This window comes from Pseudomonas sp. FME51, from assembly GCF_014897305.1.
This window is the reverse complement of record NZ_JABUYN010000004.1, coordinates 1-57,671: the sequence shown is the minus strand read 5'-3', so window position 1 is coordinate 57,671 and position 57,671 is coordinate 1. Positions and strand designations below refer to the sequence as shown.

Sequence of the window (57,671 nt, the reverse complement as noted above, 5' to 3'; positions counted from 1 at the left end):
TTTCTCCTCACGGGGTACCTGGGCTGACCATCGCCCGACAAGAGTGGCAACTTGCGTGGAGATCTCTGCGTCTTCCATCAGTTGCCAGTGCGTTGCGCTTAGCACATGGGATTCGGCGCGAACCTTCCACGCTTCCCATTCGCGTACCGCGGGCGTCCAGTGCTCAGGATGTTGATCCGCCTCGATCCATAAGATGGGAACGTCGATGGCGTCCCGAACATGGTGCTGTGACAACAGGGTCAGCAACTGGTGAATGCGTGATAACCATTGCTGGGCTACCTCTACGGGCATTAGCTGGCTGATGACCTTGGCCTCGACGGTGCCGCTCATGAACACCTCGATGCGCGAGGTTTCGTCCAGGGTGTCCCAATCATCAGGCAGCGTAATCCCGTGCTCCTTGGCCAGTAGGCGCATAAGGTCCGACAAGTCTGCGACAGCGAAGTCAGCGCCATAGACTGGATCAATCAGCACGAGGCGTATGTCCTTTCCGCTAGCGTGCAGCATACGCGCGACTTCAGCGGCGACCGTGGCTCCGTAGGACCAGCCAATCAACGTATAAGGCTCATTGCCGAGTTGCGGTTTCATCGCCTGGAGATAGCCTGCCGCAAGCTCCAGCAGACTGTTGACCGTAATCTGTTCCGGGGCCTGCAACCCCCACACATTGCGATCCAGTGCCTGGGCAAACTTCAGATACGGCGTCACACCACCGTCCGAGGCGTGGAATACGAACGCACACTCACTCGATGAACTCTTCGTCAAGGGCACAAGCACGTTCTCCATGCCGTTGCTTTTGGCTCCTTCCAGAGTGGCGCAGAAACCCGCCAGTGTCGGGTGGGCAAACAGGGCCTGCAGGTCGGCCCCGGCAATACCGATACGATTGAGCTGGGCGATGACCCTGGTGGCAATCAGGCTGTCGCCACCGCTCTGGAAGAAATCGCTTTGCGGCTGTACCGGTCTGCCGAGGAAGGACTGCCACACCTGCGCAACGCTATTGAGCAATTCAGCGTAGGATGAGCCAGCGGCGGCATCAGGCACCTCGGTAAGAGCTGCGTGCGCTGACGCTTGCGGTTGCGTGGCCGGTGTCGCCGGCTCTTTTTCGGCAACTGGATCTTCAGCCACGAACAGGCCCAACGGTTCGCTCTGTTGCACTTGAATGCCTGGCAGGGTGTCGCCAAAATGCTTGGCCAGCTCCCGCTCCAGCCTTGTGCAATCGACATGTGCAGCGCGCACCAGTCGCGCCACGATGACATGCTGATGGATGGGCGAAACCTCCTGCTCGGGCCATGCCAGTTCGACCGAGAAGCCGGCATCCTGCAGCACCTCCCGCCATTGGGGGAGATCCAGCATGGCCCGATCATCAAGGGCACGCAGATCCTGGTAGTTACCCAACCCCTCGATAAAGCCCACGCTGGCCATCTGCAGCAGGCTGTCCCGATGGGTCGCCTCAATCAGCACCAACCGAGCACCAGGCGTCATCAGGCTGCCGATGCGATGCAGTGATCGCGCAATATGGCTGGCGTCGTGCATGACCTGTGCAGCCACTACCAAGTCATAGCCTTGTGCCGGGTGCGCCGAGTAATCGACCGGCTGATTGATATCGAAAATGCCGTATGCCATGCCGTCGTTCCCGGCAAAGCGTTTACGTGCCTCGTCCAGAAAGAAGGTAGATACATCGGTAAAGTGATAGGTCTGCAAGCGTTCCCCAAGTGCTTGCAGTACGGCACCCGTCGTCGCTCCGGTGCCTGCTCCTACCTCCAGAACCAACAGGTTGCCATCCGTATTCTGGGCCAGCTCGTGAACCACGCGAGCCACGTTCCGAGCCACACACTGCGCTGCCGGATTCTCTGCGTACAAGGCCCGAGTGATCGCGTAATCATCCACGAAGAACAGTTCCAGGGCAGAGCACATCCCCTGCAGCAGTTCCGCATGCCGCTCGATACTTCGATCAAGATACGCGCCCAGCACATCACCCCAATGGCTGGAAGGTGCGGCCGGAGCCTCTGGCACCTCGCCGAGCGAACGCTGGCAGATGAACAGGCGACCATCCTGGGACAACCAACCCGCTTCCGTCAGAGCACGTAGCCACTGGCGGACGATGCGCTCGAACTGTGGCACCACCATCAGCCGCTGATAAATCTCATCCAGGTCCACACTCTGGCCTGCGTGTACGAACAGGCCGTGTCGCGCCAGGGTTCCGGCAATGCCATGCAGCGCCCGGATTTCCAGCGCATGCCAGACGTCATCGAACTGGGTTTGTTCGGCTATATCCAGTCCCACCAGACCAGGCACACCGGCCAGCGGTTGGCCGGGGAAATCAGTGGATTGGTATGTGCGATCCGCCGCCACAACCTGAGCCCGCAACCGCCCGGCATCATCAATCCGCACGTCCGCCTGCAGGATGCCTTCTGCCTGGAGAATGGCATCCTCGATGTCGCGCAGGTCGACTGTGGTCTCGGCAACCGGTACAAGCCAACCTCGGCGCTCGAAACGTTGCGGGGCATCCTGGTCATCAGGCAGCTTCCACAACCCGGTCTGCTCCATCAGCTCGGGTCGTATCGCCACAGCTTTCAATACCCCATGGAAATCCTCGAACATGGACTGGGCCGCCTTGTCGGCCAGCACCTCGTCCATGCAATACCAGCTGAACACGAGTTCACCGTCGATTTCCATGACCTGGTGGTCCAGCCAGACCTGTGGCGTTTGGGTGAAGACATGCACAGGGTCACCCAACAGGCTGGTCATGGCCTGGTCGATCGCAAGGCCATCGAGCGTCATGCCGAGCATACTGGTGAACACCACAGGCATCAGTGGCTGGCGCGAATGGCCACGGAGACGACTGATCTCGCGTAGGAGCTCCACGCCGTTAACCTGACTGTTTGCCAAGTGCTGCCACAGACGCTGCTGCGTCTGCTCGATCGATCCGCGCAAGCTGGATGACGGGTCGCTCAGGTCAAAATCAACCAGCAATACCGAGGTGAAGTCACCGATAAGCTGACTCGTCTGCGGGTGCACTGGGCGTCGATTGAAGAAGGTCAGGTTCAGCGTGAAAGCCGGCCACCGAGCCCAACGCTCCAGCGTCCAGGCAAACAGCGTCATCAATCCTGCGGAAGGCGTCACTCCCCAGGATTGCCATTCACGCTTCAACGTCTCCCAGCTCTCGCGCTCAAGAACAGCCTGGTAGGTAGTGAAATGTGGCTGTCCGCTGGATTGCGGTTGCTCGGACAAGGGTAGTCTGGGCGCCGGAGGAAGATCCGTAATGCGTTCCTGCCAGTAGCACCAGGATTTCAGCCAGCCGGCCTCCTGGCGCCGTGCCTGTTCGGCCAGCACGTAATCGCGGAAGGTGATCTGCAGCGGCTCAAGGCTCCTGCTCTGATAGAAAGCGGCAAGATCGTCCATCATGACCTTGAAGCTCTGCACATCGAAAAGCAGCAGGTCCAGGTTCATGTGCAAACGATAGTGTTCACCGTCCAGTTCGCTGGCAATCAGCTCGAACAAGGGCCAACGGTCTGCCGGTAGAACGCGATAGGACAATTCCTGTCGGACATCGGCCAGTATCCGTTCTCGCTGCACAGGCTCCAGGGATGTGAGGAAGACCCGTTCGATGCGGTAATCCGGCACCTCGGCCAAAATACGCTGCTGGCCATCTTCACCGATGACCATGCGCAACATGTCGTGCCGTTGTATCAGGGCATTCCATGCTTGTTCAAGGCGTCCCAGATCAAACTGCTGATGCGCCAGATCCCACTCGAACAGCACATGGCATGCGACGCCACCATAGTCGATCAGACTGGTGCGCCCCATCCAGTAAGCGTGCTGTATCGGGGTGAGGGGAAAAGGCTCATGGCGTCCCAACGCATCATGCTGCAATACAGCAGGTTGCGGCATTTTTTCAGGAGCTTGATCGGCCTGTTCGACTATAAGGCGGCTAAGTCCGTTGAGGGTCAGGTCGCGGTAGGCTTGTTCAGCGTCGAGACGAACACCGAGGCGCTGCTGAATCGTGCTGCTTAACTCCAGAAACAGCAGCGAATCCAGTCCCATCTGCACCAGGTCGCGTCTGGGCGATAGGCGGCCCGGATCATCCAGCCGTAACTGCTCGGCAATCTGTGCGGTCAGCCACTGCGCTACCGCGTCGACGTCAGCCAGCTTGCCAGGAGGCAAATCCGCCACCACCGACTGCTGCGTCCTGTCACTCGGCGACGTAGCCGCGGCAGCCACGGCAACGGGCTGCAAAGCTGACGGAATGAGACCCAGCAAGCGGCTGCGTGCCTCATCCAGGCGATCAGGCAGTACACGCATTGCCAGACGGTAAGGCGCCGCACGTGAAAAAGCCTGTTCCAGATGCCAGAGTCCTTCGCCATCGGTCAGCACACCCATACCGTCGTCGGCAAGATGTTGCTGCAGACCGGCATCGGCCGCGCGCCCGGACTCCCCCCAAGCGCCCCAGCCGATCGATACCACGGCCACCGACGGCTGATTGCCCACTTTGCTGGCAGCCTGACGGGCCAGACCGTCGAGATAGCCGCTCGCCAAGGCATGAGCCGCCTGTCCAGCGCTACCAAGCGCTGCAGCTGCCGAGGAATAGAGCACCAGATAGGATTTGCTCTGCGCCTTGCTCAGCCACTCATGAACGTGCCGGGCAGCATAGGCTTTGACGGCCAGTACCGGCACCAGCCTGCTGCTGTCCACAGCCGTGATCGGCCCATCGTCCAGCAGGCCGGCAGCGTGAACGACCCCAGCGACGCCAGTCTCGGCCTGCAACTGAGTCAACACGGCATCAACAGCCCAAGGGTCACTCACATCGCAGCTGATGGAGGTCACCATGCAACCGTACTCTTGCTGCAGATTGATCATGAACTCACGGGCATCGTCATGCTCATGGCGTACCAGCAGCGCAATCCGCGTAGCTCCGCGGCTGGCCAGCCATCTTGCGCTTACACGTCCCAAGCCGCCGAGGCCGCCCGTCACGACATGCCATTTATCACTCGACAGACTCTGCTCGGTCAGCGTTGGAGCGGCATACTTCTGAGAGACCAACCGTGGTGTCCAGACCTGTCCCTGGCGCACGGCGACCCATTGCGCGCCTCTGGCAATCGCCAGCAGACCCGACGCAAGATCCTTCCAATCTGAGTCCGCACCCAGATCCACTACGGATATGACATGGCCCCGAGACGCGCACTCAACCGCAGCGACACGCGCCAATCCCCACACTGCATGCTGCGTCGCATCGACTGTTTCCGGTGTGGCAATGGCCCAAGCACCGCATGTCACCAGGACGATATGACCGCGTTCAGCACCGGCCAGCTCGTCGACAGCCGCTAGGAACGGCTCTGCCACAGCTTCCAGCGTGATCGCCTCCGGCGGGATAATGACCAACCAATCCTCGGCGTGAGCATCCAGCGCCACGCCTGCGTTAGCCAGCTCGGTTTCAAGCTGATCGGCAACCGGGCCGAACAACTTGTACCGGCCAACACCAGCAGCATCCACAGGCGCAAGCTCGAGGCGGTCCCAGCCCCAGTCGTAGTGTGTTTCAGGAACAGGCGAAAGTGCAGGAAGATCATCGCCCACGACCGCACCGGTGGCGCCGAAGAGGTGCCATGTACCATCTGGTGCGCACAGGCTGAGTGCCACCCGCGCCTCCCCCAGCAATTCGGCATGCCATTTCAACCCCACCAGGCCTAGCCAGTCCGGCGCGCATGGCGGCAAATCCGTCAGCGGAGCGCAATGTCCGTTGCCATGCCGGCGCGCCATCTCGGCGCAAGCGGCGCTGATACGGTCCTGCCATGGCGCCTCCTGTCCAGCGCAGTCGGACCAGTCGGCCAGGTAACTGCCGTCGCTGGCCAGTGCCTGACCCAGCAGACCACCGCCCAGTCGCGTTGCGGCAGGCATTCCCGTTTGCGTCAAGGACGTGCCCGGTGCTGTTGCCAGGATGATATGCTCGCTCATCTGCGACGTGGCTGCTCCGTCCTCCGGCAGCCATTCGACCTGAGCGAACCCCGCTTCCAGACATTGCGTGCGCCAATGGGCGGTCGATAGAAACAGTTCTCCGCCTCGCTGCGCTTCATCATGCAAGGGCAGCACCAGCGGCCCGAACACGAAATCGAACAGACGCATGGGCCTGGTGATCTCACGCATCAGCAGCTTGCCGCCCGGCTTGAGCAAGGGCAGCAGATTGGCCAGTGTCTCGCCCACATGTTGCGTGGCGTGAATGACGTTGGCCGCCACGATCAGATCATAGTCGCCTGTGACAAAACCCTGTTCGGCAGCGCTCTTTTGCAGGTCGAATTCGCGGTATTCGATGAAATCGTAATCGGCAAACTTCTGTTCAGCCCGTCGCGTGAAGATCGGCGAAATATCTGTAAAGATATAGCGCACGTTTGGCTGAGCGGACAGCTCCGGTAACACCCACGATGTCGTACCACCCGTGCCACCGCCCACTTCCAATACGCGGTACGCCGCAGGCGACTGTTCTGGTTCACCTCTGGCGCGCACCAGATCAGCCATGACACCTGCGGCGATCTGGTTGAAATAGCGCCCGAAGCTGAAGTCCTGGTACAGCACTTCTACACCGCTGGATGCACCTTCTGGAAAGATCACTGCCACCGGCTCGACCTCGCCGTTCATCATGCTGTACAGATTCGCTCCAGCACGCTGCACTGTGTCTGCGATTACATCCAGGCCTTCGCAATAGCTCTGCAGTTCCCGGAGCAAACTGTCATGCTGGTCGTGGGGTGCCTGGAGGCGAGTCGCATAGCGCCCATCATTCACCAGCAGGTAGCCGTCCTCAACACAAGCATTGAGCAGGCGTACCAGCAATTGTCGGTGGCGCGGCAGCAGTCGGCCGCCACGCAGGATGTCCAGCGCCGTCATGCCATGATCGATCAGATCGCCTACGCAAGCACGCACCAGCCAATCCACATAGATGGCATGGAGCTTGGTGACGCAAGAATAGAGCGCTTCGAGGCGGGTAAGCTCCAGCTCACGCGCCTGCTCAATCACTACTCTGCGCGCAGTAACGAGGTTCGTTGCAGCCTGTGGCGCAGGCATTTGCGCCACCTCAGCCTTGGCCTCGCGCCAATAGCGTGGCTGATCGAAGGGATACAGAGGAAGCTGGCAGCGCCGTCCTGATCCGCCCAGCAAGGATGTCCATGCCAGGCTGACGCCGGCGGCATATAGCTGCATCAATGCATGTCTGAACTGGCGCTCAGCGGGCTGGTTGCGCTTAGCGCAGGTAACCCAGCTGGCAACGTCTCCCAGCTCCCGTTGCCCGATTCCCGCCAAGGGTGAGTCCGGGCCCATTTCAAGAAACACCCCCGCGCCATGCTCCACGGCTTTGCGCAGGCACTGGATGAAACGTACCGGGCTACGCATGTGTCGGCGCCAGAAGGCGGGTGCCTTCAACTCATCGGAATCCACCACCTCGCCTGTCAACCCAGAAATAAATGGCAAACTGCCGTCCGCAGTGGTTAGCACTGCGGTCGCCTGCTGGAATTCGTCCAGAATCGGGTCAAGCATTCGTGAATGCGCAGCGCCGGGGACAGTCAAGGGATTACTGCGTACGCCCATGGCTTCCAGTCTGGACGCCATTGCTTCGATGGCGTCGCGCTCACCGGAAAACACCAGATGCCGGTCGCCGTTGTGTGCAGCCAGGTCCAGACCCAACTCAACAGCAAGCGGCATCACCTCCGGCTCGCTGGTAAATACCGAGAGCATCCCACCGCCACTGCAGCGATCCATCAGCGCGCCGCGCACCCTCACCAGCGGCATGATCTGCTCCACTGTGTAATGTCCCGCCACCACGGCGGCAGCGAACTCGCCGACCGAATGTCCAGACACCATGTCCGGCACCAGCCCCAAGGCTTGCCAGTGCGCTGCCATGGCCAGCTCGAAAGCGACAATGGCGGGCTGAACATACTCCATGCGCTGCAGCAGGGTGTGACCTTCCTCCATCAGCGCCTGGCGGAGGCCCTGGGCAAACGTCTCGTCACCAGTTGTTGCGAACGCCGCCAGACAACGCTCCAGACACTGCGCAAACGCCGGCGAGCTGGCATGCCAGGTACGCGCCATGCCCGGCCACTGCGAACCTTGTCCGGTGAACAACCAGACACGCAGACCAGGCGCGTCATGTCCTATATGAACCAGAATGTCGTCATCCCCTTCAGCGATGGCTGTCAGGGCATCGGCAGTCTCCTCGCATACGGGTACGGCCAGGCGCCAAGGCATATCGAGCTGGCGGCCATGCAGAGCCGAATGGGCTACGTCGCTACCCGGTTGTTGACGCAGAGCCTGTGCATAGGAATCCGACAAGCGCCTCAGCGCGACTTCGCTGTTGGCGCTGAGCAGCAACACCTGCTCAGCCGCGTCCGGCTGCGCCTCATTCGCCTTTCCCAGCCGTTGCAGTTCCAGCGGCAGCGATGCCACCACCATATGGCAATTGGTTCCGCCAATGCCAAAAGACGACACGCCTGCCATGCGTATCGGCGCATTCCAGGGCCGTGCTTCGGTGGGCACATAGAACGGTCCATCCTCCAGTCGCAGCGCCGGGTTAGCCTGGACAAAATTCACGCATGGCGGGATCGAGCCGCGCTCCACCGCCAGTACGGACTTGAGGAAACTGGCGATCCCGGCGGCCGTATCCAGGTGCCCCATGTTGCTCTTGACCGAACCCAGCGCGCAGCCAGGACCCTGTCCCGCTGCGTGAAAAACAGAGTGCAGGGCTTGCAGTTCTATCGGGTCCCCCAGTGGGGTTGCAGTTCCATGAGCCTCTATCAGGCCGAACTGTTGGCTTTGCACGCCGGCCAGAGCCCATGCCTGGGCAATCACATCACGCTGACCCGCCATGGACGGTGCGGTGTAGCCAACCTTCTGGCTACCGTCATTGTTGATCGAGCTCCCCAACACCACCGCCGCCACCGGATCACCGTCCCGCAATGCGTCGGACAGGCGCCGCAGTACCACGGCGCCGACGCCATTGCCGGCATAGGTTCCCTGAGCCTGAGCATCGAATGGCCGACAATGCCCGTCCGGTGAAAAGATCATCCCCTGCTGGAACAGATAACCGCTTATCTGCGGGAAGGACACTGCCGCACCACCCGCAATCGCCATGTCGCATTCACCAGCGCGTAGGCTTTCGCAGGCCATGTGCGTGGCCACCAGCGAACTTGAGCAAGCGGTCTGCACAGTGAGAGCAGGGCCACGCAGGTTCAACTTGTACGCTACCCGCGTTGCCAGGTAATCCTTATCGTTCCCCATCAGCGATTGCAGGCTGCGTACATGCGCCACTTCGGCAATGTTGATCGCCTCGCGGCCCGGATAGGTGCTGATCCGGCCAGCGCCATAAACACCTGTGATGTGGGGCACCGACCTTGGGGCGTAACCCGCATGTTCAAGCGCGTGCCAGGCAACCTGCAGGAACAGACGTTGCTGTGGGTCGATCAGCTCCGCCTCTTGCCGAGAGTAACCAAACAGCTCGGCGTCGAAGGCATCGGCGTCTTCCACCACCGTGCCCCGAGGCACATAGGCTGGATCGTCGATGACAGCAGCCGGGATACCCGTAGCCAGCAACTCCTCGCGTGAAAACTGCCGGTTGCATTCGCGCCCGGCTAACAAGTTCGCCCAGTAAGCCTCACTGTCAGCCGCTTCAGGAAAACGGCATGCATAACCAATCACCGCGATTGGCTCGCCATCCGGGTAGTGACGGTTCAAGAGTTCTTCGATATTCACAATGTGCTCCCGCGACGGCGTTCTGCCCGTGCTTTGCGTTGCGCCAACAGATCGCGGCGCTCCTTATTGACGCTGGTGGCGTTGTCAGCCGCTGCCGAGGTGCCTTGCAGATGCGCCGCCAGGGCCAGCGGCGTTGCCTGAGCAAACAGGTCGGTGACTACCAGCCCGCCATACCCGGCCTGGGTTAGGTGCACATGCAATTGAACCAATTTCAGGGAGGTTGCCCCGGCATCGAAGAAGGACTGGCGCGGACGAATCGGCAGGCCGACAACTTCTTCAAAGTGGCGGCACAGCAATGTCACCAGTGCATCATCTTCACGCAGCTCAATCCGATTGGAAGTGCTCGCGTCTACAGGCCGTTTAATCCCGACAGTTACTCGACGCTGGGCGTTCTCCAGGCGTGGCATCAAGGCGTCCAGCGACAGATCCCAGGCTGCGTCTTCACTTGCCAAGCGAAGCAGCAGATTCACATAACGCTCGAACATGGTCTGAATCTGTAGTGGTTCAAATAGCTGCTCGACGTAATCCCAGTTGAACCGCAGTTCGCCCTCAGATTCGTAAACCTGATGGTCAAGCCAGACCTGCGGGGTATGCGACAGCCCCCAGTTCGGCTTCATCCAGGAGGCATGCGCGAGGAAGCGGTCTTGCTCAAACCCCAAAGCACTGGTGAACACCACCGGCATGGCTGCCGAGGCCTGTCCAGCGCGCTGAGCCAATTGGCGCATCACCTGGATTGCCGACACGTCACGGTGCAACAAGTCCTGGCGCAAACGCTGTTGCAACTGATGGGCACTGTTGCGCCAATCACCGTCCGGTTGCCAGGCCAACAGCAGTAATGTCGTGAAATCCCCCAGTACCTGCTCGACCTGTGGATGCAGGGGCTGGCGATCAAAAAGGGTCAGGTTCAGGCACAACTCATCGCGCGAGGCCCAGGCCGACAACGTGGTGGCATAGGCCGCCAGCAGCAGCGCTGACGGGGTGAGTCCCTCCGCACGCGCCCGTTTCTTGAGGGCATCCCATTGAGCTGCGGGAAGCTGGCCCGTCAGCCGCGCGAAATACGGCACACCAACCTCAGCCGGTTCGCAACGAAGAGGCAGGTCCGGTGCGGCCGGCAGGCCGTCCAGGCGCCGCATCCAATAGGCCTGCGACAACTCATTGACCGGTTGTTGACGCACATGCTCCAGGTAATCCCGGAAACCAATCTCCAGCTCGGGCAGTACCAGATCCGGGTTGGTGTAAAGCTGTTCCAATTCAGCAAGCAGGATCTGCATGCTGAGCCCGTCCAGCATCAGGTTGTCCAGGCAGACGAACAGACGTGCGCGCGAACTGCTGTTCACTTGCGCAGCCTGGATATCGAACACCGGCCACCGTGACGGGTCGAGAACCTGCCGAGCCAACCCGTCCCGCAGAGTGATGGTGTCCTCGCCATCCAGTGCGCTGACAAGATGGCAGTGCAGCCTGAAGCAAGGAACGTGTTCCAGCACCTGCTGTTTGTCGTCGCGCACTACCGACCGCAATGTGTCGTGGCGCAGGATTAGCCGGTTCATTGCCTGTTCGAAGCGCGCCACATCCAGATCGGCCACCTCGAACTCGACGAAGAAATGCGACCCCACCCCGCCCAACGCGAAACCTGGCTGACGTCCAACCAGATAGGCCTGCTGCACGTCAGTCAGCGCAAAAGGTTCATGACGGTGCTCAGGATCATGTGAAAGCCCGTCGGCGGCCTGAATCTCCTCTCGCCGCAGCGTGACGGCAAAGTTTGCCAATACCGGGTAATTGAACAAGTCCGCCAGTTCAGCGGCAAAGCCGCGTCGGGCCAGCTCGCCGATCAAGCGAGTAGCCAGCAGGCTGTCACCACCCAACTGGAAGAAATGGCTGCCTCGGTAGACACCCGGCAGCTTCAGCAGCTCGCACCATAACGCCGCTAGCGCCTGTTCTGTTTCCCCGTTCGGCAGTTCCTGTTCAGGCCCCGCCTGTTGCACCCGTCCCCGGCAGCACTGCATCAGGGCTCGGTGATCCACCTTGCCATTGGCAGTAAGCGGCAGAGTCTCCAGGAAAAACAACCACTGCGGCACCATGTAGGTTGGCAATAGCTCACGCAAAGCGCAGGTGAGCTTGTCATTGTCTGGCTTCAACACCTCACGCGGAGCGCGCAGGGCGAGCCATTGCACCTCGCCGTCCAGGCCGCTTGCCTCGGTATGCATACCGTGCCCGCCCAGCATCGACTGCCACCGGGACAGGTCATGGACATGTTCCGCCAGGCCATCACCGTCACCCAGCAACTCCGCCGATACCAACGCCAGGCTGGAAATCCGTCGCAACTCATGGATGATCACCAGTGCTGAAGGCGCGGCCAGCGCCAATACAGCCTGTATCCCGGCATCGCCCAGGCGATGCAAGGCGTTGTTTGCCCAAACCAGATCAGCCTGGTGCAACTGCTCAGTGGTAATCTCCGCATGCCAGCGCTGCACCTGTGCATGGGCATGACTCTGCAGCGTGGTCGACGCACGCAGAACCATCTCCGCGGACTCGTCCCAACCGACGTACTGCACGTCAGAGTCCCGCAGAAGCTGTAGCAGCTGCGCAGCCGCCAGACCGCTGCGCGCGCCCACCTCGTGCAAACGCACAGGGCGACCCAACGCTTGTGCCATGCTTCGCACCGTGGCAGCCAGAGACTCGATGGCCGTCTGCATGCCATAGGTACGCAACAACAGGCGCTCCGGCGCCCAGAACGGATGATCCAGCAGCGTCTTGGTTGACTGGCTGCCACGCAAGATCCGGGCTGGTGCTTCATGGTGCTGCGTCAGAGCACTGATCGCGTCGCACAAAGGATGCTCGCCAAGCGGCAGAGAGGGCGGCTGCTCGGATACAGCCACATAACTCCCGTCCGAAAGCAGCCGGACAAAACCCTCAACATGCAAATGCTGCAGCCAGCGGTCAAGCAGTCCACCCCAGTGCGGTTGCGCACGGTATTGACGCAGGGCCTCCTGCGCCGTGACTCCCTGAAACAAATCCACCCCTTGCTGGTTCAGGTGTTCAAACAAGAAGCTGGCGACCAGCCGAGCCATGCCCACTTCGAGGTCATGCTCGGGTAGCGCATTACTGTTGGCTCCGCCCGGCAGCAGTAATGCATAGTCGGCGGGCCGTACCGTGTCGTCTGCCAGCGGGGTAAACAGGATGGTGCCCTGCGGCACTACGAACGCAGCGAGCGATTTCTCCCGCTCTCCAACAGCCATCGCGACGGCACTTCTAACGCCTTCAACACGCAATAGTGCCGCCTCGATTTCGCCAAGCTCGATACGGTAGCCGCCAACCTTGACTTGCTTGTCACGGCGTCCGAGAAACTCCAGCCTGCCGTCAGGCCAGTAGCAGCCCATATCGCCAGTGCGATACCAGCGTTCATCATCGACTGTTACAAACTGCTCGGCTGTGCGCTCGGGATCATTGAAATAGCCCAGCGCCACGCCTTCCCCACCGATCCACAGTTCGCCAGGCACCCAGTCCGGGCAATCGCGGCCCTGCGCATCGGCCACCCGGTATTTTTGCCGGGCCAGCGGATAGCCATAGGGAATCGAACGCCAATCCTCGGCCACGACATTCACGTCATAGACGTTGGACCATATGGAGGCCTCGGTCGCGCCGCCCATGGCCACAAACTCGCCATCCTGCCGGAAAGCCCGATAGCGTGCGGGCAGGTCGAGCCCGATCCAGTCACCCGACAACATCACCGCCCGCAATCTGGCAGGCGCCTGCAACTCGAACCCCTCGCTGTAGGTCAGGAGCATGTCAAACAGCGCGGGCACCGTGTCCCACAGCGTCACGCCATGCCGTTCGATGGCTTTGCACCAAGCGTCAGGATCGCGTCGCTGGTTCTCATCGACCAGCACCAGCGCACCGCCTGCCGATAGCAGTCCGAAGATGTCATACACCGACAGGTCAAAATGCAGTGCCGACAGACCCAGCACGCGATCGTCCGCCGTAACCGCATAGCGGCGGTTCAACGCTGCGCAGGTATTCAGTGCGCCACGGTGGGAAATGATCACGCCCTTGGGTACGCCGGTGGAGCCGGACGTATAGATGATATACGCCGGTTCCCCAGCACCCACAACCTTGGGGTTAGGCAAGGCCTTATGCCTGATTGCATCCTGCCAGGCCAGGAAGATCACGCCCTCCACTGCGTTATCTTCCACGGTATCGTTTTGGCAAACCAACACGATCACCGAGCCTGCGCCCTGGTAGATCGTCCGCCGACGGTCCAGCGGCTGATCCAGTGAAACCGGCACATAGACTGCGCCGGCAAACAGAATCCCCAGCAACGACACGATCTGACCGATACCTTTGGACATGCTGATCGCGACCCGGTCGCCCGGCTGCACACCCCGCGCCACCAGTGCCCCGGCGCACCGCTGGGCCTGCTGCGCCAGTTCCGCGTAGGTCAGGCGGTGCTCACCATGAATCAAGGCCACTGACTCCGGGCGCTCGCTCGCCTGACGCCAGACCCCTTCGTGCAGCAAACCCTCCGGTGCCGCTAAATCGCCATAGGCATTGATGCGTTCCCTGACCGCCAGTTGTTCCTGCGGCATCAGATCCGGCAGCTTCTCGCGCCAGGCATTCGGCTGCGCCAGCAGGTAGCGCACCAGCCGCACGTAGGTGTTGAACATGGCATCCAGCATCCCCGGCGGGAACAAGGCATCATTGCTGTCCCATTGCAGAAATACCGAACTGCCATGCTCGTAGGCCAGGTGATCAATCCACACCTGCGGGGTCTGCGAAATCCCCCAGCCGGGCGCGCCCAGTGTACGCTCAGCATCCTGACCGAACAGAGGGCGCCCCAGATTACTGGTGAACACCACGGGTGCGCCATGTTGATAAGCGCCAGATGTACGCCGCAACTCGCGTAGCAATTCGACGCCCGACCAGTGCCTGTGCTCATAGGCATCGGTAAAGGTCTGCTGGTTAGCCTGTGACAATCCTGCGAAAGATTCGCCCTCGCCGAGCATGTCCAGAAGCAGGATATTGGTGAAGTCGGCAATCATGCCGTCCACCGCAGGATGCAGTGGCTCGCGATCGAACAGCGTCAGGTTCAGCAATAGCCGCGACTGCCCGCACCAGCGCGCCAGTACTGCACTGAAGCAGGTGGCCAGCGCCATGGTCGGTGTTACCCCGTTTTCACCGGCCAAACCCTTGAAGCGCGCCCAGTCCTCGGCGTGGATTTCCTCGCGTCGACGTGAGATACGCACCTGCTTGATTTGCTCTGGTTCGCGGGCCAGCGGCAAGTCAGGGGCATCAGGCAAGGTGTCCAGCCGTTCCATCCAGAACTGCTGTGACTGGTCGCGGGCTGCGGTGTTCTCTTCAGTGGCGTGTGACAGGTAGCTTCTGAAGTCGTAATCCTTGCTGGTGTCTGGCAAATGCTCGCCGCGTACCAGCGCGGCCAGCTCATCGAAGACCAGGCTGAAACTGGCAGCATCCAGCACCAGCAGGTCGATGTCGGCATGCAGACGGTGATGACCGTCCGGCAGCAGGGTCAACTGGAAGTCAATATTCTGCCCCAGCTCAACAGCCAGCACGCGGTGGCCGTGCGTCTCCCGCATGGCTTGTAGATGCTCATCGCATTCGGCGGCAGAAGCCGAGCGCAGATCATGCAAGGTCAGGCCTTGCCAGCGTGTGCCTGGGCGGTATTGCTGTCGGCCATCTTCGAGAAAGGTCAGCAGCAACATTGGATGGCGTTCGATCAAAGCTCCGATCGCCTGTTCCAGCGTATCGGCATCCAGACCTACGCCATCGAATTCCTGATACAGGTGGCAGCCCACACCGCCCAGCGTCTGGTGCGGTGCGCGCCCGACCAGGTAGGCGTGCTGTACCGGCGTCAGGGCGAAGGGTTCACCATCAGTCATGGTTGGCCATGCCCTGGACTCTGTCTTGGCTTCCGACTTTGGTCTGTCCGCCTGCTTGGTAGTCGCCTGCGCGGGGTTCTCACGCAATAGCCGACTCCATCCTTGCAAGGTCGGTTCCTGATACAGATCCTTGAGTTTGATCTTGTGGCCACGCTTGCGCAGGCGGTGCATCCAGGCCATCAGCCGCATCGAATCCAGACCCAGCGTCAGGAAACTGGTGTCGGCATCCAGTTGTTCCACAGGCACCCCAAGATCGGCGGCGACCTCATCGCGCAGCGAATCGTTCACCCACCCCATCTCATCACCACTGGTTTGTACCAAACCCGTCATCTGAAGCACCTCCAGAATTTACTGATTCAAAGCACTTGCAAAGCATGGCTATTGCACCTGTGCTACCAATTGCTGGTTCAGCACCAGCACATCACCTTCGCAAAACCTCCCTGTAGAGAACCCCAACTCCTGCCACACCTGGTGGAGCTGCCCATAGCACGGCAAGGCATCATCACTTCATGGTGAACCGGATCGGCAATGTCAGCGTCAGCGGGTCGCCCGGCACGTCGGCGGGTGGCCTGGGCAAAGGCACGGCCCGCCGAATCAACGCCTGCGCTTCCCGGTCGAAGGCTGGTATCCCACTGCTCTGCTGTAGAGCCACAGACAGCACCTGGCCGTTACGGGCCATGGCGAAGCGAACAACGACTTCCCCCTGTCGCCGTGCTGATTGTCGTGGGGAGCGTTTGCGGCGCTCCAGATGAGCCTGCAAGATGCTGTGCCATTGCTGCTTCGCATTGATAGCCTGCTGGCTTAACGCACCCTGCGAGGGTGCCGTCACCCTGTCGCTGGCCTGTGTCACAGCTGTGCTGGGCGGTGCGGTGGTTTCCGGTGCAGACACCTCGCTGGGCTTTTCGGCAGGCTCCGGCGTCGGCTCGATTACTGGCTTGGGCTCGGCTTTGGGACGTTCTGCCACAACCTGCTTCTGGATCGGCACTTCGGCAGGCCGCTCCACCACTGGCAGTTCCGGCAGCCTTGGCTCCACCACCTCGGGTGGCGTCACCGGCGCCTTCTGTGGCTGTATCTGCTCAGGCCCGGGTGGCACTTCCTTCGCTGCGTCCGGCGGTGCCGCCATGAACATCGCCAGTTCAACCGCAAAGGGGGTAGCGGCAGGCATATCCGGGGGCGGTAGCGCAGTCGGGCGCCACATATAGAACCCCAGCACCGCGCTATGCAACGACAGGGCGAACAGCCCGGCCAGCGACCAGTACAGCGGCCCCTTTCTAGATGTCTCGCGCTCGGAGCCTGACAGCGGCGTCACAGTCCACCCTCCGCAGGCCGCTCCAACCCCACCAGCGCGACCTTCAGATAACCAGCACTGCCAAGCACGTTCATGACCTCCATCAACTCCCCATAGGGCACCGACTGATCGGCGCGCAGGAAGATGCGCTGTTCCTCGTCGGGGGCTAACTGGCGAAGATTGTCCGCCAGCCTCTCGCGTTCCACCTCCAGATCATCCCCGAGCGTCAGCGACAGATCGGTCTGTATGGTCAGATACAACGGCTCATCCGGAGTCGGTTGTGGGGTTGCTGAGGAGGCTGGCAGATCAACCGGTACACTCACCGTCGCCAGCGGCGCGGCGACCATGAAGATAATCAGCAGTACCAGCATCACATCGATGAAGGGCGTCACGTTGATCTCGTGGTTGTCCGGCAGATCTGCGGTGCTTGTGTCTTGTATGTGAAACGCCATCAGCCGGCGCTCCGTGCCATGGACACAACAGTATCCTGCTCATCACTCAGGCTGCTGCCTTCGGGATGCTTGCGATCCAGATCCCGACTGATCAGGATCAGCAACGCCGTGGCAATGTCGCCCAACACAGCGCGATAGACCCCAATGGAACGGGCAAAGTGGTTGTAGATCACCACTGCCGGAATCGCCGCAACCAGACCGAATGCCGTTGCCAGCAGCGCCTCGGCGATACCCGGTGCCACCACCGCCAAGTTGGTGGTCTGTGACTGGGCAATGCCGATAAAGCTGTTCATGATGCCCCACACCGTGCCGAAAAGGCCGACGAAGGGCGACACCGAACCGATGGTCGCGAGCACGCCGGTGCCTCGGCTCATGTGCGAGCCGGCGGATACCTGCACCCGATCCAGCCGTGCCGCCACCCGTTCCTTGATGCCGTCATCCGCGGCTGGACCTTGCGCAGATAACTGCAGTTCATGGGCGGTTGCCCCGAGCAGATTGACACTCGCCCCACGCTGCTCGGCGCAGTGCTGGCGAGCATCGACAAAGTTCTCGGCATTCACCAGTATCCGCAGTGCGCTACGCGCCTGACGACGTGCCATGTGCAGTTGCAGCGTCTTGAATATCCAGATGGTCCAGGTCAGCACCGACGCCAGCAACAGACCGATCATCACTGACTTGACCACCCAGTCAGCAGCCAGATACATGCCCCAGGGTGACAGGTCGTGGGGCAGGCCAGCGCCCGCTTCGGCCACTTCTTCTGCCGGCAATCCGGCGATGGCATCCGCTTCTGCACTCATTCCTTCCGTCAGCGGCCCGCCTTCAAGCGTGGTCAGCCCTTCATCAATGGGGGTGCCGGATACTTCCAGTACCTCCGGCTGCTGATCCTCGGCCAGGCCTGGCTCATCCGCATTGACCCCGGATAGCGGCAGCAGGGCGACCAGCAAGCCGAGGATGATCGTTCGTATTTTCATGTAACCACACCTTCCAGTTGGGCCTTGCAACCCATAGACATACCCGCCCCTGGCATTGCCAAAAGCGCCGGGCTGAAATAGCCCCTACCGAATTCAAACCGCCTATCGGTACTGCTGTTGATCAATCGCTCTGATCTCATCGAATTCCTCCGGAATTTATTCATTCAAAACACCTGTAAGGCATGGTTATCGCACTTGCGCCACCAATTGCTGGTTCAGCACCAGCACGTCATCTTCGGAAAACCTCCCCGCGTAGAACTGCAGCTTGGCGTAGGCCTGGAACCACTCCACGTAGGTGCGCAGTAGCTCCTGCCGCGCTTGGTAGGACTGGCGCTCGGCCTGCAAAGCATCGGTATTGGTACGCTCGCCGCCCGCTACGCTCTTGTGCATGGCATCGACCAGTGAACGGCTGTCGTCCACGTTCCGGCGCAGCGTGTTGGCCCGGTCGGCGCTGGTAGTGAATACGCGGTAGTACTGCTCCACCATGGTGGTCGTGGTGTCAGTAGTGCGGTTCAGTTCGAAGCGCGCCTGGTCGCGCCGGCTGTAGGCCTGGCGTGTGGAATAGAAGCTGGAGCCCCCACTGAACAACGGGATCGACACCTGCAGACCAATGGTGTTGGTCTTGTAATCACGGCCCTGGTTGTTCACGGTGTCCGAGACAATCCGGTCATGGGCGGCATAGAGCGACACCCTGGGCATGAACTGGCCCTTTTCCCGTTCGATGGTCTGGTCGTTGTAGCGGACCGCCAGCCTGGCAGCCTGCACTTCGGGGTTCTCCCGCAGGGCGTCGCTGACCAGCGTTTCCAGTTGACCGTTATGCAAGGGCGGCAGCGCGGAGTTCGGATCGATGGCCAGCAGCTCAGCCGCCTGAACCGATCCGCCCAGCAGCGCCGACAGTTCACGCAGACGATCGGCCAGGGCATTTTCATAGACCACCAGCTCGGCCTGGGTGGCCGTCATCTGGGTGCGGGTTTCGAGGATATCGATGCGCGTGCCTTCTCCGTGCGTCACCATCTGCTCATTGCCCTGCAGCATGTCCCGGTACACCTGCAACTGGTGTCGGGCAAGCTCCAGTGAATCGCGGGCCAGTAGTGCGTTCAGGTAGGCGTCGATCAGCGTCACGGCCTCTTGCTGGTACTGCAGCCGAAACTGCACTTCGGCATATTCGGACTGCGTCTTGCCCATCCGATAAGTGCTGATGGCGGAATAATCGAACAGGCTCTGCTCGATGGTCAGCCCGGTGCGACGTCCGTAGTAGCTATCCTTGGCGGTGTAGTCCTGATCGGGCATCCAGGGAAATTGACCGGGGATGGTGTAGTCCTCGGTTTTGCGCGTGCGGTTGCGCATATAGTTGATTGAAGCCTGCGGTAACAGCGCAGCTCGGGCAATGTTCTTCGCGTCACGACCCGCATCGCGGGCCGCCCGAGCCGCATGAATCTGCGGGTCGTGAAGCAGCATGCGTTGATAGGCTCGTACCAGATCGAGCCTGCCATCACTTTCGGCGTCCAGCTCCTGACGCAGGCCGGCCAGACTCGACTGCGGCTCGGCATGCTGCTGGTCAATCCAGGAAGGCGGCAACTGCAGGTCGACCTGCGCCCTGACTGGCCGCACATCCAGGATCAGCAGTCCCACGGCCAGTGCGGCAATCGAAATGGGGTATCTGACTTTGAGGATCTTGCTCAACGCTGCCAGGACGCCATTCATTGCTAAATGCAGGCGCGATGGCGTTTTATTACATGCGGTCATTCAATCCTCCGTCAATGCCAGACGGGTACGGTCGCGCAGCGGTTTGAGCAGGTAGCTCATCAATGTGCGTTCTCCCGTCTTGACGAAGGCTGTCACCGGCATGCCGGGCTGCAGCCACAACCCCGGTAGCAGCTCACGCCCGTCAAGCTCATCCACGCTGATCTCCACGTGGTAGTAAGGAATACCCTGGTGATCTTCCAGGCGGTCGGCCGATACCGTTTTCACGGTGCCTGGCAGCTTGGGGGTAGACGCGCGATTGAAGGCGGCGAACTCCAGCTCCACAGGCTGACCTGCATGAATCTTGTCGACCTCCTGCACGGGCAAGCGGCCTTCGACCATCAGCGGCTGATCCAGCGGCACAATATCCATCAGCTTGTCGCCTGCACTGACCACACCGCCCTGGGTGAATACCGCCAGGCCAGAAACGATGCCTGCTGACGGCGCCAACACCCTGGTATTAGTCACTTCGTACTGGGCACTATCCAGACGCCCCTGCAGGTCAGCCGTGCGCGTGCGGGTTTCAGCGAGCGCGGTGCGCAGCTCCTTCTGGTAGTCCTCCCGCTGCTGGATCAGCCGCTGTTGGTATTCCTGCACCTGGCTTTGCAGCAGACCCAGACGGCCCTCATCGTCGGCCACGGAACCGGCCAGTTGCAGGTACTGGCGTTCCGACTCCAGCAAGCGGTTGCGCGCTAACAGTCCGTCCTCGGCCAGGGTGCGCTGGCTGGTCAACTGCTGCTCGAAGGTCACCCGCTGCTGGCGGCGCGACTGCAGAATGCGCTGCAGGCTGTTGCGCTGATCGGTCGCGCCATGCACAGCCGCTTCCAGGCCGCCCAACGTGGCCTGCTGGGCACTGCGGCGGCTATCGAACAATTGCCGCTGCGCCTGAATGATCTCGGCAGCTTGCAGGCTGCCTTCGCGCTCGGCCTGCAATAGCACCTCATCGAAGCGGATCTGCTCCAATCCGTCTCGTTCCGCCATCAAACGGTTTTCACTCGCCAGGCTGCTCAGGTACTGAAAGCGCAGGGAGTCGAGTTGGTTGGTCGCCACATTGGGCTCCAGTTCCACCAGCACCTGACCCTCGTCCACCGCCTGCCCTTCGGCTACCAGGATGCGCTGCACCTTGCCGCCGGTGATCGGCTGCACCGCCTTGCGATTGCCGCTGACCACCACCTTGGCGTCCAGCGGCACACCGGCATCCAGCGGCGCGAACAGCGACCAGCCGAGAAAGCCGATCACCCCCACCAGCACGATCAGCCAGCCCAGACGCACATAGTGGCGGTCATCCACTGACAGCAGATCATCCTGAGGATCGATAAGGTCTTTGGTGTCGCGCATTGCAACGTCCATGCTCATTTGTGTGCTCATGCCCCCTCCCTGCGCGGTGTGAAGTTCATCGCCCCATAGGTCGGTATGGGCATGACGCGTGGTTGTGGCTGCGGTTGACCCTGTGGTTGGGCCGGGGCTTGAGGCTGGGAGTGGGGCGGTCTGGGCGGGGCGGTACGCTGCATGCGGTGCATCACTTCGGCCAGCGGGCCGAAGTCGGCCTGGGTGCCGCCATGCAGCACCAGCAGCTTGTCAGCCTGCTTGAGGATGTTGGACTTGTGGGTGATCAGCACCAGCGTGACACCCGCCTGCTTGATACGGGCAACGGCCTCGGCCAGCATGGCATCGCCCGCCTCGTCCAGGTTGGCGTTGGGTTCATCCAGCACCACCAGGCACGGCTCGCCATACAGGGCACGGGCCAAGCCTACACGTTGGCGCTGGCCGCCAGACAGGCCCAGGCCGTTCTCGCCCAGCCGGGTGTGATAACCCTCGGGCAATTGCAGAATCAGTTCATGCACACCAGCCATCTGCGCCGCGGCAATGACCTTCTGCTCATCCACCTCGCCGAAGCGGGCGATATTCTCCGCCACCGTACCGGCGAACAACTGCACATCCTGCGGCAGATAGCCCAGCAGAGCACCCAGCACCTCGGGCCGCCATTGGTCGAGCGGGGCGCTGTCCAGCCGTACCTTGCCGCGCAGCGGCTCCCAGGCATTGACCAGGCAACGCGCCAGGGTGGTCTTGCCCGCTCCGGAAGGGCCGACCACCACCAGCGTATCGCCCGCATCCAGCTTGAAGTTGATGCCGTGCAGCACCGGTTGCGTCTGGCTCGGCGGTGCGGCCAGCAGTTGCTCCACCGCCACCGCGCCAGTGGGCCGGGGAAAGTCCATGCCCTTGGCCAGCGGCGGGAAGTCCTCAAGCAGCTGGCTCAGACGTTTCTCGGCCTCCTTGACGCTGGTCCACTGGCGAGAAGCGCCGATCACCTGATCGATGGGCGCCAGCGCTCGGCCCAGCAGAATGGAGCCGGCGATCATCATGCCCGCGGTCATCTGGTGTTGCAGTACCAACCAGGCACCTATACCCAGCGCAAGGGATTGCACCGCCATGCGCAGGGCCTTGCTCCAGCCCTGTATCTTGGCCATGCGCACACTGGCAAGATTCTGTTCACGCACATAGTCCAGATGCTGCTTCGCCCAGCGGGCGCGCAGATTACCCAGCATGCCCATGCCGGCAATTACCTCGGCATTGCGCAGGTTGGCGCTGGCATCGCGCCGTGAGGCAATGGCCAGCGCTCCGGCCTTCTGCAGGTGCGGGCGGCTGAGCCGTTCATTGAGCCAGCCCAGCGCCATCAGCACTATGGTTCCGGCCAGCGCGAACCAGCCCAGCAGCGGGTGGAAATAGAACATCACCAGCACATACACCGGGAACCAGGGCGCATCGAACAGGGCAAACAGGGATTGGCCGGTAGCGAACTGGCGCAACTGCTGGAGATCTTCCAGCGGCTGGGCAGCATTGAGCTTGCCGGTCTTGAGGTTGGCGCTGAAGGCCGCGTCGAAGATGCGCGGCGACAGCTTGCGATCAAACCCGGTCCCCAGACGCAGCATGACCAGGCTGCGCACCCATTCCAGTGCGCCCATGAAGGCATACATGCCCAGCAGGATGACGGTGAGCATCAGCAGCGTCATCTCGTTGCCGGAGGCCAGCACCCGGTCGTACACTTGCAGCATATACAGGGCCGGCGCCAGCATCAGAATATTGATGACGCCGGAGAACACACCAATATGCGCAAAACTGCGTTTGTAGGTCAGCAGGGCGTTGGCTAATTCGCCACGCGCATCCCCCGCCGATGGGTTTTTACTCACTGTCGTCACATCATCAGCCTTTTTGCGGAAAATAAGACCCCCTCCCCGCTGAACGCAGGGAAGCCGAATTCCGCCCGCAGGTTTAATTTGCAGGCCATTCCGCAAGCAGCTAAAATGTGCAGCTTCCGGAAACGGAGTCTGGCCAAAGTGCGCCAGACCCCGGTACTACCTCCGGTTGAAGTGGTGGCTCTTCCCGCTAGAAAATCACCACCACCTCACCGGTCAAACCTCTTGCATTTCTGGAATGGCTGCTTACGCGGCCAGCAAGAGGTCGCTTTCGACTTCCGCCACTGGCGCGGAAGCGGTAACCACGCCACTGGCAGCGTAATCACCAGCCTCATCGTAGTACTCGAACGACAGACTGCTACCGTTGCTGCTTAGGTAGCTGTTGATGACGCTGATATCGTTACCAATGTCGATCGAGCCACCGGACACACCGCTCAGGTAGGCATCCAGCACGTACTCGAAGGTCGAAGAGCTGGAGTCCGCAGCTTCAAACGCCAAGTCGTAGATGATCGCCGAGTTCAGGGTGACCTGCTCGTAGTACTGCGGGTAGGAAACGAGGCTATCCCCATTGCCATCCACCAGGCTCGATGTGTTGATCTGGCTGTTGCCATTAGCACCGCCGAACAGACCGGCAACGTAGTCCACCGCCACGTTGAAGTTATTGACCACCAGCAGCGACTCGAACTCATCGAACGCGGTCAGCGTGCTCTGAGCCGGGGCGAAATCACTGTCGGCGCTGTAACCCAGGTAAAGAGTATCCAGACTGCCGGTGGTCACAAAGTTGTATGCCGTCTGGTTGGCGTTAAACACGGTATCCCACGAAAGGCCGTTCTCCGAATGCAACAAGTATTTACCACCAAAACCAGAGGTCAGGCCTTGGCCGGCATACCAGTTGAAATCGAAGATTTCGTAAGGGAGACTGCTACTTTGATCGTAGATTCCGCCGCCGGTATGGAACTGGCCATTGGTACCCAGGATAGATCCGATATAGTCCGCATTGTGGCTATTCTGGATCGGCTGCTCATTGTAGGCATTGAGCCAGTTGGTTACGTTGGTTTGTAACGACATTGCGTATTACCTCATTCAACAAGCCGGTCGCCACCCCGGCAAATGGAAGTCTCAGCCCGGATGGCTGAAGCAGCGAAAGCTTAAAATCGGTATTCCAGATTCGCCGTAATGGTTCGGCCGGGATAAAAGTTGTAGCCAAAGGAGGTCGGATTGGCATCCATCTCATCCGTCAGGTTGGCTACATATATGCCCGCCTTGAGCTGATCATTGAATTGATAGTTTGCAAACAGGTCATATTTAATTGATTTCGGCCATAGACTTCCGGTAATAAAGTCCGCCTTTGTCGGCAAGGTACCAGTCGAGATATTCTGCGCATTTCGATTTTGCACGAGATCGGGGTCATACCAGTAAGAGGCTCGTTGCTTGCCGCGATAATGCACGGTTGCACCCACTTCCAGTTTGCCCTGATAGGGGGTTATTGCAGCAGAAAGGCTTGCCTGGACCGGGTCGATGGAGCCTGCTTCCATCCAGTTCCAGCTGGAATAGCACAGACGGTCGCCTTTGCCTTCAGGGGTTATGGTTACGGATCTATCAGGATTATTAACATGCGAATAACCGCTCCCACTGGGATTCAGCCAACTGCATACCTTATTATTCCGACGCAAGGGCACCGTCAGATTGCCACGCACATAGAACAGTGGCTGCCGGTATGCCAGGTTAAATTCCAGTCCATGTTTATGAAAAGCGTTAAGATTATTCACACTGCCAACTTGGCCAAGATTGCTGGAGGTTGAATATGCACCATCAATAAACTGTACAGGCCCATAGACAATATAATTTTTGATGCGGTTATGGTAGTAACTCAAGCCAACACTGATCTGGTCATTTCTCACCAGCCAGTCATTTTTCTGATAATTAGCACCAACCTGAAACGACAGGTTTTTTTCCGGCTTTAAATGGGGGTTGGCGGTAAACTGCGTCCTCAACCAGGGACCACTCATATACATCTCATTGCTGGAAGGAGCGCGCTCGTTATAGCTAACCGAGGCGAAGGTGCTCAGGCCTGTATCTGGCACGGAATATTGCAGAGCGAAATGGGCTGATTTCAAATTATAGGTATGTTTGTGCTTACCCTCTCGCAGGTTTTCTTCCTGCAGGCTTTTTACTGGATCTTTAAGCAACTCCCTGGCCGACTCTGCTGCCTGTTCCGTAGCCATAAGTGCGGCTTCTTCCCGTGAGTATCCTTCTCTGCGATACTTAGCATTCAGCTGCCCATAAGTTAAGAGCGTACCGCCTTGCTTGATGTTGCCGGTGGTGTATACCGGATTGAGTGCGTCCAACTTTACCCGTTGATAGCCTATACCCCCACTGGCCTGCCAGGGGCCATCCCCTTCGGTGCTTAACGCCAGGGCAAAGCCATAGGTATCCGTGCGGGCATCGGTGTCCCATTTCGGGGCACGATAATCAAGATACCCCAATTCATGTTGGCGCTTTTCCCAGTATTCACCATCGGACAGGCTATCCACATCCTTGTCTGCACGGCGCAATTCCACCCCCGCATCCAGGCGGAGCGGCCCGAACAGCCCGGCATCGAAATGGCTGGCGTTGCTGAGCTTCAGACCGGTCGAGCCAATATCGACAAAGTAGTGCAGCGCCTCTCCCACAGAAGAAGTACCTGGATAACCAATCCAGCGCTGTTTACGGTCCTGGCTCTCGTGGTAAAGCTGTACCTCAGGATTCAGCCATTGAGAAAAATTGCCTGCATACTTCAAACTGATAACCTGGCTTTCCAGTTCGGCACCTATCGACCATGGTGTATCCGCCCAGCGCGCTTTACCTTCGCCCTCGGCATTGACTCCTGCCAGAGTAATGCTGGGTTGCTGATCGGTTTCATATTTGGCTGAATTGGCGGTGGCAAACAGCTCCAGCCTTTGATCATAGTCATCATTGAAAAAATGCCGTAGACGCAGCAACTGGGCGTCGGTTTTCCTTTGCGTTCCTTTCAGTTCCTCATCAGCCGCCTGTTTCAACCAGTCCAGCTGCTGCTCAGTGAATTGGCGGTTGTTCATCGGCGATCCCAACCCGCCGACTCCTGCAACACAATAACGGCAGGTTTGCCTCAGATGGGGGTCTATAGGGGAGCCTCCATGATGGAAAGTGATGTTATCTGCATGTGCATCGCGCAACATGGCACCCCGATCAAAACTCTGACCAATATGGTAGGCGTCGTTCTCGCTTTCTGCGGCCCCGATCATTACCTCCCAGCGCTCGCTGCGTCCACCCAGGAAAAATGACCCGGAAGGTTTTTGTCCGTTACGGTATTTGCTGAACCCGGTGGAACCGCGCACCATGCCACCAAAACTCTTGCCGGGGCGCAGGATGTCTTCCACATCCAGATACTGGAAATCGACCGAGCCACCCAGGCTGCCCAATGCACTCGTTCCGGTGCTGCCGCCTCTGCTGACATCAATGCTTTTCAGAAACTGCGGGTCGACAAAAATGGAGCCGGTCTGGCCGATGTCCCTTGTGAAAGCATGAAAATTCTGATTGATACCTTCCAGTGACTGCGCCACCCGACCATGCCCGGCAATGCCTTGCAGTCGTGTAGAAACCTCCGGAGCCGCATACAGGCTGTTTGTTGATACGCCGGAAATGCTATCCAGCAGGTCCGTCATATGGCTGGCGCCACGCCGCTCGATATCTTCCTTGCTGGCTCCTGCAGTATTGCCGATCTTCTTTTCTTCCTCGGCCGTCCCGACAACGGTCACGGCATCAAGAACGTGCACACCGTCAGAGCTGGTGTTTTCAGTGGCGTCGGCAGAGGGTAGCCTGGCATCTTGTGCCAGCACCGGGTGACCGGCCAGCGCCAGAGCAATGGCCAGGCATAACTGGCTGGGGCGCAGCCTCGGCCATTCGGCACCCTGGTTGGCGAGAGGCAGCACCTTGGCCTCCCGCTGCGGCCGTCTTTTCTTGCCGGGTAGCTTGTGCAGCTGTCCCCCGCCTCCTTCCTTGTGTAACACCAACTGAAAATTGCTCATGTGCGTCATATACTTAGTGTGAATTTTAATGCGAATGAGATGCATTTATACCAATAGGCAAAACCACTCCCTTTCCACCTGTGTTGGATGGGGTAGCTGTTCTCTGCTGTTGGTCTCTTCACAGGACCTGGCGATTCCAGAGGGATCTACTGCAGGCTACCCAATGCCATTGGCGGCTATTGAGAATGATTACCAAATACAATAAGGCGCGCTAACAGTTTCAACAAAAAATTTGACTTTTCGCGGATATTTGTTCGCTGCAACATTCCCACAGGCGCACGACGCCACCGAGGGCTCTGGCGTGGGATCTCGCAAGGGAGAGGTAAATCAGCGCTGGATGAGCGGGGCGTCGTCCGCCTGTGGGCGCACTCTGGGGCTGAGGCCCATGGCGCATTGCTTGGGCGTGATGCCGGTATGGCTGCGGAACATCCGGCTGAAGTGGCTGAGATGAGCAAAACCCACCGCAGCAGCGGTGTCGGTCACTGATGCGCCGCGCCGCAGCATAGTGATGGCGGCATCGATGCGGATGCGAATCAGGCAAGCATGAACGGAGGTGCCAAACATGGCCTGGAATCCTGTTTGCAGGCGGTTTTCATTGATCCCGACGGCGCGCGCCAGGGATGATACCTTCCAGTCGTCGCTATAGGAGGCCTCCAGCATGGCGCGGGCTTCGATCAGGCGACTACGGTCACTAGGAACCGGTAGGGCAACTTCCCGGTGCGTCATGTTCTCGTGCAGAAAGCAGGCAATGGCTTCCAGTGCCTTGGCGCGCATGAATAGATCCCGGGCAATGCAGGTGCCGTCATAGCCGCAGCCCAGGCCGAGCAGATCGCAACCCACCCGCTGCAAAGCGCTGGACGCTGGCATCACACCCAGGAAAGCATCGACATGGCTCTGGTCACCATTGGCGGTAAAGACCCGTCGGCGCAGATCATCCATCCGCAGACCGGTCAGTCTGGCCATGGAGTCCTGCGGCAGGTGAATGCAGACCATACGAAACGCGCTGTCGGATAGGCCGTCGAGCACATCCCAACCTGCAGTGTGCTCGCCGGTGGCCATGAGAATGGCCGAGCCCGCGCGGGCGTCGATCACCGATCCGTCATCAATGGCGGCCTGCATTCGACCTTCGAGCAGGATATTGATACTGAATGCGGGTGGTCCTTCTGCACGGAAAGCCCATTTGCTGCCGGGCCGCCCGTTAATGCAATTAATGCACAGGCCTTCGCAAGGCTGGTAGCTGCGCATGATGCGACTCCAGCTTTCATCTATGCCTGAAAGGCCATCTGCTTCCAGCTTACCCGGGTCCAGACTTGAACTGTCTGGCAGCGCATTTTGCGTCCTCACGATAAATATTTCCTGAAAACATCAAATTTTTAATGGAAACCGATAGCGCCACCTGCATATGGCCGTAATGATACTCATTCTAACTATATATGCAGATTTTTGTCGAATACGCAAGATCAGCACTGGCAATTGGGTTTTACCCGCACATTGCCGGATTTTTATCCAGGCCCCGGACCTTGAACATTTATGCCAAGTTTTACCCATGCTTTTCCACGCTTACGAGCGTGGCAGGTTTTGCCGGCAATCGCCGGCATCTACATCAGCCAGACCATCATCACCGCATTGACCACCCAGGCACTGCCCTCGCTGTTGCGCGATGCCGGAGCCTCCCTGCAGGTGGCCGGACTGACCGCCTTACTGTGGATACCCTGGGGCATTCGGTTCATGTGGGCGCCAACGGTGGAGCGCTGGCGTCTGCCTGCCGGGCAGCTGCAACGTCGCTCGCGCACGCTGATCATCGCCGGCCAAGTGCTGATAGCGGCCATCTTGCTGGGTTTAGGGCTGATTGCGCTGAGCGGGCACTTGTCACTTGCAGGGCATGCCGGATGGATTCTGGCTGGATTACTGGTGGCGGCCATGGTGGCAGCAACCACCGACGTTGCCAGTGATGCCTTTACTGTTGAACAGCTCGCCAGTCAGCAGCGCGGCTGGGGCAACGTTGCGCAGGTGGGCGGCAGCTATGTGGGGGCGATGCTTGGCGCGGGCGGTGTTCTGCTGGTGGCCGGAACGGTTGGCTGGCCGCAGGCGTTGATGGCGGCGGCGCTGGCGATTGTGCTGTTGAGCCTGCCGATGTTGTTGCTGCGCGAACCACCGCGCAGCGAAGCGCTGGCGATCAGTCATCGTCCTAGCCTGATGCATGCGCTACGCCGTCCGGAAATCCGCAATGGTTTGCTGTTATTGCTGCTTTCCAGTGTTGGCATTCGCCTGACGCTGGGAATGTTTGGCCCTTTCATGCTTGATCGGGGCATGACGCTGGAGCAACTCGGCTGGATGTTCGGTTCCTTGCATATCGGTGCCGGCTTGAGTGGTGCGGTTCTCGGCGGCTTGCTGGTGCGTTTCGCGCCAGGCTGGCGCGCCGTGTGGATCGGCGTGGCTTTGAAGGGCTGCGTGCTGGCCGCCTTGACCCTGGCGGCTCCGGTGGCATCCCTGCCGGTGCTGATCGTACTGGTCGGCTCAATGTTCGCCGTCGTGGGCTTGCTGTGGGTGGCGTTGTATTCGGCGCTCATGGGACTCACCTCGCCACTGCAGGCGGGGGTGGACTTCACTCTGTTCCAGAGCGCCGATGCATTGCTGGCCATGGCTGGCGGTGTAAGTGGCGGTTGGCTGGCACAGCATTTGGGCTACGAGGTGTGTTTTGGGCTGGCCGCCGCGTCGACGGTGATTGCTGTATGGGTGATCAGGCGTAAGGCTCCCGGCCTGGAGGACCTAGAGCCGGGGCAGGCACAGTATGCGTAAGGTAGATCGGGTGGATACCCCCGGCGTCTGGTCCATCATGCGGCCGGTGCAGGGCCAGATCCGCTTTGCGATGGTGCTTGCTGGGCTGGCTACGGCGGCTACGCTGGGCACTTTGTGTGCGCTGGCCTGGGCCGTGCATGAACTACTGCAGCAACCAGGGCAGTGGCCTTTGCCTCCCCTGCTGTTGGCAGTGGTGCTGACGGTGCTGGCTTATGTGCTGCGGCTTGCCGGGTTCAAGCAATCGCATTACGCGGCGTTCCGTCTGGAAACGCGCCTGCGCACCGATCTGGCCGAGCACCTGGCGCGGTTGCCCCTGGGCTATTTGCATCAGACCGGCTCGGGTGCTCTGGCCAAGGTGATGATGGATGATGTGAAGGCGCTGCACATTTTTGTCGCCGATAGCACGCCACTGTACGCCCGTGCCTATGTGGCGCCGGTACTGACCTTTGCGCTGCTATGGGTGCTGGACTGGCGTCTCGCTTTGACGACTGCGGTGGTACTGGCAGTAGGCATCGGCCTCGCTTCGTTGGCCATGCGCACCAATGCGGATATGACCCAACGCTATCACCTGGCAAGCGAAAATGTCAGCAAAGCGGTGGTGGAATACGTGCAGGCCATGCCAGTGGTGCGCACCTTCGATACCGGCACCAGTACCTTTCGCCGTTACCAGGATGCGCTCAATGCCTTCGTCGACGTGACGCTGCACTGGTATCGCATTGCGGGACTTTCCTCACGTCTGGCACAGATTCTCGTCAGCCCGCTGCCGGTGCTGGTGTGGCTGGGTGCGTGGCTGGTTAGTCGCGATGCGATGACAGCCACTACTTGGCTGACGGTGCTACTGGTGGGCACCGGACTGGCCGAATCGCTACTTCCGCTGATGTCGCTCAAGCATCTGGTGGCCAAGACCCAGATGAGTATCCACCGTATCCACGAGGTGCTGGCCGAGCCGGACCTGCCCATACCGAATATGGCCCAGGCAAGGGTTCCGGGCGATGCCAGTGTGCGCTTCGAGCATGTGGATTTCCGCTACAGCGAGGACGGGACTCTGGTACTGCAGGACATCAGCTTCGAGGTGCCACAGGGCAGTGTGACCGCGTTGGTCGGCCCCTCTGGTGCGGGCAAGACGACCGTCGCACGGCTTATCCCCCGCTTCTGGGATGTGAGTGCAGGCAGCATCCAGGTGGGTGGCGTGGATGTACGAGAGATGCTGCCGGAGATATTGATGCAGCAAGTGGCCTTCGTGTTCCAGGACACCTTCCTGTTTGCCGACACGATCGCCAACAACATTCGGCTCGGGCTGACGGGAGCGACCATGGATCAGGTGGTGGACGCGGCCCGGGCGGCTCAGGTGCACGATTTCATCATGACGCTACCCCTTGGCTACGACACACCGGTCGGTGAGCGCGGCGTCTTCCTTTCCGGTGGTCAACGGCAACGCATCACCATTGCTCGCGCCATTTTGCAGGATCGCCCCATTCTGGTGCTGGACGAGGCTACCGCCTTTGCCGATCCCGAGAACGAGGCGGCGCTGGTGGCGGCGCTCTCACACCTGATGCGTGGCAAGACGGTGCTGATGGTAGCGCACCGGCTGTCGACCATCCGCGATGCGGATCAGATTCTGGTGTTTGACAAGGGCACGTTGCAGGAGCAAGGCCGACACGAGCAGTTGGTGGCGCAGAACGGTGTGTACGCGCGGCTGTGGCGCAACTATGAACAAGCACAAGACTGGGCATTAGCTGGAGGACGAGCATGAGCGCCCCACAACACATCGCGCAAGCCGCGTCGCACATTACCCCGCTGCGCGAGACCTGGCGTCTATTGATGCAAGCGGCGCGCAGTCGAGCGCCACAACTGCGCGCCAGTCTGATCGGGCTATGCGTGGCTGCAGCCGTGCAGGGGCTGGCTCTGGCTTGCCTGATGCCCTTGTTCCAGGCGCTGATACCGAATCCCGAATGGTCTGCGGCATTTCCGTGGCTGCTGACAATGATGGGGCTGATGCTGGCCACTGCTGTCATTCGCTGGTGGGCGCAGGGATTCGACTACCGCGGCGACATGGTGCGCAATACCCATGAATTGCGTAGTGAACTGGGCGAGCAGTTGCGCCGCATTCCGTTGGAGATGCTGCAGGACAAGCGTGCCGGCGGTGTCAATGCGACGCTGTTGGGCAATGTGGACGAAACCCTGAGCTATACGTTGACGGTAGCCAACATGATGGCTACCGCCCTGGTCACACCGATTGCAGTGGCTCTGGCAGCGCTGTGGTTCGACTGGCGTCTGGGGTTGCTCCTGCTGCTGGTATTTCCTCTACTGATTCCGCTGTATCGCTGGCGGCGTCCCGCCTACGGTCGTGGCATGCGCATGCTGGTCGAGGCCAACGAACGGGCCAGCGCTGACATTCTGGAATACACCCAGGGCTTGCCGGTATTGCGTGCCGCCTGCTGCGTAGGTGAACGGGCCGAGCGGCTGCAAGCCAGCGTCAAGCATCTGGAAGTAATCCAGACCATCGGTGAAAAAAAGGGCGCCAAGCCAAATCTCATTCTTGCCACGGTGATGGAACTGGCAATTCTTTCTGTGGTGTTCGTCGGCACCCTGTTCGTGGTGCAAGGCACGCTGGACGTGGCCATTCTGGCTGCGCTGCTAGTGATCGTCGTACGCTTCGGAGAACCGCTGGCCACCTTCGTCCTCTATGCCAAGATCATTGACCTGATTGAGTCAGCGCTGGGGAAAATCAATGCCATGCTGCGTATCAAACCGTTGCAGCAGCAAGTTCCCATCCAGACTCCACAATCCTATGAAGTGCGTTTCGAGGACGTCGGGTTCAGCTACGCCAGGGCCGGTGAAGCCACGCTGAGCGAGCTGAATGCCCAGTTGCCCGTCCACAGTCTGACTGCGCTGGTTGGACCGTCCGGTTCGGGCAAGACCACGGTGACGCGCCTGCTGATGCGCCACGCCGATCCGCAGACGGGACGTATCACCATCGGTGGTGTCGACGTGCGCGCCATCGCGCCTGAACAGCTCAACGCACTGATCTCGGTGGTGTTCCAGGACGTATACCTGTTCGACGACACCATTCTCGCCAATATCCGCATGGCCCGCCCCGATGCCAGCAATGAGGAAGTGGAGCGCGCCGCCCGCGCCGCGCATTGTCATGACTTCATCTCTCGCCTGCCCGCTGGCTACGCCACCCGCGTAGGTGATATCGGTGGACGGCTGTCCGGGGGCGAGCGCCAGCGCATCAGCATCGCCCGCGCCATTCTCAAGAACGCGCCCATCGTGATCCTGGACGAACCTACCGCCGCACTGGATACCGAAAGCGAGGTGGCCGTGCAAGCGGCGATCGATGCCCTGGTGCGCGACCGCACCGTGATCGTCATTGCCCATCGCCTGTCCACCATCGCCGCAGCAGACCAGATCCTGGTGATCGACGGCGGTCGGATGGTCGAGTCGGGCCAGCATGCCGAGCTGTTGGCGAGCAATGGGCGCTACGCCTGTATGTGGCAGGCCCAGCAGAGTGCCAAAAACTGGCATGCCGGGATGGCCCGATGTCCTGACGAAGAGGCGTTCGTATCATGAGAAAAGCGATCAAGCCATCGTACCTTGAGGCCAGAAACCGCCTGGACGCGATAGGTTTAAAGCCAACGCTGGCGCGCATCACCGTGTTGCAAGTTCTGCTCGAGGCTCCTGAGCACTGGAGCAATGCGCGGGATGTGTACAAGGATCTGACCCAGCGTGGCGAAGTCATCAGTCTATCCAGCGTTTATCGCACCGTTAGCGAAATGCTGTCCTTCGGGCTGCTGCTGGTGCAAACAGATCTGGATGGCAAGCGCTACTACCGCATGAATATCAGTGAGCATTCGTCCTTGCATTGGGTGCACTACAAGGACGCCGAACAGCCGTTGCCATTCTTTGATGAAACCCTGCGCGAACGGCTCGCCGAAGTCTTGTTCAGCGCGGGGTTATCGCTCGATGACACGCCCATCACGGTCCATGTCGCGTCGTCCCAGCTGGATATTCCCACCCCTTCCTGTCGCGAGCATCGGCGCACACCTGCGACCGTCGAGCGCTGAGCATTTTTCTATCGGAGATAACCCCATGCCCCCTATCGGAGATAACCCCATGCCCCCCTTCAGGCTTCGCCTACTCAGCTATGCATTGATTTCCCTCACTGCTGTGGGATGTCTGGGTGCTGCTCATGCACAAGACTCTCTACAGAACGAAGACGATGTTTACGCCCTTACCCCCGTCGTGGTGTCGGGCAGCAAGCGTAACGAAACTCTGGAGCGGTTCAATGGTGCCGTCAGCGTGGCTGATCGATTTGTTCTGGAAGACGCGCAGGTGGAGTCCACCTTGGAGTTGGACCGCGTTTTCCCCGAACTGTATATGTCGCACAGCGCGACCTTCCTCTTTCCGATCATTACACTGCGCGGTGTGACATCGGCGCAGGATTTCTATAACCCGGCACTGACGGTCTATGTGGACGGCGTGCCTCAGTTGCCGATCTTTGCCGCACAGTCGCTGCTGGGCGTTGAGCAGGTGGAGTTGCTCAAGGGGCCGCAAGGCACGTTGTATGGTAAGAGCGCGCAGGGCGGTGTGCTCAACATCGTTACGCACAAACCTAATAACACACCGGAGTTCGTTGCCCGCGGCGGTGTTTCCAGCCGCGGTGGCTATCAGTTGCAGGCTGAAGGCTCGGGGCCATTGGTGCAGGATCTATTGTATGGCTCTGTCTCCTTGCTCACCAATGACGTCAATGGTGATGTGCGCAGTGATGTCATCGGCAGCAACCGCCTGGGCGGCGTGCGTTCGCGCGCCGGCAACGCCAAGCTGAGACTGGCGCCAACCGGCAGCCCTTGGGAACTGGGGCTATCCGCAGGGCGCGACTGCGCAACGGGAGATCAGGAGGTATATACCCTTTATGATGATTACAAGTCCCGCAGGGCTTATGTGCTGCCGGACCTGCCGCACGCCTATCGGGATTTCTATCAGCGACGCTGCGCCAACAGTTTTTCTGCCACCGGGCAATATGATTTCGATATCTGGCGTCTGAGCGTTATTGCCAGCAGCCAGCGAGCTGACACAACACGCCGCTGGCCATTGGACGCCTACTTCCCGCAGTTTGCCGAGGACTGGAAGCAGAACACCCAGGAAGTGCGCATAGCAACGCGCAGGGCCGAGGACGGTGAGCAGCAGCCTCGCGCCTGGGATGCCGTGTTCGGCCTGTATCGGCAAGAAGTGGATCTATCCAGGGGGTATCAGTTTGATATGGTACTGCCCAGCTTCTACCGCGTGGTGGACTCAAACTCAAGCAATCGTAGTGAATCGCTGGCGGGTTATGGTGACGTAACCTGGCATCTGACGTCCAAGCTGGATCTCACCACAGGGCTGCGCTTCTCCCGCGATGAAGCCAGAACCAGCTTTCAAGGCGACCAGATGGGCACTGCTTTTCAGGGCAGAGCTTCGGGCAGCCAGAATACCTGGCTCGGCCATATTGCCGCAGGCTATCAGTTCGCCCCGCAATGGCGCGGCTATGTCAATGTGGCTCAGGGTTACAAGCCGTTGGGCTATAACCTCGCGCCATCGAACGTGGAGGATGCCAAAGGCTATGGCCGCGAGCGCTCGATCAGCTATGAGGCAGGAGTGCGCTATACGGGCCGGGACGTGCGTGCCAGCATGGCCCTCTATCGTGTGGACAGCAAGGACGTCCAGCTCTACGGCGACGGCGACTTCGGTTACCAGACGTTGAAGAATGTCGGTGATACCCGTTCCCTGGGCGTGGAATTCAATACCGAATGGGATGTCTCCCGGCAATTGACGCTGAGTGCCGGCGGCTTCATCAATGACGCCACCTTCCGCCGTTTCGAGGATTCCAGCACCTGCACCGGCTGCAAGGACAACGACGTACCCATGGCGCCCCGGTATGGTCTGACCCTGTCGGCCAAGGGCAATGTGCCGGTGGGCCAGACGATCCTGCGACCACAACTGACAGTGCGCCGCACCGGAGCGCATTACTTCGACAGCGCCAATACATTGCGTCAGAGCGCCTACACCCTGGTCGATGCGGGGCTGGCCTGGAGTCCGACCAGCAACCTGGAATTGATGCTCTATGCGCATAACCTGACTGACAAGGCGTATCGCTCTTATGGGTTTTCGTACGGGGCGACGGGAAACTTCGCGCAGGTGGCACCGGGCAGGACCGTCGGGCTGACGGCCACTTATGCCTATTGAGCGGGCTACAGTATCTATCGCCGCTCGTGGAGAGCGGCGATCCCTTGCCATCAATATGTCGGAGCTGTGACCCAAAGAATAGAAATGTTTTTATTAAATTGGTAAGCAAACAATGGATATGGAACGGGCAGTTAATGTCTCCAAGCTTGATTTAAATGGTCAACCATTACTGAAGAGCGCCATGCAATCGTTGGAGTTTGGTCGTGAGGTCGATATCGTCCATTCACAAGCTGGCTTGAAATCCAGCTTGGAGCCGAAGGAACGCCGAACACGAATCACTGCCTGTAGGTTGATAACTTGGATTGGTCAGCTGCTTTTGGGCATCGCGCTCTTTTCAGCGGGTGTTGCCCTGATGATTCCCTTGTTTCTATGGGCCATGGCGCAGCCCTTGGTTTGAGAGCTCCAAGCTGCTGCGCTACCACTTGCTTGTATTTGATGCTTCAGATTGAGGCAGTAATAAACCACCAAACCGAGCTATAGGAGCGGTATGCCATGCATGAGAGAACGATCAATCTCCCCACACTGGGAGGTAACGGAACTGCATCGTCACATCAATGGCAACCACTACGCTGCGAGCTTGAATCATGAGTCCGTCGAAAATGGCGCTTATGACGTCAAAACAACACGCTGTGCGGCGTTCAGAGGTTTTCAACATGAAGCCACTGATGGTTGCCTATATGGCCTGCACCATGGCGATGATGGCATTCGTGTCGCTGCTCGGGCCGATCGCGCGATCCCTGCAACTTTCCGCATGGCAAGCCGGTGCTGTGGTCACTGTGGGAGGTGTTCTTTGGATGCTGTTTTCGCGGCCTTGGGGTGTGTTGAGTGACCGTCGCGGACGGCGAACTGTGCTACTGAGCGGAGTTGGTGGGTTCATGCTGTCCTACTGGGCGATGTGCGCTTTACTTGTCGTAGCACTACAAGTATTGCCCGCTGCCAGTCTCGTGTTCGCAGGGCTGCTTATTACACGCGGGGCGATCGGGGCCTTCTATGCCGCTATCCCGGCGACCGGCCAGGCGCTGGTCGCCGATCACATGGCGCCGGAGCAACGTGCTGGGGCCATGGCTTCGCTCGGAGCCGCCAATGCGATTGGCCTGGTCATGGGCCCAGCATTGGCGGCTGGGCTGGCCCGATACGGTTTGGGCTTGCCGCTGTATGCTACGGCAGTACTTCCCCTGCTGGCCTTCGGCATCCTGTGGCGACAGCTGCCCCGCAACGAGCAACTCGTCGGGTCATCATCAGAAGCGCTCGGCTTGGGGGATGCACGGCTGCGCATGCCGATGATCGTGGCCTTTGTCGCGATGTTCAGCGTTGCAATCGGCCAGATCACAGTGGGTTTCTTTGCCATCGATCGTTTGGGGCTGGAGCCGGGCCCGGCTGTGCGCGCTGCCGGAATGGCGTTGACGCTGGTTGGTATTGGTCTAATTGCCGCACAACTGGTGGTGCGTCGGTTGCACTGGGCGCCACAACGGCTGATCCGTGTCGGCGCTCTGGTTAGCGCCGTTGGCTTCGGTGCCGTTGCCTTGGCAACAACACAGTGGATGTTGATGGGCTGCTTTTTCGTCGCAGCAGCCGGGATGGGCTGGGTATTCCCGGCTTTCTCGGCACTGGCCGCCAACGCTGTGCAGGCACATGAACAAGGTGCCGCTGCTGGTTCTGTTGGTGCAGCCCAAGGCTTGGGCATCGTGCTGGGGCCACTGATTGGTACTTTGCTCTACGAAGTTGGACCCGGTGTCCCTTACATGCTGGTGGGTGTGCTGCTGGCATTGGTGGCGTTATTGAGGACGTTCAATTCTCCGGCCCAAAGGCCGCGTCCTTCGAAAACGCCACTGTAGGCATTGATCAACCACCAAACCGGTGAAAAACCTGCGAGCGGGTGATAGCCGGATTACTCAGTCCGAGGAAATACCGATGGCAAAAGATGACGCAGATAAAGCGGTTGGCACTAGCTTGGCCCAAAGAGGTCTTGGGCTTCTGGAGCAGGCATGGGCTTCTCAATGGGCATTACGGCTAGCCTGTGCCGTGTTGTTCCTGGATATGGCCATGATGCTCCGTGTCGGCCGAGGGTTGTGGCAGTGGTCCGCTGGCGATATGGAATTGCTGCGCGATGTGGGCTGGCTTTCGCTCGTTGTTGTCGCCTTCAGCCTGTCTGTTGCCATTGTGCTCCCGGTTGTTCTTTTTGTGCTGCGTCCGTTGGCGATCTACATCTGGTACGGGCTCGTATCGCTACTCCCCTGGCTATTTAGACCTGACGTTCGACTTTATCAGCGTGGGATCGGATATGTGCCAGCTCAGGCCTTACGAGATGCAGCTTTGCGTGAAAAAGATCCGTTTTTGTTCCGCTTATATGAGGAGTACGAACAAACGAAAGAAGCTGGTAGAGCTTTCCGCGAACAGGCCGGCGAGCTGACTGCTGCTGCGGTTATTCTCGCGCTGCTGGATTGGGTCATTGCTCATAAAATACCGGGTAGCGTGAGCCTGATTGATGCCTTTTATGGTGCGTTGGGTGCCCCGGCTCACCTCGTCGCTATAGCTATCTTGTTCTGTGCTGGAACCATTGTGAAGTTAGCCTGGTTTACAGATGCGGGGCCTGACTACATCTACTATCCGCCATTGGATCGCGAGTTGCGCAACAAGGAAACCAACCCCGCCTGGAGCGCCAAGGGTGAAAACTAGAGCAATTCCAAGTCGGTCCTGTGTATCTCTGGTGTTATAGAACGCGGAGATATGGATTATTCGGTGGCACCTCCTCAAATAGATGCTTGGGGTCTTCCAGTAGATAGCCATGCAACCGCCGTGATTTGCGCGGCCCGGTGACCTCGCAGGTCCAGATGTTGAGCCCGCTACTCTGTTTGCGATGCACCAGGAGCTTCTCGAAGCGCTTCTGTATCCATTGCCAGTCCGCTATCGAGGTTTGTTTGGCAAGAAACGCGGTTTGAGGATGCTCCTGCGCATAGCGCTGGAAAAGCCCAGGGCTGACGAGATAGACCGTATCGGCTACCGTGTGCACCAACGCCTTGGCATCATTGATGATGAGCTTGCGGCTCTGGATACCTGTCCTGAGCCACACAAGGAAATGCTCTGCTGACGGCGTTGCCGTCGCAGGCTTTTGTTCAGCATGCCGATCTTCCGAACTTGTGGTCGGCTGCTCGATAGAGGGTTCTGCTGCAAGCGCGTTGGCGTCATCGCCGTCTCCTGGGTGCGGGCGTGTCACGGAATCAGCATTGGCTGATTCAGAAGAGGATGCTTCATCAGTCAGCATCGCAAGCAGTTCACCAACCACGTCCGTCGCTATATCTTGATGAGGTAGTTCGATGGCAGGCTGGCTGACACCCTCTTGAGCGCCTGAAAGTGGGGCGTCTTGTGGTTCAGTGCCCAGCACGGTCGCAGATGGCCTCGCTCCACCGGTCACTTGAGCTGGCTGCTCCTGTGCCCCATGGTCAACGACGACCGTACCAGAAAAAGAGGCGGGCCTCTCCCCCGCTTCCCAAATCAATGCAGGCGCCAGACGCAGCAAGGTGAATGAGTGGGACCAGCCCTTGTCACTCGTCACCGTTGCTTTCCAGATGGCCTTACCATCAGCTGTTGGTTGGAGCATTCCGTGATCTTGTAGCACGTTGAACACGGCCGTGTTATTAGCGGGAATGCCGTCGATGCCCTGAGACAAGAGATGAGCACGCAGCTTGTCGGAAACGGTCTTGCTGACCAGCCACAAGGCTTCATCAGTCAGCCAACCATCAGAGGCCTGGGGTTGATTAAGTTTCAGTTCCTCGCGCAGCAAGTAGCGTAGTCCCTCAAGCAGTTTGCGCTGCAAGGCATGTTTTGGTGCTGCCATAGCCTTGGCCGGGTCGCCGCCCAGCGCTTGTGCAACGGAAGCTTGGTCCGCTTTGCTGACCAGTTCGCCCAATACGCCTGCATGTTCGTACTGGCCGGCCAGCACGTAGAGCAACGATGCCCACAACGCCGGGTAACCACTGAGCCAGTCAAGAATGTCCCCATCGAGCACCTGTGTGTAGAGCAGCCCGGTGGCGGCACTGTGCAGCCGATACTCTCGGTCTTCCCGGTAACGAAAGCGGTACGGTTGGGTGAGTGGGCCGTGCCAGGGGTGCCATGTACTGCCGCCTTCGAGCTCCACATGCAGATCCACGGCGATCTTGCCGATATCGTGCAACAGCGCCGCATAGGCAGTGGCTGCAGTCCAGGCTTCAGCCTGGGCGGCCTGGTCTTCGGGTGTTGTTCCCACAGGCAAAAGATGCAACTGGCGCAGTTTCAAGGCATAGGCGACTATCTCCAGTCCATGATCGAGCATACCGCCAGTGTAGGCGTGGTGATGACTTTCCGAGGCGGGAAACAGCTGGACCAGCTCGGCATAGCGCTCCAACGGTTTGCGGTACAGCGAGATGAACTGCTGGCGTGAGAGTGAAGTGCGTTGCCAGATATGTTCCAGCAGCCGCTGTCGGCGCGGCGTCGCCAGTAAGGACGCGGCCGGTTCCGGCCGCGTCAGCCCTTTCGGAGTGGCCGCCGGGGCCGGCTCAGGTGGTTGCGACCGTTTGCGCTGGAACAGAGCAAGCATCGTCCTGGCCTGAAGTACGCGCTGAGCCGGGCCTTTTCCTTTTCCGAGTAAAGCCTTTCCCCTTGTGTTCCATTCCGTTGCCCTTTCCAGCCTTTACCCTTGTTCAAAGCCTTTACGTATAGACGGGAACGGGTCATCAGACGACAAAGAAACGGATACCGGTGCAGCCGCTTTTTCGGCAGTGCCAGGCGATGTGGCTCTGTCCCCGGAGGGGGCAGCGGCCAGGCCTGCGTCAAGAGCGTCGGCCTGCGCGCGGGCCAGTCCGCTCAGGAACTTCCGGTGGGCATCACTCAGCCGTTGCGGCAGTTCATGCCGCAGCCGGGCACGGGTATCGAGCAGGGTTTCCAGAGAACAAGCCACTTCGGTCATGCCGACGAAGGCGCGTTAGTATTCCCCGGCGATGTCCTTGTCGTTGCCGACCAGCACTTCATGGGTCGGGCGGTTGTGCCCGGCCAGATAGACCACGAAGCACTCGACCATCCCCTCGGTCAGGCCGCCGGCCTCGAACAACTGCCAGACGTCGAACAGATCCCGCGGATGCTGGCGATCCAGCGCCGCGACCAGCTTGCTGGCATAGAGCTCGTCCAGGGCAAGGGTCGGCACCTCGAATTCGACGCCGAACAGATCGCTGGTCCGGGCACTCAATGGGCTGCGTGCGATGGGCAGCACGGTGCCGCGAAACACCACATTGACCTCGACCTTCACCTGGCTGGTCTCATTCTCCGCGATCAGCTTGGTGTCCCCGAGATCCCGGCTGCGGATCAGGCGCGTCTGCACGCCGAGACGGTCGACGCGCTGCGCGATGGCGGCCAGCTCCTGGTTGATGGCCTGCAACGCTTGGTCTCGCGGGATCTGCCAAGAAAGGTAGACCACGTCGATATCCACCGACAGGCGCGGCATCTCCTGCACAAACATCGGATATTTGCCTTGACTCTCAAGCTGCCGTAGAATTCCAATTGGGAATTCTTACTTTTTGGGAGTGCGGATATGCAAGTCACTGAAAAAGGACAAGTTACGATCCCCAAGCGCCTACGTGACGCAGCGGGCTTCCTCCCAGGCAGCCAGGTCGCCTTCTCGTTGGAGGGCGGAAAGATCATCATTAGAAAAACCGGCATGGGAACAGACGACCGACGCAAGTCGCTGCGGGCCGCTGCCGCCAAAGTGCGAAAAAGTCTGGATGAGCCATTCAGACAGATGGACAGCGAGGAGATCATGGCTTTCCTGCGTCCGGACGATGATGATCGTGCATGACCTGTCCAAGTATGACGGCTCGGCGGGTTTTCTGGTCGACACCAACATCTGGATCGATTGTATGGACGCCGACAGCCCGTGGTACAACTGGTCCGTGGATCAGCTTCAGATCTGTAGCGAGCAAGCGCCCCTGCACGTCAATCTGGTGATCTACACGGAACTGCTGATCCCAGGGCCGGACATTGATGCACTGGATGCGATGCTTGATGTCTACGATACATTGCGTAGCCCACTGCCGTGGAGGTGCGCAGGATTGGCGGCTCAGGCCTATCTGAGCTATCGTCGTGGTGGAGGTACACGGCTCGTGCCGCTGCCGGATTTTTACATCGGCGCTCATGCGGCTGTTGCAAACTTGAGTGTACTCAGCCGGGATGTGAAGCCGTATCGCAACTACTTTCCACGACTGTGCTGTATCGGCCCCAACGAGAGAATCTGAAGATCTTTTGACGCATCGGAGTAACCATCAACAGTTAAACAGGTGAGACCATGAACACGATAACTCCCCACAACGGTGCAGAGCGTTTCGGCCGCTGGCTCGGTAGGCGCTGGAGTGGCTTTGTGCGTAGTGAGCGACGGCTCGCCGCATGGCTCGTAAACCTAGGGGTTTCGAAGACGGTAGCCAACACTCTTCTATGGGTGCCGAAGCTGGTCTTCCTCGCAGCGCTCCTGTATGTGGCGTTCTGGCTCACGATTCTGTTGGTAGCTGCTGTGATCGTTTCATGGGCTGCTCACGAGAGACGGACACCTGATGACGAAGATTCCGCAGAATGGAGAATAGGCTTTTCAGGTTATGGGCTTTACCGCGGCGAAACGCGCGTGGATGCTGGACTCTCAGACGATGAAGTCTAAACCACTTTATTGACAGCTTTACTTCCTGCCGCTTTGGCTCCGTCAGTCGATGTGGCCATCATCTGCGCCATATTGCCGGCACGTACGCCAGCCCAGGCAAGAGCAGCAACCCAGAAAGTGGGCAGCACGATGAACATCGTTGCCATCACAAAATTTAAAATCATATCGCCGAAAGCATTGTTCAGTCCCATGGATACACTGAAGTTGATGTGTGGACGGTTCCACCCCCAACCCGCTCCGTAAAGAGCGTCCAGAATCGTGCTGTCAATCCAGCGCGCCAACTGGAGCCAGAAATCAACGAAGAACAAGCCAAACTGCACGACGCTGACCGTCACTAAAGTCTTGAGATCGTAAGTGCCGATCACCAGCACCAGGGGAATGCAGATCACAAGCGCCATTTTCAATAGCGAAAGCACCATCGGCAGCGCCTGACGAACTGCGTCCATTGCGGGGAAAAATGCCAGGGAACCCACACTCATTCCTATATCGCCAGCAGCGCGCGTCACGATGTTCGGCAGCGTCTTCTCGACCTGTCCACCGTAGTCGCTGTAGACCGAGCCAATGTTCAGCTTCTGTTGGCGTGGGGCTGCGATGGAACGAATCACAGAGTCATCCACCTCGGCTCGGGACAAGAATCCTGCCCAACCCGCTATACGACTCAACAGGCCTGGGTCAACCTGCCCCAGCAAACGAGCTCGCAGGCCATGCCCTGAATCCATCCACCATTGACGGCAGCTCGGGTATCCCCCACCGCTCGCCACCTGTGCCAAACCTGCATCGCGGTTGTTGTCGTAGGGCCAGTCCACGCGAGGCGTTCTGGACCGATAGGTATCATAGAAACCGGCTGTGTTGACGAAGTAGTTGGAACCAATCCAGGTGATGTCATGCATCTGCTCATCCGACAGATCAGGCCGCCCCATGAACAGCTTTGCTCTGGCCGACCCGTAGCAATCATGGGTGAAGTCTGCCACTTCCTGCGCAAGCACAGGATCATCGATGCGCGTCGCGTCGACGTCCATGCGCATTTGCCTCAAATCCGTACCACATGGAATAGCTGCCACAGACGCTCCCGTCACTGCACGCGAAAGTGAGTGCATAAAGGCCCACCAAACCGGCACCCGCGCACTCTGGTTGTTGAGCGTACTGAAGGACTGCGACCAGCCCGTATCCGTGGGCTGAGGCACGCTGACATGACATTGAGCAGAGCGTGAGTTATCGTACCGGATCGTGGATAGATCAATGTCGATGAACGGGATGCCAGCAAAGAGCACCACCACAATGGCGACCCAAACTCGGTTCTCAATCCGGGCTGCAGACAAGATGCCTTTATTTCCTTCATCCGCGCCCTCGGCACGTGCCTTGAGCCACTCCCCGATGATGATTGCAATGAACGGGATCGCAAAAACCCCGCTGGAGACAAGTACACTCCAAATCCCGTTATGCACGATCCAGCCTACCAGTGTCAGGTAGTACTCAAGATAGTCGGTTGTGTAAAGGGTCATCGTTCAGACCTCGCTACCCCGCCTGCATCAGCAGGCTCGCTTCCAGCACCACAAGGGCCACGACGCTGGCAATTTCGGCGCGCATTAATTGGCGGCGGGCACCTGCATCGCTTTCTCGCGCAAGCTGCCGCCGACGCAACCATAGCCAGCCGTACGCGGTAGCTGCGTAAAGACATAGTCGCCAGGCCAGAAAGAGGCTTGATTGCGCCGCCATCCAATCATTCCAGCCGCTCACACTCCCATGGAAATAGATGCCGAGCACATTGGCCAAGATGGCCAGGATGATCACGAACATCATCCATAGTGCCGTCCGAACCGTGCGCCGGTTGAAAAGCCACCGCAGCCAAGTCAAAGTCATGGCGTGCCTCGCGGCGTCGGCTGCTGCAGTTGGTTGAGCCGGTCAGGTACGGGATCGCCCTCGTAAATGCCGCGCGAGCCAGCTGCACGAGCGCCATGGCGCTGGATAATGGCCATGGGCGAGTTGTTGGCAAGCTCACGTCGCAATTCGAGTTCCGTCTTGAGGTTGCGGATCTCGCGATCCAGCGTATCGCTTTCCTGATTTACTGCTTCGACCGCCATTTGGTTGGCGGCGACGTTCGGCTCCTTCTTCCCGGTGAGCAGCGTGCGCTGCAGCAGCAGTGCTTTCTCCAACACGGATGCGAGCGCAACTTCGGACGCCAGTCGCCGGGCCAGGATATCCTGGTCAGGTTCATCCCGAAGGGCCTCGATCACGCCGCGCGTGATGGGCAGTGAGGTGCTGCCGGCTTCGCTAAGGTTATCGAAGGAGGTGTTGCGCGTCCCGGAGATCAGCTCTTGCAGCGTCTGAAGTTTGGTGTCGTATTCTTCCTGGATCAGCGGGGTCAAACCCACGCCTGGGACGGTTTCAGTCTTGGTGCAGGATTCGCATGTGCGCTGCTCCTGTTCGCCCAGCACCCGCGTGGCCCACTCAACCGCAGCTTGGGGCGATGACCATGTCTGGCAGGAAAGGCTTCCGCAACTGGCCTGGGCGATGGCACTGGTGTCAGACACGCTACGCCCATTGACCAAGTTGTATCCGGCGCGTGTCACATCGCCTACCACATTGATGGGCGCCTGGCCGACGCCTCCGGCATTGCCGCCCCCCACCCAGGGCACACCATCGTTGCCACGGCGGGTTTCTGCTTGTTCGACTGCTGAAACGGCATCGGTGCTTCCCACGGCATCGCGCAGCGCCAGGCCTTCGGCGAGCTGGTTCCAACCCATCTGCCCACCAGCCATGTCGGCCATTCTCTCGGCCATCGCACGGCACTGGAGCTTGGAGCGGTCAAAGTCCAGACGTGCCTGGAGCACGCCGTTGGTCAGCAGGTTGTACAAGCCAGGATCGGCCCGTTGGATGATCAGTGCGGGCAGAGACGCCACCGCACTCGTCGCGCTCTGGATCACGGAAGACATGATGTTCTGGAATCCGCTCGTCAATCCATTAAGTTGGTTCTGGATGGTTGTCGAGATCGACATGTCACCGCAAATCAGGTTGCTGTTCCAGCCCACGCCCACGCCGAGCGAACGCATACCGGCCGCACCGCTCATCGAGACAGCGTTGCCGCCGCCGATCGAGTACATGACTTCATCACCAATGACGCTGCCGCTATTCTGGAAACCTCCACTTTGGGCCTGCACGCTGTTGCCCGACAAAACCAGCGCGCTGGCAAACACAGTGACAAGGCAAAGATGGCGGGCCGAATGGGCGAAAGAGATGCTGGAGGAATGATTCATGCGGGGCCTCAGAACTCAACACTGCCCAAGAAAGTCTGCCCACGTCGTTGGCAGCAGCTATACGGGCGCCACAGCGCCCAGGCGTAATCGCCCTGTTGTGCCTGCGGCAGCGATCCGGGATGGGGAAACACGGTGCAGGTGTTTGAAAGGTGTGGCGTCAGTTGCTGCCACTTGCCCGTGCTGGCATCGCTTTCAATCAACGCACCGGCCGGCCAGTAGCCGTCGCGTGCGTTGGCCAGCAGAGGTTGGTACACATGCAGTTGGCTGCGGCGGGTGACGATGTCACCGGCACGCTGGGCGACGACAGCTGCCGCTTTGTAATCGTCGCTCTGATGCAGAAATCCACCACGTGGGTATACGTTGCCCCAAAGGTTGAGGCCAGATCGCGTGCCAATTTCACGCATACCCGGGATCAGCGCCTCGGGATATACGGACTCGGGTACGTTGTGGCGCCAGCCAACTGTATCGAGGGTACTGAGCAAATACGGCACGAACGCCGTACTGGCGCCCTCGCAGCTATAGCCGAAGCTGGCGGCGAATTGATTGAAGGCGTAGCCGCCAGGATGACCGATCACATCGCCATTCTTGAATTTGGCGAGATTGTTTTCATTGCCGTGGTTGGTGGTGCCCTCGCCGCCCGCCTGCGCAGTGGGGTTGGGTAGACTCATTGCGCGCACCTCCAACCACGGGTTCTCGCCCGTATTCGAATAGCTCGACACCACCGCGTCGGGCACGTAGTGCTTGACCTTGATCGATGTACGTACTCGACACCCGGACCAGGAGCAATACAGCCAGTAGCAAATGCCGACAACCCTGTACTCAAGGCAATCAGGCGAAAGGGCGGACGCCACGATGGTGCCGGTGTTGAGGGCAAAGGTCGACGAACCGATGCTCAGCAATACGGAGGCGGCCGCAAGCCGAATACGCCGCGAAATCATGGCTGCCCCTCGCGGTGCCGTTTAATGCGAGCCAGCGCCTGATCAAGGTCGCTTTCCCCGTACACGACGTATCGCTGATCAACGACCACGGCAGGAATGCTTGTTATGCCCAAGCTCCAGGCATCGGTCACGCCCTGGTAAGCCTCTCGCAGGCGCTGTTGCAGTGCGTGTCCACCTTTTTTCAAGCGATCTTCAACGATCACCGCCGCTTGCTGCGGGTTGAGGGGTAGTTGTGATGACAGTTCTCTCTCGATGGCCAGCGGAGCATCAAGCATGATTACGCGGTGCGCTGCGTCGGAGCCGATCATCACGTGATGAGCATCCGTCACGACCCAGATGGCAGATGTGTGGGCTACGTTCGTAAAAAGCAGTAGAGACAGAAGGGCCAGAATCCGGCCGAGATGGGCCTGCATGCTTTTCGAGTCCCGGAGAGTGAAAGACACTCGTAGTCAACCCGATTACATGGGCGCCCTCCACGGACAATGCGCACTGCAACTTTCCCTATTGTGAGTAGGAAGGCAATGTGCTGGTTGATCGGCGTATGGGGAGCCTTGAGGATCGAGCGGCTTCGGCTGTTCTGATGCAGTTTCTGGGAGAGTGTATCTGCCGAGGAAAGTCCCCACCGAAGGCATCGCTTTCGGTGGGGTTGTACCAGCGGTCTGACATGTAGATCAGATCAGCCCATGCTCGGCGAACGAGTACGGTTCGCCTTCGCCAATGATGAAGTGATCCAGCATCCGGATATCGAGTTGGCCCAGCAGATCCTTCAGCTGCTGGGTGAGGTGCCTGTCCGCAGTACTCGGATCGCTAATACCTGACGGATGGTTATGAGCCAGCACTACAGCCGCGGCCTGATGATCCAGGGCGCGCTTGAGTACGACGCGGGGATAGACAGTAGCCGAATCAATTGTTCCGCGGAATAGAAGTTCGTAAGCAAGAACACGGTGTTGGGTATCAAGGAAGATCACCGAGAAGACTTCGTTAGGTTCCGGCACCAGCTTAATGCGCAGGAAATCACGCACGTCATGTGGTCGCTGTAGTTTTGGACCTCGCTGAAACATGCGACCCTCAAGAATCATTAAGGCTCGCTGAATGATCCAGTCGTCATTTGGTACGGGAACAGGGCGCAGTAGGACGTTGTTGCTTATCGTGGTGAGAGATGTGGGCATGTGAACCTCCAATGAATAATAGGAGGTACTCGCCCCTTGGGAGACGAGGCCTCCCAGGGACATTGATGACGGGCATCCACCATCGCTGATGCGGATGGTCGTTCGCTCGGGGGATGCGTGGCGAACTGGGGCAGTCAGCGCGGTAGGAACCGGGCCATAGCCTCTATGACTGCTGGCTATCTGGGCATGTCGCCGACGACGTCGGCAGGCATTTTGGGTATGGGTGTGGCGGTTGGATCGTCAGCGGCCAGCATGTCTATAGCCGACAGCAAGGCGTCGCCCTCGATCGGTCCCTGTAGCAGGATCGTGTTACCAGTTTCGCGATCCTGCAGCCGCAGCGATGGCGTGGCGGTCACACCACTGTTCATGGCCTCTTCGACCTGGGTACGGATCACCGCATCGGATCGCCCACTTGACAGGCACTGTTCGATGGCCGGCATGAGGTCGGGATAGCGTGAACCTTCGGGCAAACCTTGCCCGTCTCCGCGCGTGTGAGCATAGACCCAACCCACGGCCTGCCAGAAGGCGGCATGCCCGCTGGCTTCACCCGCGCATTCCGCGAGGCGCGCTTCGGCGGAAGCCGCTGGTTCATGCGCAGCCAGCGGCAAGTGGTGCCATTGCAAGGCCACGTCATCGTTGTCGCCGATCCAGCGCTTGAGCTGCGGGAAGTAGGAGCGGCAGAATGGACATTCGAGATTCGCGTAGAAGGTCAGCGTGAAGCGGCCCTCGGGGTTGCCCAACTGCCAAGGCGGCCCGGCCACCTGGGTGGCGCCTACCGGCACATCAGCCTCTGACATGAATGTCTCAGGCGATCTGACCGTTAACCAGGTCAGTAGCAGCGCGATTAGCGCCAGAACCAGGGCACAGCGCAAACGATGCCAGCGACGTGGACGGCGGCGAAAGGCTTGAAGCTGAATCGGAATGGAAGGATGCCTTAGCGTCATCGCTGTCTCCAACGATCACTCGGTGGCTCAATGCCGCGCGCTTGGTCGATTCTCTCGGCCACCTTGAAGGCTGCTTCCAGCTCGCTGATGCCGAACTGCTGCATGAGCTGGTATCGCTCAGCTTTCTCTTCGGGTTCGGTCTGGGCCAGTGCGAGATACAAGCTCGGTGGTACAGCCCTGAACAGCACCTCCATGCTCTTCGAGAGAATGACGCCCTCGCTGAACTTCCCCGATTCCTTCCTGGCCGAGAGCATCAGTGCCTTCTGCGCTGGCGATAGCTCGCGGAATCGTGCGATTTTTTCAACTTCATCAGGCGGCATCGACAGGCACAACCACCACTCGATCATATTCAGCATCGGCTCCGCCGCCTTGGGCAGGTCGTCGATATTTTGCGTCGCCAGCCAGTACCAGGCGCCTAGCTTCCGCCACATCTTGGTGATCTTCACCACGTACGGCGACAGCAAGGGATTGCGCGTGATGATGTGGCCTTCATCGGTCACGTTAAGGATTGGCCGACCGAGAAACTGGTCGCGTTCCGCAATGTTGTTGACGGTATTGATCAGGGAGATGTACGCGATCGAGAGCTGGGCGTTGTAGCCCTCCCTGGCATAGGTGGCGAGATCGACCACCGTGATGTCGGCTTCTGGCCAGGGCGTGCCGGGACGGTCGAACATTTCGCCGTCCGAACCTTGCGTGAAGATGTCCATAGCGTCAGCCATCTCCAATAACCGCGTGCGCCGGGTTTCGGGCAGGGTCGAGTCGCGGCCGCGCTCGCGCAGCGCGTCGCGCACGTCGCGCGTGAGCACATCCCGGTCTTGCGCGACGCTGTGGCGGGCGGCGTCCAGGATGCACTGGCGAATCAAGGAGCGGTCGGCCCGCGTCATGCGGGATTCCTCTTTATCTTCGCCGCCCGTGATCATCAGGCGCGCAGTGATCTCCAGCTCGCCAAGCACGTCGCGCTGCTCGTCCGCATCGACGGCGGCCGGGTCGGTAGGCTGTTCTTCATCCAGCGCATCGGCATCCAGCGTCTGCACATCGCTAGGGGCTTCAATCAACCGGCGTGCATCGGCGAACGGCGCGAGGCTCACGCCTGAACCGGGCGCGAGCTTGACCCGGTTCACAGACAGGCCCAATCGTGCGGCGAAATCGGCCAGCAAGCCAAAGGAATTACCGGCCTCCACGATGAACATGCGCGGGCGATAGATTGCGGCAACCTGGTTGAGGATGTTGTTGAGCGTGGCCGACTTGCCCGAGCCGGTGGGGCCAAACAAAAACAAATGGGCATTCATTTGCCTATCCAATCTGCTGAACGGATCGAACGTCAATACTCCGCCACCGCGATTGAACAGTGTGATGCCGGGCCTGCCCGTACCCTGGCTGCGTCCCCATGCCGGTGACAGATTGGCGGCATGCTGGGCAAACATTAGTTGCGTGTACCATTGCTTGCGATCCGTGCCGGGGTTGTAGACGCAAGGCAGCCAGCGCAGATAGCTGTTGAGCGGCGCGACTTCATCTTCTTCGCGGACTGGCTGCAGCCCGGCGTTGAGCATCACATTGGCCAGGTGCAAGCCGCGTCGATCCAGATCGGCTTCGTCATGGCCGCGCAAATAGAAGGCCAGCGTGCCGCGATACAACTTGTGCGCACTGCCTATCAGCGAGCGCGCCTCCTGCACATCCTTGAGCGCCTGCTCGGACGCCAAGGTTTCACCGACCGACTTTTTCGCCAGTTGGTTGAGGTGCGCTTCCAGCGTGTCCTGCGGCGTGGCAACCAGTGTCAGGCACATGACGGTGTCTTCCGGTAGCTGGTCAAACAGGGTATTGATTGCGTCGCCCTTGCGCGTCTCTCCCGTAAGGTGGCCCACGGCGGGCGGGGTGCGCAGGCGGTCGGTGACGATGACCCGATGTGGCAGGTCGTCGAAGTACCACAGGCCTTGGCCGACATTCGAGCGTGGCTGGCCGAAGAACAACCGCTGCGAAAAGTCCTTGCCACTGGCGAGTTCGATCTCGTCGGGCTCCGGCGTTTCTGGATAAGCTGTCAGCCGGTAGAAGCGCTCGCGATCCTCGGCTGATGGTCCCAGTAAGGCGGGGTGCGGGTTGAACCAACGTAGCAGCCAGTCATGGATCTGTGTCGCATCCAGCCGGTGCGTTTGGATACCCGCGTTGGACAGGCCGCCAATCAGGCGGTCGCACACGACGTTCAGCGCCTGCTCCGGCGTCTGCCCACGGCGGCCGACCTGTCCGGCAGCACGGCGGAAGACCACCATCCGCACACGTCGGCTTTGGCCGCGCCACGGCAGCCGTGTGACAACCGTATCTTCGAACAGGCCGCCGGATTTGGCGACGGCGCGCAGGTGGTGGGCGAACGAATTCAGGTAGAACTCGGTATAGCGCGAGCCCTGGGCGCGCGGCTGGATATAGTTGCGCAGCGTGTCCAGATACTGGTCGAAATTGGCCTCGTCCTGCGCGTAGAGCTGCAGCACCCACGGGTTCGCATCGAGTTCGTCGAAACTATCCTGTAGGGCGTTTTCCAACGCATCGCGTGCCTGGGCCAGCCAGGTGGCTTCGCGGCCTTCGGTGCCCAGCGGCGTCAGTTCGAAAAACGCCGCGACCGACACCCCATCCTCCAGCAGCATGCACTGCGATTCCGGCAGGTACTCGACCCAGGGCAACAGCTCAACGAAAGAGAGCGGCGTGTCATACAGAGCCTGCTCATCGGACACCGTGGCAGGACGGCCATGGCTGAGCGCTGCGCCGGGTTCGGGGATCCCAGCCTCGCGCAGCGCGCGCACATGGCGTGTCCAGCCATCCTGCGAATTCTGTTCGGAAGACGCAGCATCGGTAAGCGCGTGTCGGCGCCAGGGCAGCGACCAGGCCATCAGTAGTCCTCCGTGCGTTCGCCCGGCATAGCGTACTGGACGCGTTGATACAAGGGGAAGACGGTTGAATATCCTGGCACCGGGATAGGATCGGTACCAGCCAGATGCGGGAACACATACATGACCAGATCCGGATTCGGGAGCCTTGGGAACTGGTGAAGGATCTCGTTCGCGGCCGTGCGCGTGTAGCGCATCTGCTCGACAGTTGCCGACTGGATATCGATATTGGTCAGGGGGCGTCGCAGACTCTGGCGCGCATCAAGCAACTGGCGGCGGGCGACTTGGCCGCTGCCGCCGTCGCCCGCCTGCTGTTGCCAGATGTCTTGCATCGTGCGGCCACCGTGCGGCATTAGCTCTTCCTTGCTGGTGGCGCAGCCGGCCAGTGCCACCACGACCGCCGCCAGCAGCAGCGGTTTAATCCAGTTCGAGTGCATGGGCTTCTCCTGCGCGATGGTCGACGCGGCGGCCTTCGGGGTCGTAGTCAATTTCAAGGGGTTTTTCGAGGTGAACGGCGACCTGTGCGCCCGGCTGGACATAGACCGCCGCAAAGGCTTGTCCATAGAGCCGGTTCACCCACTGCGACATGTCCTGCACGCCGCCGGCGAGAATACGTCCGACCGCCTCGTTGGTGCTGATGCCGACCGTGCCGACCGAGCCGTCGGAGCCGACATAGGACATCTGGCCGCTGTCGGAATCGATCAGCGAAGCGACGCCCGCGCCCGCCGCGGTGATCAAGGCCTGGGTACCGAGATACTGCTGTGCATTGCTGCGACGTTCGCCGCTGACGCAGGGAATGCCATACGGGTCGCTGATCCAGCCCAGACCATCCTGCTGGTTGTTCTGCTGGCTGCTGCTGCGCTCGCTGTCTTCGGGAATCGTGCGCACAGTCCCGTCATGGAACACGAACGTGATGCTGCGTACTTGTCCCCTGACGCATGACAAGGCCCAGTCGCCGCTGGCGGTGCCGCTAAACACCGCGCCGGCCACATCCGGAATGTCGATGCCGTTCGCGGTCAGGTTGTCCGGCCCGACGAGAACTTTGAACGGGAATGGGTCGTTGACGGTGCCATCGATCGGGACCCGACCGATCAGTGCCGTCATCGCAATCGATCCCATCAGGGTGGAGTTCGTCGGTACGGTGTAGACCGCCTGGGTCGTCTTGACACCGGCAGCCCTGGCGCCGGCATCGGCCACGTGGCCGACGGTGGTCTCCAGCGTCTTCTGCGCCGGCCCGAAGCTGGTCGGGAAGCTCAGGCTTGTACCCGCGCCGCCGCGCCCGTCGGTCTGCCTGGCATCATCCGGCTCCACCCAGCGGATGCCGCCCTCGCCAGCGAAACCATCACCGTCACCTTCGCGCAGGCCCAGCCCGACTGGCAGATCGGCATGGCCGCCGATGTTTTCCAGCCGGCGTTGCAGATCATGCAACAGGCCTTCGGTCTGCCGCCGTTCGCCGACCAGCTGCTCCTGGTCGCGGCGCAATGCGGCACGTTCGGCCTCCAGTGCCGTGCCGATGCGCTGATCGATCGCGCTTTCGCGCTGGCGCAGACGCTGGTTCTCCTCGCGCTGAGTGCGGTTGTCAGCCGTGGCCGTCTGCAACTCGGTGCGCAACTGCCGCACCTGCGCCACCAGGGTGGCGACGGTATCGCGAGGCGTATCGCCTTCGATGCCGAGCGCCTGCATCTCCTCGGCGGTGAGCTGCGGGTCGACATCGACTGTGGAGTGCGGCTGATCGCCACCGCCGGAGAACAGCCGGATGCCGAAGAACAGCACCAACAAGGCGACCGGAAGTACCAGCCATTTGAGCAAGCCATTACTGCGCATCGCCGGACTCCTTGTCGTCGTGACCGGGGACGGCTTGCGGCAGCAGTGCAGCCGGGTCGAATCGATGGATAGCCGGCAGCAGCGATTGAGGCAGCCCGCGACCACGCGTGACCAGATACACCACCGTGGTGTCCTCCGGCGTGCCGCGCGGGCCGAGCGTCGGATGCTGGAAGGTAGCCGTGAGGAAGTCCCCCTGTAGCGTGCGCGGATCGAGATCGATCCAGCCGCTGCCGGTATGGGTCAGCCGAACTGCTGTCACCCACTGGTCCTCCAGCCGCCATGCCGCCAACGCCCCGGCCCGCACAGGCAGGGTCGGTAGCAAGGTATCGAGCGGCAGGTCGCGGCGCAGATTCACACGCATGACACCCGGCACGGGTTCCACGGTGCGCAGCGGCGCGTACAGGTTCTGGGCCGCGTAGCGGGTCAGAACCACCGCTACCGGGGTCTCGCGTCGGGGCGGCCGTTTCCGATCCGTGGAAGACACGGCCGCCCCGGACTCCTGTGCTTGACCGTAGCGCTGCGGCGTGGCGCTGCCCTCGACGATGCGTACCGGTTCCAGCGGTGGCTCTCCGTCCTTGGCCGGCTCGGCAGCGATATCCAGCAGGATCAGCACGCCGCTGTCAGCATCCTGCAACTGCAATCGCGTGGGTTCGATGGGTTCGCTGGCGCGCAGATAGACCGCGCCGCTGGCACTCTGCACGCGCAGCCGGTCGCCCACGCTGGCCGGCACGCCAACGCGCACGTTGCGATCAACGAACACGATGCGCTCCTCACCGACTTGCAGCGGCACAGCCAGAGGCAGGCGCTCCCAGCGCAGGATTTCAACGGCATTGGCCATGGGCACGAACGCGCAGGCCAGCAGGCCCAGCCAGAAGAGAAAGCGGGTCTTCATGGGGATTCTCCTTGCTGGCCCAGGCCGCTGCGGGTGGGTGGTTCCGGTTCGAGCGTGGCGATGCGCTGAGGCGCACCGTCGTAGCAGTCGAGAACCAGGCCGAAGGGGTTTCGCGCCGGATCGACGTCCGCTCGCACGACTTTGATCGGGTAGCGCACTAACGCGCGTTTGACCTGTTCCGGCCCGTGGTACTCGTCCGCGCTGAGATCGAGCGTCACTACCCAGTTGCGATCGGAAACCGTGCGCACGCGCGCAGTCGGGTTGTCGCCGTAGCCGCGCCCGGGGATCTCATACACGCCACGCACTCGCTGGCGCAGCTCTCCCGTAGAACGGCGGTAGTCATAGTCGGCCTGCAGGAAGGCACGGCAGGCGGGGGTAAAGTACGGCGAGAGCGCATGCCGGTTGCGCGCGTAGTCCTCTTCACCATTGGTGGGCCAGCGGTGCAGTTGCTGCCATACATAGAAAGTGAATGAATAGACACTTTCCGGCGGCACGTCCCACCAGGGCCGGGTGCTGCCCGAGCGCAGATCGGGCGGAACGTGAATGGTCAGGTCGCGGGGCGCGCTCCACCAGCCGCCGCCCATCGCCAGTGCGATCAGCAGCAACGCAACAGCGGCAAGGCGGAGGGTCTTGATGTGCGCCTGCAGGTGCGCGACTTCGTTACGAAAGCGGCTCATCGCGCTGTCCTCCGGTTCGACCAGCGGCCCGAGCGCGTGATCAGCGCATGCCCGCCGACCCAGCCGGCCACCAACGGATAGTGGGTCGCGATGCGCCATTGCAATTGGCGGTACAACCAGGTGTCGGGTCGGCCGCGTTTCTGACGACGCAGGATGCCGCCGCCGATGAAGACGCCGAAGGCGACACCCAGCACGATGAAGGTGGGCGCGAGCGCGATGGTCGAGAACAGCCAGGACAGGGGTGCGCCGACCAGCAATCCGGCTGCGCCGGACGAGCCGCAGCAGAACCACAGCTCGTCCGCCGTCAGGCCGCGTACCACCACGGGGTGCCGGTTGAGCCGGTGCGGAAGGAACATCACGGTGCCATCCGCACGGATGTGCTGATGCTCGGACATTAGCGCGACCTCAGAGAATCCCGGTCGCTTCGGTGAGCAGCCAGATACCGATGACCAACAGCACCGCGCCGATGGCAACCGTGAGTCCAAACTGCCCCCATGTTTTCCTGCCCGTGTGGATCTCCGCGTAGGTACCGTAGGCGTGGTAGCACACGCCAATGAACATTGAGGCAACGACCAATAGCGCAACCAACATCACGATGTCAAAGCCATAGTTGCGAATGGTCTCCATGATCCCGCCGCCGGTGCCGCGCGAGGGATTCTCCATGGTGGGCAAACCTTGCGCGAACGACAGCGCGGGTAGCGTGGCGAAGCTCAGTGCGAGCGAGTGCTGGACGAGACGGATACGGGGGAGAGGAGCGACTTTCATGGTCTGACCCTTGTGGTTATGAGAGGAGGAAAAACGTCAGCACCAGGTACATCGCGAGAAAACGCACGACGACGCCCAGGAACTGACGCTGGTTGAGCTGGTTTTCCGACCACCCGACATAAGCGGTGCGGATGGCCCAGGCTCCCCACAACAGCAGCACCGCGAACACGAGGCCGACGATCACCGTCGCCATCGCGGCGGGCGCGATGCTGCTGTTGGCCTGGAAGGCGCTGATCTGTGCGGGGGTCATGGCTGACCCTCCGGCGCTGAGGGCGCGTCGGACGCGGACTCGTTGCGGTAATTGCCGCTCAGTACGGAGGGGTCGCGCGGCTGGGCGCGAGATGGCGCGAGGTGGAACTGGATGCCGGCGCGCACATGTGCGAGGTCATCAAGTAGCCGTGAGTAGTCAAAATGGAAGCGCTCGCCCGCTCTGATCGGGGTGTTCGCTGCGCTCTGCGCGACGAAAAGTTCCAGCGCGTCGAGTTGGCGCACGGCCGCGGCCAGCTCTTGGTGTTGCGCCGCGGTACCTGCATAGGCCGCCAGTGGCAGACTCGCGGTAAGAGCTATCAGCAGCAGAACGGCCACGCCGCACATCGCGGCGTGGCGGGGAAACGAAAAGACCATCGCGCCATTCCTCGGTTCGATCAGCAATGGTGTGATCGTGGCGAAGCAGGCGCGCCGGAGCCGCAAACAATGAGAACTTAGTAAGAACCGTATTGCTCAGGCCCAGTGGACGGGCCATGATGAAAATGTTCGATCAGTCGATGCGCTTACCGCGAGATTGCATTTGTTAATCTGATGAAATTACATGTTTCAAAGGAGGGCCAGTTGAGTCTATATCATTACTGTTCCGCGCAAATTTTTGTCGAGATCATATCGAGAAGGCAGATCTGGCTTTCTTCGATGAAGCTCTCTAACGACACGATGGAAGGAAGGCTTGTCCGAGTCTTGAGCGAACAAATATTCGCAATGGATGCTGTCAACCTACAAAAGGCTGATCAGTTCAGGTCGTATATCGAAGTGTTTGATGAACATTTCGATGGATTTGGCTTCTGTTTCTCAGAGGCTGGGGATTTGCTGAGCCAATGGCGCGGGTACGCGGATAACGGAGCTGGATTTTCCATAGGCTTTTCTCCTCGGTACTTGAAGCACTTGGTTTTGGAGAGTTATCAAAACAAGGACTACTTCGACCTGAAGCAGGTCATTTATGACGAAGATGCTCAACTGAAAATGCTTGACGAGGCGATGGGGGAACTAAGGACGCACAGCAACTCCTGAATCGCACCGGGTTTCGTGGAGGCCTCAACTCTTGAGAGAATGAGGCATGAAG

Annotated in this window: 40 protein-coding genes and 1 pseudogene (1 of these 41 running past the window's edge); 12 read left to right on the top strand and 29 right to left on the bottom strand. The window is 60.1% G+C overall.

Annotation, left to right across the window (positions count from 1 at the left end; all coding sequences use genetic code 11):
- The 11 genes from INT39_RS08530 to INT39_RS22795 form a co-directional block, all read right to left on the bottom strand.
- Positions 1-9,720 carry the 5' portion of a polyketide synthase gene (locus INT39_RS08530; protein ID WP_319021335.1) on the bottom strand. 6 nt of this gene lie to the left of the window's left edge, so 9,720 of the gene's 9,726 nt are visible here — the first part of the coding sequence; its start codon is at positions 9,718-9,720; its stop codon lies beyond the left edge, outside the window.
- On the bottom strand, positions 9,717-15,944 hold the full coding sequence (locus INT39_RS08525; RefSeq protein WP_193073493.1) for a non-ribosomal peptide synthetase: 6,228 nt from the start codon (positions 15,942-15,944) through the stop codon (positions 9,717-9,719). Before INT39_RS08525 ends, INT39_RS08530 begins: the two co-directional genes overlap by 4 nt.
- Positions 15,945-16,116: 172 nt before the next feature.
- Positions 16,117-16,923 carry an energy transducer TonB gene (locus tag INT39_RS08520; protein ID WP_193073492.1) on the bottom strand — a complete coding sequence of 269 codons (807 nt, stop codon included), beginning with the start codon at positions 16,921-16,923 and terminating at the stop codon, positions 16,117-16,119.
- Positions 16,920-17,354: a TonB system transport protein ExbD gene (gene exbD / locus INT39_RS08515; RefSeq protein ID WP_193073491.1), complete on the bottom strand. Its 435-nt coding sequence runs from the start codon at positions 17,352-17,354 to the stop codon at positions 16,920-16,922. Before exbD ends, INT39_RS08520 begins: the two co-directional genes overlap by 4 nt.
- Positions 17,354-18,325, bottom strand: a complete 972-nt coding sequence (exbB, locus tag INT39_RS08510) for a tonB-system energizer ExbB (RefSeq protein WP_193073490.1) — start codon at positions 18,323-18,325, stop codon at positions 17,354-17,356. The genes exbD and exbB overlap by 1 nt, the downstream gene beginning before the upstream one ends.
- 186 nt (positions 18,326-18,511) lie before the next feature.
- Positions 18,512-20,071, bottom strand: coding sequence for a TolC family outer membrane protein (locus INT39_RS08505; RefSeq protein WP_193073489.1), 1,560 nt, complete (start codon positions 20,069-20,071; stop codon positions 18,512-18,514).
- Positions 20,072-21,436, bottom strand: a complete 1,365-nt coding sequence (locus INT39_RS08500) for an HlyD family type I secretion periplasmic adaptor subunit (protein ID WP_226944635.1) — start codon at positions 21,434-21,436, stop codon at positions 20,072-20,074.
- Entirely contained in the window at positions 21,433-23,256 is a 1,824-nt protein-coding gene (locus tag INT39_RS08495) for a type I secretion system permease/ATPase (RefSeq protein ID WP_319021334.1), read from the bottom strand. The genes INT39_RS08500 and INT39_RS08495 overlap by 4 nt, the downstream gene beginning before the upstream one ends.
- A gap of 252 nt (positions 23,257-23,508) precedes the next feature.
- Complete coding sequence (locus INT39_RS08490) at positions 23,509-24,330, bottom strand: hypothetical protein (protein WP_193073488.1); 822 nt, start codon at positions 24,328-24,330, stop codon at positions 23,509-23,511.
- Positions 24,331-24,410: 80 nt separating this feature from the next.
- Positions 24,411-27,308: a TonB-dependent receptor domain-containing protein gene (locus tag INT39_RS08485; protein ID WP_193073487.1), complete on the bottom strand. Its 2,898-nt coding sequence runs from the start codon at positions 27,306-27,308 to the stop codon at positions 24,411-24,413.
- Positions 27,309-27,635: 327 nt separating this feature from the next.
- A complete protein-coding gene (locus INT39_RS22795) occupies positions 27,636-28,652 on the bottom strand; it encodes a helix-turn-helix transcriptional regulator (protein WP_193073486.1) in 1,017 nt (338 codons plus the stop codon).
- 186 nt (positions 28,653-28,838) lie between these two features.
- Between INT39_RS22795 and INT39_RS08475 the strand changes: the two genes are divergently transcribed.
- The 8 genes from INT39_RS08475 to INT39_RS08440 all read left to right on the top strand — a co-directional run bounded on the left by INT39_RS08475 (position 28,839) and on the right by INT39_RS08440 (position 39,008).
- Positions 28,839-30,107 carry an MFS transporter gene (locus INT39_RS08475; RefSeq protein WP_193073485.1) on the top strand — a complete coding sequence of 423 codons (1,269 nt, stop codon included), beginning with the start codon at positions 28,839-28,841 and terminating at the stop codon, positions 30,105-30,107.
- Positions 30,100-31,860, top strand: a complete 1,761-nt coding sequence (locus INT39_RS08470) for an ABC transporter ATP-binding protein (protein WP_226940218.1) — start codon at positions 30,100-30,102, stop codon at positions 31,858-31,860. The genes INT39_RS08475 and INT39_RS08470 overlap by 8 nt, the downstream gene beginning before the upstream one ends.
- Positions 31,857-33,680, top strand: coding sequence for an ABC transporter ATP-binding protein (locus INT39_RS08465; protein ID WP_193073484.1), 1,824 nt, complete (start codon positions 31,857-31,859; stop codon positions 33,678-33,680). The genes INT39_RS08470 and INT39_RS08465 overlap by 4 nt, the downstream gene beginning before the upstream one ends.
- Positions 33,677-34,174, top strand: coding sequence for a Fur family transcriptional regulator (locus tag INT39_RS08460; protein WP_226944634.1), 498 nt, complete (start codon positions 33,677-33,679; stop codon positions 34,172-34,174). Before INT39_RS08465 ends, INT39_RS08460 begins: the two co-directional genes overlap by 4 nt.
- Before the next feature lie 25 nt (positions 34,175-34,199).
- Entirely contained in the window at positions 34,200-36,332 is a 2,133-nt protein-coding gene (locus INT39_RS08455) for a TonB-dependent receptor (protein ID WP_226944633.1), read from the top strand.
- A 112-nt stretch (positions 36,333-36,444) separates the two neighbouring features.
- Positions 36,445-36,729, top strand: coding sequence for a hypothetical protein (locus INT39_RS08450; protein WP_193073482.1), 285 nt, complete (start codon positions 36,445-36,447; stop codon positions 36,727-36,729).
- A gap of 256 nt (positions 36,730-36,985) precedes the next feature.
- Positions 36,986-38,167, top strand: coding sequence for an MFS transporter (locus tag INT39_RS08445; RefSeq protein ID WP_226944632.1), 1,182 nt, complete (start codon positions 36,986-36,988; stop codon positions 38,165-38,167).
- A 76-nt stretch (positions 38,168-38,243) separates the two neighbouring features.
- Positions 38,244-39,008, top strand: coding sequence for a hypothetical protein (locus tag INT39_RS08440; RefSeq protein WP_193073480.1), 765 nt, complete (start codon positions 38,244-38,246; stop codon positions 39,006-39,008).
- Positions 39,009-39,042: 34 nt separating this feature from the next.
- Here INT39_RS08440 and mobH read toward each other — a convergent pair whose 3' ends face one another.
- Together mobH and INT39_RS08430 are read right to left on the bottom strand one after the other, a co-directional pair.
- Positions 39,043-40,905, bottom strand: a complete 1,863-nt coding sequence (mobH, locus tag INT39_RS08435) for a MobH family relaxase (RefSeq protein WP_193073479.1) — start codon at positions 40,903-40,905, stop codon at positions 39,043-39,045.
- Between the two features lie 240 nt (positions 40,906-41,145).
- Positions 41,146-41,820: pseudogene (locus INT39_RS08430) on the bottom strand (nucleotidyl transferase AbiEii/AbiGii toxin family protein); the annotation flags it as partial.
- Positions 41,821-41,892: 72 nt separating this feature from the next.
- Between INT39_RS08430 and INT39_RS08425 the strand changes: the two are divergent.
- From INT39_RS08425 to INT39_RS08415, 3 genes are read left to right on the top strand one after another with little or no spacing between them, the layout of a single operon-like run.
- A complete protein-coding gene (locus INT39_RS08425) occupies positions 41,893-42,156 on the top strand; it encodes an AbrB/MazE/SpoVT family DNA-binding domain-containing protein (RefSeq protein WP_193073478.1) in 264 nt (87 codons plus the stop codon).
- Complete coding sequence (locus INT39_RS08420) at positions 42,140-42,592, top strand: type II toxin-antitoxin system VapC family toxin (RefSeq protein WP_226944629.1); 453 nt, start codon at positions 42,140-42,142, stop codon at positions 42,590-42,592. Before INT39_RS08425 ends, INT39_RS08420 begins: the two co-directional genes overlap by 17 nt.
- 50 nt (positions 42,593-42,642) lie before the next feature.
- On the top strand, positions 42,643-43,005 hold the full coding sequence (locus INT39_RS08415; RefSeq protein WP_193073477.1) for a DUF3742 family protein: 363 nt from the start codon (positions 42,643-42,645) through the stop codon (positions 43,003-43,005).
- Here the strand turns inward: INT39_RS08415 and INT39_RS08410 are convergent.
- From INT39_RS08410 to INT39_RS08335, 16 genes are all read right to left on the bottom strand, one after another.
- Positions 43,002-44,507, bottom strand: a complete 1,506-nt coding sequence (locus INT39_RS08410) for a conjugal transfer protein TraG N-terminal domain-containing protein (protein ID WP_193073476.1) — start codon at positions 44,505-44,507, stop codon at positions 43,002-43,004. The genes INT39_RS08415 and INT39_RS08410 overlap by 4 nt on opposite strands.
- A gap of 13 nt (positions 44,508-44,520) precedes the next feature.
- Positions 44,521-44,865, bottom strand: a complete 345-nt coding sequence (locus INT39_RS08405) for a hypothetical protein (protein WP_193073475.1) — start codon at positions 44,863-44,865, stop codon at positions 44,521-44,523.
- Positions 44,862-46,259, bottom strand: a complete 1,398-nt coding sequence (locus tag INT39_RS08400; protein WP_226944628.1) for an integrating conjugative element protein — start codon at positions 46,257-46,259, stop codon at positions 44,862-44,864. Before INT39_RS08400 ends, INT39_RS08405 begins: the two co-directional genes overlap by 4 nt.
- An 8-nt stretch (positions 46,260-46,267) precedes the next feature.
- Positions 46,268-47,197 (bottom strand): TIGR03756 family integrating conjugative element protein, encoded by a 930-nt coding sequence (locus tag INT39_RS08395; RefSeq protein WP_193073474.1) that lies wholly within the window; start codon positions 47,195-47,197, stop codon positions 46,268-46,270.
- Positions 47,194-47,610 (bottom strand): TIGR03757 family integrating conjugative element protein, encoded by a 417-nt coding sequence (locus INT39_RS08390; RefSeq protein WP_193073765.1) that lies wholly within the window; start codon positions 47,608-47,610, stop codon positions 47,194-47,196. The genes INT39_RS08395 and INT39_RS08390 overlap by 4 nt, the downstream gene beginning before the upstream one ends.
- A gap of 258 nt (positions 47,611-47,868) precedes the next feature.
- Positions 47,869-48,366 carry a JAB domain-containing protein gene (locus INT39_RS08385; protein ID WP_193073473.1) on the bottom strand — a complete coding sequence of 166 codons (498 nt, stop codon included), beginning with the start codon at positions 48,364-48,366 and terminating at the stop codon, positions 47,869-47,871.
- 176 nt (positions 48,367-48,542) lie between these two features.
- The gene (locus tag INT39_RS08380; RefSeq protein ID WP_193073472.1) at positions 48,543-49,310 is read right to left on the bottom strand and encodes a DsbA family protein; all 768 of its coding nucleotides are present in this window, start codon (positions 49,308-49,310) and stop codon (positions 48,543-48,545) included.
- Complete coding sequence (locus INT39_RS08375) at positions 49,307-52,186, bottom strand: conjugative transfer ATPase (RefSeq protein ID WP_193073471.1); 2,880 nt, start codon at positions 52,184-52,186, stop codon at positions 49,307-49,309. Before INT39_RS08375 ends, INT39_RS08380 begins: the two co-directional genes overlap by 4 nt.
- Positions 52,186-52,620, bottom strand: a complete 435-nt coding sequence (locus INT39_RS08370) for a TIGR03751 family conjugal transfer lipoprotein (protein ID WP_193073470.1) — start codon at positions 52,618-52,620, stop codon at positions 52,186-52,188. The genes INT39_RS08375 and INT39_RS08370 overlap by 1 nt, the downstream gene beginning before the upstream one ends.
- Positions 52,601-54,007 carry a TIGR03752 family integrating conjugative element protein gene (locus INT39_RS08365; RefSeq protein ID WP_193073469.1) on the bottom strand — a complete coding sequence of 469 codons (1,407 nt, stop codon included), beginning with the start codon at positions 54,005-54,007 and terminating at the stop codon, positions 52,601-52,603. Before INT39_RS08365 ends, INT39_RS08370 begins: the two co-directional genes overlap by 20 nt.
- Positions 53,997-54,899, bottom strand: a complete 903-nt coding sequence (locus tag INT39_RS08360) for a TIGR03749 family integrating conjugative element protein (protein ID WP_193073468.1) — start codon at positions 54,897-54,899, stop codon at positions 53,997-53,999. The genes INT39_RS08365 and INT39_RS08360 overlap by 11 nt, the downstream gene beginning before the upstream one ends.
- Positions 54,896-55,576, bottom strand: coding sequence for a PFL_4703 family integrating conjugative element protein (locus tag INT39_RS08355; protein WP_193073467.1), 681 nt, complete (start codon positions 55,574-55,576; stop codon positions 54,896-54,898). Before INT39_RS08355 ends, INT39_RS08360 begins: the two co-directional genes overlap by 4 nt.
- The gene (locus INT39_RS08350) at positions 55,573-55,971 is read right to left on the bottom strand and encodes a TIGR03750 family conjugal transfer protein (protein ID WP_193073466.1); all 399 of its coding nucleotides are present in this window, start codon (positions 55,969-55,971) and stop codon (positions 55,573-55,575) included. The genes INT39_RS08355 and INT39_RS08350 overlap by 4 nt, the downstream gene beginning before the upstream one ends.
- Before the next feature lie 10 nt (positions 55,972-55,981).
- Positions 55,982-56,341 carry a TIGR03745 family integrating conjugative element membrane protein gene (locus INT39_RS08345; protein ID WP_193073465.1) on the bottom strand — a complete coding sequence of 120 codons (360 nt, stop codon included), beginning with the start codon at positions 56,339-56,341 and terminating at the stop codon, positions 55,982-55,984.
- 16 nt (positions 56,342-56,357) lie between these two features.
- On the bottom strand, positions 56,358-56,591 hold the full coding sequence (locus INT39_RS08340) for a TIGR03758 family integrating conjugative element protein (RefSeq protein ID WP_193073464.1): 234 nt from the start codon (positions 56,589-56,591) through the stop codon (positions 56,358-56,360).
- Positions 56,588-56,965, bottom strand: a complete 378-nt coding sequence (locus tag INT39_RS08335) for an RAQPRD family integrative conjugative element protein (protein WP_193073764.1) — start codon at positions 56,963-56,965, stop codon at positions 56,588-56,590. Before INT39_RS08335 ends, INT39_RS08340 begins: the two co-directional genes overlap by 4 nt.
- Positions 56,966-57,169: 204 nt before the next feature.
- Here INT39_RS08335 and INT39_RS08330 point away from each other — a divergent pair, with 204 nt between their 5' ends.
- Positions 57,170-57,619: a DUF2971 domain-containing protein gene (locus tag INT39_RS08330; protein WP_193073463.1), complete on the top strand. Its 450-nt coding sequence runs from the start codon at positions 57,170-57,172 to the stop codon at positions 57,617-57,619.
- Positions 57,620-57,671: the final 52 nt, after the last annotated feature.

What these genes read in the sequence shown, in the direction of transcription:
- INT39_RS08350 (WP_193073466.1), bottom strand. Translation starts at nt 55,971, where the DNA reads ATGTCCGAGCATCAGCACATCCGTGCGGATGGCACCGTGATGTTCCTT.
- INT39_RS08460 (WP_226944634.1), top strand. Translation starts at nt 33,677, where the DNA reads ATGAGAAAAGCGATCAAGCCATCGTACCTTGAGGCCAGAAACCGCCTG.
- INT39_RS08500 (WP_226944635.1), bottom strand. Translation starts at nt 21,436, where the DNA reads ATGAGCACACAAATGAGCATGGACGTTGCAATGCGCGACACCAAAGAC.
- INT39_RS08420 (WP_226944629.1), top strand. Translation starts at nt 42,140, where the DNA reads ATGATGATCGTGCATGACCTGTCCAAGTATGACGGCTCGGCGGGTTTT.
- exbD (WP_193073491.1), bottom strand. Translation starts at nt 17,354, where the DNA reads ATGGCGTTTCACATACAAGACACAAGCACCGCAGATCTGCCGGACAAC.
- INT39_RS08390 (WP_193073765.1), bottom strand. Translation starts at nt 47,610, where the DNA reads ATGCAGGCCCATCTCGGCCGGATTCTGGCCCTTCTGTCTCTACTGCTT.
- INT39_RS08410 (WP_193073476.1), bottom strand. Translation starts at nt 44,507, where the DNA reads ATGACCCTTTACACAACCGACTATCTTGAGTACTACCTGACACTGGTA.
- INT39_RS08505 (WP_193073489.1), bottom strand. Translation starts at nt 20,071, where the DNA reads ATGACCGCATGTAATAAAACGCCATCGCGCCTGCATTTAGCAATGAAT.
- INT39_RS08405 (WP_193073475.1), bottom strand. Translation starts at nt 44,865, where the DNA reads ATGACTTTGACTTGGCTGCGGTGGCTTTTCAACCGGCGCACGGTTCGG.
- INT39_RS08400 (WP_226944628.1), bottom strand. Translation starts at nt 46,259, where the DNA reads ATGAATCATTCCTCCAGCATCTCTTTCGCCCATTCGGCCCGCCATCTT.
- INT39_RS08465 (WP_193073484.1), top strand. Translation starts at nt 31,857, where the DNA reads ATGAGCGCCCCACAACACATCGCGCAAGCCGCGTCGCACATTACCCCG.
- exbB (WP_193073490.1), bottom strand. Translation starts at nt 18,325, where the DNA reads ATGAAAATACGAACGATCATCCTCGGCTTGCTGGTCGCCCTGCTGCCG.
- INT39_RS08490 (WP_193073488.1), bottom strand. Translation starts at nt 24,330, where the DNA reads ATGTCGTTACAAACCAACGTAACCAACTGGCTCAATGCCTACAATGAG.
- INT39_RS08475 (WP_193073485.1), top strand. Translation starts at nt 28,839, where the DNA reads ATGCCAAGTTTTACCCATGCTTTTCCACGCTTACGAGCGTGGCAGGTT.
- INT39_RS08395 (WP_193073474.1), bottom strand. Translation starts at nt 47,197, where the DNA reads ATGATTTCGCGGCGTATTCGGCTTGCGGCCGCCTCCGTATTGCTGAGC.
- INT39_RS08385 (WP_193073473.1), bottom strand. Translation starts at nt 48,366, where the DNA reads ATGCCCACATCTCTCACCACGATAAGCAACAACGTCCTACTGCGCCCT.
- INT39_RS08345 (WP_193073465.1), bottom strand. Translation starts at nt 56,341, where the DNA reads ATGAAAGTCGCTCCTCTCCCCCGTATCCGTCTCGTCCAGCACTCGCTC.
- INT39_RS08425 (WP_193073478.1), top strand. Translation starts at nt 41,893, where the DNA reads ATGCAAGTCACTGAAAAAGGACAAGTTACGATCCCCAAGCGCCTACGT.
- mobH (WP_193073479.1), bottom strand. Translation starts at nt 40,905, where the DNA reads ATGCTTGCTCTGTTCCAGCGCAAACGGTCGCAACCACCTGAGCCGGCC.
- INT39_RS08360 (WP_193073468.1), bottom strand. Translation starts at nt 54,899, where the DNA reads ATGAAGACCCGCTTTCTCTTCTGGCTGGGCCTGCTGGCCTGCGCGTTC.
- INT39_RS08440 (WP_193073480.1), top strand. Translation starts at nt 38,244, where the DNA reads ATGGCAAAAGATGACGCAGATAAAGCGGTTGGCACTAGCTTGGCCCAA.
- INT39_RS08450 (WP_193073482.1), top strand. Translation starts at nt 36,445, where the DNA reads ATGGATATGGAACGGGCAGTTAATGTCTCCAAGCTTGATTTAAATGGT.
- INT39_RS08470 (WP_226940218.1), top strand. Translation starts at nt 30,100, where the DNA reads ATGCGTAAGGTAGATCGGGTGGATACCCCCGGCGTCTGGTCCATCATG.
- INT39_RS08485 (WP_193073487.1), bottom strand. Translation starts at nt 27,308, where the DNA reads ATGAGCAATTTTCAGTTGGTGTTACACAAGGAAGGAGGCGGGGGACAG.
- INT39_RS08335 (WP_193073764.1), bottom strand. Translation starts at nt 56,965, where the DNA reads ATGGTCTTTTCGTTTCCCCGCCACGCCGCGATGTGCGGCGTGGCCGTT.
- INT39_RS08525 (WP_193073493.1), bottom strand. Translation starts at nt 15,944, where the DNA reads ATGACGGGTTTGGTACAAACCAGTGGTGATGAGATGGGGTGGGTGAAC.
- INT39_RS08455 (WP_226944633.1), top strand. Translation starts at nt 34,200, where the DNA reads ATGCCCCCTATCGGAGATAACCCCATGCCCCCCTTCAGGCTTCGCCTA.
- INT39_RS08340 (WP_193073464.1), bottom strand. Translation starts at nt 56,591, where the DNA reads ATGACCCCCGCACAGATCAGCGCCTTCCAGGCCAACAGCAGCATCGCG.
- INT39_RS08380 (WP_193073472.1), bottom strand. Translation starts at nt 49,310, where the DNA reads ATGACGCTAAGGCATCCTTCCATTCCGATTCAGCTTCAAGCCTTTCGC.
- INT39_RS08365 (WP_193073469.1), bottom strand. Translation starts at nt 54,007, where the DNA reads ATGCGCAGTAATGGCTTGCTCAAATGGCTGGTACTTCCGGTCGCCTTG.
- INT39_RS08415 (WP_193073477.1), top strand. Translation starts at nt 42,643, where the DNA reads ATGAACACGATAACTCCCCACAACGGTGCAGAGCGTTTCGGCCGCTGG.
- INT39_RS08370 (WP_193073470.1), bottom strand. Translation starts at nt 52,620, where the DNA reads ATGCACTCGAACTGGATTAAACCGCTGCTGCTGGCGGCGGTCGTGGTG.
- INT39_RS08375 (WP_193073471.1), bottom strand. Translation starts at nt 52,186, where the DNA reads ATGGCCTGGTCGCTGCCCTGGCGCCGACACGCGCTTACCGATGCTGCG.
- INT39_RS08355 (WP_193073467.1), bottom strand. Translation starts at nt 55,576, where the DNA reads ATGAGCCGCTTTCGTAACGAAGTCGCGCACCTGCAGGCGCACATCAAG.
- INT39_RS08445 (WP_226944632.1), top strand. Translation starts at nt 36,986, where the DNA reads ATGAAGCCACTGATGGTTGCCTATATGGCCTGCACCATGGCGATGATG.